General features: G+C 42.1%; 43 protein-coding genes. 1 reads left to right on the top strand and 42 read right to left on the bottom strand.

Annotated features, from left to right (window positions below):
* Nucleotides 1-30: 30 nt before the first annotated feature.
* The 32 genes from ftsH to metG all read right to left on the bottom strand — a co-directional run bounded on the left by ftsH (nt 31) and on the right by metG (nt 34,059).
* The gene (gene ftsH, locus ACNQGS_RS26325) at nt 31-1,971 is read right to left on the bottom strand and encodes an ATP-dependent zinc metalloprotease FtsH (protein ID WP_491489972.1); all 1,941 of its coding nucleotides are present in this window, start codon (nt 1,969-1,971) and stop codon (nt 31-33) included.
* A 135-nt stretch (nt 1,972-2,106) separates the two neighbouring features.
* Complete coding sequence (hpt, locus tag ACNQGS_RS26320) at nt 2,107-2,646, bottom strand: hypoxanthine phosphoribosyltransferase (protein ID WP_491489971.1); 540 nt, start codon at nt 2,644-2,646, stop codon at nt 2,107-2,109.
* 25 nt (nt 2,647-2,671) lie between these two features.
* The gene (gene tilS, locus ACNQGS_RS26315; RefSeq protein ID WP_491489969.1) at nt 2,672-4,063 is read right to left on the bottom strand and encodes a tRNA lysidine(34) synthetase TilS; all 1,392 of its coding nucleotides are present in this window, start codon (nt 4,061-4,063) and stop codon (nt 2,672-2,674) included.
* 164 nt (nt 4,064-4,227) lie between these two features.
* Nucleotides 4,228-5,241 carry a serine/threonine protein kinase PrkT gene (gene prkT / locus ACNQGS_RS26310; protein ID WP_491489967.1) on the bottom strand — a complete coding sequence of 338 codons (1,014 nt, stop codon included), beginning with the start codon at nt 5,239-5,241 and terminating at the stop codon, nt 4,228-4,230.
* Nucleotides 5,210-5,947 (bottom strand): VWA domain-containing protein, encoded by a 738-nt coding sequence (locus tag ACNQGS_RS26305; RefSeq protein ID WP_213148315.1) that lies wholly within the window; start codon nt 5,945-5,947, stop codon nt 5,210-5,212. The genes prkT and ACNQGS_RS26305 overlap by 32 nt, the downstream gene beginning before the upstream one ends.
* A 93-nt stretch (nt 5,948-6,040) precedes the next feature.
* Nucleotides 6,041-8,515 (bottom strand): stage II sporulation protein E, encoded by a 2,475-nt coding sequence (gene spoIIE, locus ACNQGS_RS26300; protein ID WP_491489965.1) that lies wholly within the window; start codon nt 8,513-8,515, stop codon nt 6,041-6,043.
* Nucleotides 8,516-8,885: 370 nt separating this feature from the next.
* Entirely contained in the window at nt 8,886-9,323 is a 438-nt protein-coding gene (locus ACNQGS_RS26295; protein ID WP_491489963.1) for a S1 domain-containing RNA-binding protein, read from the bottom strand.
* 93 nt (nt 9,324-9,416) lie between these two features.
* Nucleotides 9,417-9,800, bottom strand: coding sequence for an FtsB family cell division protein (locus tag ACNQGS_RS26290; RefSeq protein WP_423800304.1), 384 nt, complete (start codon nt 9,798-9,800; stop codon nt 9,417-9,419).
* Nucleotides 9,801-9,812: 12 nt separating this feature from the next.
* Entirely contained in the window at nt 9,813-10,445 is a 633-nt protein-coding gene (gene yabQ / locus ACNQGS_RS26285) for a spore cortex biosynthesis protein YabQ (protein ID WP_491489962.1), read from the bottom strand.
* A complete protein-coding gene (gene yabP, locus ACNQGS_RS26280; protein ID WP_213148319.1) occupies nt 10,442-10,744 on the bottom strand; it encodes a sporulation protein YabP in 303 nt (100 codons plus the stop codon). Before yabP ends, yabQ begins: the two co-directional genes overlap by 4 nt.
* A 114-nt stretch (nt 10,745-10,858) precedes the next feature.
* Nucleotides 10,859-11,137 carry an RNA-binding S4 domain-containing protein gene (locus tag ACNQGS_RS26275; RefSeq protein ID WP_213148320.1) on the bottom strand — a complete coding sequence of 93 codons (279 nt, stop codon included), beginning with the start codon at nt 11,135-11,137 and terminating at the stop codon, nt 10,859-10,861.
* 77 nt (nt 11,138-11,214) lie between these two features.
* Entirely contained in the window at nt 11,215-12,687 is a 1,473-nt protein-coding gene (gene yabN, locus ACNQGS_RS26270) for a bifunctional methyltransferase/pyrophosphohydrolase YabN (RefSeq protein ID WP_491489959.1), read from the bottom strand.
* Nucleotide 12,688: 1 nt separating this feature from the next.
* A complete protein-coding gene (locus ACNQGS_RS26265) occupies nt 12,689-14,311 on the bottom strand; it encodes a putative polysaccharide biosynthesis protein (RefSeq protein WP_491489957.1) in 1,623 nt (540 codons plus the stop codon).
* Nucleotides 14,312-14,396: 85 nt separating this feature from the next.
* Entirely contained in the window at nt 14,397-14,933 is a 537-nt protein-coding gene (gene spoVT / locus ACNQGS_RS26260; protein WP_423800300.1) for a stage V sporulation protein T, read from the bottom strand.
* A 222-nt stretch (nt 14,934-15,155) separates the two neighbouring features.
* A complete protein-coding gene (mfd, locus tag ACNQGS_RS26255; protein ID WP_491489956.1) occupies nt 15,156-18,692 on the bottom strand; it encodes a transcription-repair coupling factor in 3,537 nt (1,178 codons plus the stop codon).
* Between the two features lie 86 nt (nt 18,693-18,778).
* Entirely contained in the window at nt 18,779-19,009 is a 231-nt protein-coding gene (fin, locus tag ACNQGS_RS26250; RefSeq protein WP_213148323.1) for an anti-sigma-F factor Fin, read from the bottom strand.
* A gap of 125 nt (nt 19,010-19,134) precedes the next feature.
* The gene (gene pth, locus ACNQGS_RS26245; RefSeq protein WP_491489954.1) at nt 19,135-19,698 is read right to left on the bottom strand and encodes an aminoacyl-tRNA hydrolase; all 564 of its coding nucleotides are present in this window, start codon (nt 19,696-19,698) and stop codon (nt 19,135-19,137) included.
* 238 nt (nt 19,699-19,936) lie between these two features.
* Nucleotides 19,937-20,572, bottom strand: a complete 636-nt coding sequence (locus tag ACNQGS_RS26240) for a 50S ribosomal protein L25/general stress protein Ctc (RefSeq protein WP_491489952.1) — start codon at nt 20,570-20,572, stop codon at nt 19,937-19,939.
* Between the two features lie 231 nt (nt 20,573-20,803).
* A complete protein-coding gene (locus tag ACNQGS_RS26235) occupies nt 20,804-21,760 on the bottom strand; it encodes a ribose-phosphate diphosphokinase (RefSeq protein WP_213121142.1) in 957 nt (318 codons plus the stop codon).
* Nucleotides 21,761-21,784: 24 nt separating this feature from the next.
* Nucleotides 21,785-23,158, bottom strand: a complete 1,374-nt coding sequence (gene glmU, locus ACNQGS_RS26230) for a bifunctional UDP-N-acetylglucosamine diphosphorylase/glucosamine-1-phosphate N-acetyltransferase GlmU (protein ID WP_491489950.1) — start codon at nt 23,156-23,158, stop codon at nt 21,785-21,787.
* Between the two features lie 321 nt (nt 23,159-23,479).
* Nucleotides 23,480-23,770, bottom strand: coding sequence for a septation regulator SpoVG (gene spoVG, locus ACNQGS_RS26225; RefSeq protein WP_003347151.1), 291 nt, complete (start codon nt 23,768-23,770; stop codon nt 23,480-23,482).
* A 152-nt stretch (nt 23,771-23,922) separates the two neighbouring features.
* Nucleotides 23,923-24,297 (bottom strand): 2-iminobutanoate/2-iminopropanoate deaminase, encoded by a 375-nt coding sequence (gene ridA, locus ACNQGS_RS26220; protein ID WP_213148327.1) that lies wholly within the window; start codon nt 24,295-24,297, stop codon nt 23,923-23,925.
* A 16-nt stretch (nt 24,298-24,313) separates the two neighbouring features.
* Nucleotides 24,314-25,132: a pur operon repressor gene (gene purR, locus ACNQGS_RS26215; protein ID WP_491489948.1), complete on the bottom strand. Its 819-nt coding sequence runs from the start codon at nt 25,130-25,132 to the stop codon at nt 24,314-24,316.
* 54 nt (nt 25,133-25,186) lie between these two features.
* Entirely contained in the window at nt 25,187-26,056 is an 870-nt protein-coding gene (gene ispE / locus ACNQGS_RS26210) for a 4-(cytidine 5'-diphospho)-2-C-methyl-D-erythritol kinase (protein WP_213148329.1), read from the bottom strand.
* 258 nt (nt 26,057-26,314) lie between these two features.
* Nucleotides 26,315-26,503, bottom strand: a complete 189-nt coding sequence (locus ACNQGS_RS26205; protein WP_423800294.1) for a small, acid-soluble spore protein, alpha/beta type — start codon at nt 26,501-26,503, stop codon at nt 26,315-26,317.
* 188 nt (nt 26,504-26,691) lie between these two features.
* A complete protein-coding gene (veg, locus tag ACNQGS_RS26200; RefSeq protein WP_213121148.1) occupies nt 26,692-26,955 on the bottom strand; it encodes a biofilm formation stimulator Veg in 264 nt (87 codons plus the stop codon).
* Between the two features lie 243 nt (nt 26,956-27,198).
* Nucleotides 27,199-28,089, bottom strand: a complete 891-nt coding sequence (gene yabG, locus ACNQGS_RS26195; protein ID WP_491489947.1) for a sporulation peptidase YabG — start codon at nt 28,087-28,089, stop codon at nt 27,199-27,201.
* Nucleotides 28,090-28,187: 98 nt separating this feature from the next.
* Complete coding sequence (rsmA, locus tag ACNQGS_RS26190; RefSeq protein WP_491489946.1) at nt 28,188-29,066, bottom strand: 16S rRNA (adenine(1518)-N(6)/adenine(1519)-N(6))-dimethyltransferase RsmA; 879 nt, start codon at nt 29,064-29,066, stop codon at nt 28,188-28,190.
* Nucleotides 29,059-29,619, bottom strand: coding sequence for a ribonuclease M5 (rnmV, locus tag ACNQGS_RS26185; RefSeq protein ID WP_491489945.1), 561 nt, complete (start codon nt 29,617-29,619; stop codon nt 29,059-29,061). Before rnmV ends, rsmA begins: the two co-directional genes overlap by 8 nt.
* A 181-nt stretch (nt 29,620-29,800) precedes the next feature.
* Nucleotides 29,801-30,982, bottom strand: a complete 1,182-nt coding sequence (locus ACNQGS_RS26180) for a ubiquitin-like domain-containing protein (protein ID WP_464492218.1) — start codon at nt 30,980-30,982, stop codon at nt 29,801-29,803.
* A gap of 238 nt (nt 30,983-31,220) precedes the next feature.
* On the bottom strand, nt 31,221-31,988 hold the full coding sequence (locus tag ACNQGS_RS26175) for a TatD family hydrolase (protein WP_491489943.1): 768 nt from the start codon (nt 31,986-31,988) through the stop codon (nt 31,221-31,223).
* A gap of 112 nt (nt 31,989-32,100) precedes the next feature.
* The gene (gene metG / locus ACNQGS_RS26170) at nt 32,101-34,059 is read right to left on the bottom strand and encodes a methionine--tRNA ligase (protein ID WP_491489941.1); all 1,959 of its coding nucleotides are present in this window, start codon (nt 34,057-34,059) and stop codon (nt 32,101-32,103) included.
* Nucleotides 34,060-34,544: 485 nt separating this feature from the next.
* Here metG and abrB point away from each other — a divergent pair, with 485 nt between their 5' ends.
* The gene (abrB, locus tag ACNQGS_RS26165) at nt 34,545-34,829 is read left to right on the top strand and encodes a transition state genes transcriptional regulator AbrB (protein ID WP_423800287.1); all 285 of its coding nucleotides are present in this window, start codon (nt 34,545-34,547) and stop codon (nt 34,827-34,829) included.
* 74 nt (nt 34,830-34,903) lie between these two features.
* On the opposite strand, the gene rsmI is transcribed toward abrB, so the two are convergent.
* The 10 genes from rsmI to ACNQGS_RS26115 form a co-directional block, all read right to left on the bottom strand.
* On the bottom strand, nt 34,904-35,782 hold the full coding sequence (gene rsmI / locus ACNQGS_RS26160) for a 16S rRNA (cytidine(1402)-2'-O)-methyltransferase (protein WP_491489939.1): 879 nt from the start codon (nt 35,780-35,782) through the stop codon (nt 34,904-34,906).
* Entirely contained in the window at nt 35,754-36,047 is a 294-nt protein-coding gene (locus tag ACNQGS_RS26155) for a GIY-YIG nuclease family protein (RefSeq protein WP_213148337.1), read from the bottom strand. Before ACNQGS_RS26155 ends, rsmI begins: the two co-directional genes overlap by 29 nt.
* Nucleotides 36,034-36,777: a tRNA1(Val) (adenine(37)-N6)-methyltransferase gene (locus tag ACNQGS_RS26150; RefSeq protein WP_491489937.1), complete on the bottom strand. Its 744-nt coding sequence runs from the start codon at nt 36,775-36,777 to the stop codon at nt 36,034-36,036. Before ACNQGS_RS26150 ends, ACNQGS_RS26155 begins: the two co-directional genes overlap by 14 nt.
* A 61-nt stretch (nt 36,778-36,838) precedes the next feature.
* Nucleotides 36,839-37,216: a DNA replication initiation control protein YabA gene (gene yabA, locus ACNQGS_RS26145; protein WP_213121158.1), complete on the bottom strand. Its 378-nt coding sequence runs from the start codon at nt 37,214-37,216 to the stop codon at nt 36,839-36,841.
* A gap of 13 nt (nt 37,217-37,229) precedes the next feature.
* Complete coding sequence (locus tag ACNQGS_RS26140) at nt 37,230-38,057, bottom strand: PSP1 domain-containing protein (RefSeq protein ID WP_423800284.1); 828 nt, start codon at nt 38,055-38,057, stop codon at nt 37,230-37,232.
* A 2-nt stretch (nt 38,058-38,059) separates the two neighbouring features.
* Nucleotides 38,060-39,058 (bottom strand): DNA polymerase III subunit delta', encoded by a 999-nt coding sequence (gene holB / locus ACNQGS_RS26135; RefSeq protein ID WP_491489935.1) that lies wholly within the window; start codon nt 39,056-39,058, stop codon nt 38,060-38,062.
* Nucleotides 39,059-39,090: 32 nt separating this feature from the next.
* Entirely contained in the window at nt 39,091-39,420 is a 330-nt protein-coding gene (gene darA, locus ACNQGS_RS26130; RefSeq protein ID WP_213121161.1) for a cyclic di-AMP receptor DarA, read from the bottom strand.
* A 119-nt stretch (nt 39,421-39,539) separates the two neighbouring features.
* Nucleotides 39,540-40,175 carry a dTMP kinase gene (tmk, locus tag ACNQGS_RS26125; RefSeq protein ID WP_491489933.1) on the bottom strand — a complete coding sequence of 212 codons (636 nt, stop codon included), beginning with the start codon at nt 40,173-40,175 and terminating at the stop codon, nt 39,540-39,542.
* 26 nt (nt 40,176-40,201) lie between these two features.
* Nucleotides 40,202-41,647, bottom strand: a complete 1,446-nt coding sequence (locus ACNQGS_RS26120; protein WP_491489931.1) for an aminotransferase class I/II-fold pyridoxal phosphate-dependent enzyme — start codon at nt 41,645-41,647, stop codon at nt 40,202-40,204.
* Nucleotides 41,648-41,724: 77 nt separating this feature from the next.
* Nucleotides 41,725-41,943 carry a sigma factor G inhibitor Gin gene (locus ACNQGS_RS26115; protein ID WP_491489930.1) on the bottom strand — a complete coding sequence of 73 codons (219 nt, stop codon included), beginning with the start codon at nt 41,941-41,943 and terminating at the stop codon, nt 41,725-41,727.
* Between the last annotated feature and the right edge of the window lie 202 nt (nt 41,944-42,145).

The raw sequence follows: 42,145 nt of genomic DNA, 5'->3' as shown, positions 1-42,145 counted from the left end.
AGTGCTTCTTCTGAAGCACTCTTCATCATTTTATTTATTTTCAGGATCGTTAGGAGCATCTTCCTTAACGTCTTCATCCTTTTTCATGTTAATGTTTACCTTCACATCATCTGCTTTTTTAGTATCTAAGCGAACAGATTCTAATTCAGCAGGATTTTCCGGCATATGGCCATTTTCAATCAAATACTTAATTTGCTCTGCATTTAGTGTTTCCACTTCTAGCAGGGTTTTGGCAATAAGGTCAAGTTTATCACGATTTTCCGTAAGGATTTGTCGGCATCTTTCATAAGATTCCTTTATAATCCGTTGAATCTCAAGGTCAATTTCATAGGCAATGGCATCAGAATAATTTTGTTCATTATGAAGGTCACGTCCTAAGAACACCTGACCGCCTTGCGCCTGGCCAAATTGGAGCGGCCCAAGCTTATCGCTCATTCCAAATTCCGTAACCATTCTACGGGCAATGCCGGTCGCGCGCTGGAAGTCGTTATGAGCGCCGGTGCTTACCTCACCAAACACAATCTCTTCTGCAACCCGTCCTCCCAATAAACCAACAATCTTATCAAGAAGTTCTGGCTTTGTCATGAAATAGCGGTCTTCTCTCGGAAGCATCACGGCATAACCGCCTGCCTGCCCGCGCGGCACAATCGTTACCTTGTGAACCATATCCGCTTCATCCAGAACTAAGCCGATAACAGTATGGCCGCCTTCGTGGAAAGCCACAATCCGTCTTTCCTTTTCTGAAATGACCCGGCTCTTTTTCGCTGGTCCGGCAATCACGCGGTCAGTTGCTTCATCGATATCAACCATCTCGATTTTCTTTTTATTTTGACGGGCGGCAACAAGGGCTGCCTCATTCAATAAGTTTTCCAGGTCTGCACCTGAAAAACCAGGTGTACGCATCGCAATATTTTTTAAATTAACAGCTTCATCCAACGGCTTATTGCGGGCATGGACTTTAAGCACTGCCTCACGGCCATTGACATCCGGACGGTCTACCGTAATCTGACGATCAAAACGTCCTGGACGAAGTAATGCAGGGTCTAAAATATCTGGTCTGTTGGTAGCTGCAATGATAATGATTCCTTCATTGGCACCAAAGCCATCCATTTCGACAAGCAATTGGTTCAATGTCTGTTCGCGTTCATCATGCCCGCCGCCTAGACCGGCGCCGCGCTGACGTCCTACAGCATCAATTTCATCGATAAAAATAATACATGGTGCGTTTTTCTTCGCATTTTCAAACAAATCACGCACGCGGGATGCACCGACCCCGACGAACATTTCTACGAAATCAGAACCGCTGATAGAGAAGAATGGAACGCCTGCTTCACCGGCTACTGCCCGGGCAAGCAAGGTTTTACCTGTTCCTGGAGGTCCGACTAACAGAACTCCTTTAGGAATCCGCGCGCCAAGCTCAGCAAACTTACGCGGGTCTTTTAAAAATTCAACAACTTCGACTAATTCTGCCTTCTCTTCATCTGCACCGGCAACATCTCTAAAACGGACCTTTTTCTTATCGTCGTTATAAAGTCTTGCCTTTGATTTCCCAAAGTTCATAACTCGGCTGCCGCCGCCTTGGGCTTGGTTTAATAAAAAGAAGAATAAAATAAAGATAATCACAAACGGAATGATTGAAGTAAAGAAAGTTACCCAGCCGCTTGTTTCTTTAGCAGGCATTACTTCTACCTTGGAATCAGCCTTATCAATGCGGTCAAGGATTTTTTCGCTGTTTGGAATATAGGTAATAAATTTTTTATCCCCAGCTTCCAACACTCCACGAACCTCATATACTCCCCGCTCAGGCTGCATCGAAAATGATTTAACTTCACCATTTTCCAGTTGTGTTACGAACTTATCATAGGAAATATGATCGGTTGGTTCATTGCTGCCATTAAAAAAACTGACTACGCCAATAATGACTAAAAATATTAATAAATAAAAGATGGTATTACGGAAAATCCGATTCATCTCTTACCTCCTCCCGCGGGTAAAGACTATATTAAATAGTATCATAGAAAATCCTGTTAATTCAAGGAATTGCCCTCGCCATAATCGGTTTTGGATAGCGAGAATAATGCCTGGTTTTTTGGTTCCAATTAATGATTATTTGCTATATACTTCCGGTTTTAAAACACCAATATATGGAAGGTTCCGGTATTTTTCCATGTAATCCAGACCATAGCCTACCACAAATTCATCAGGAACAATGAAACCAACAACATCCGCTTGTATTTTGCTTTTTCTACCTGCCGGCTTATCTAGGAGCGTGACAATTTTTATTGATTTAGCCTTACGGTAACGGAATAAATCGACTAAATAGCTGAGTGTTAAACCGCTGTCGATAATATCTTCGATAATTAGGATGTCTCTTCCTTCTACAGAAGTATCCAAATCCTTAATTATTTTTACCTCTCCAGTGGATACCATCGAGTTTCCGTAACTGGAAACATCCATAAAGTCCATTTCCAAATAACAATCCATTCGTTTTAACAAATCCGCCATAAAAGGCAATGCACCTTTTAAGACTCCAATTGCAAGGGGGAAGCGATCTTTATATTCTTCGGTTAATTGAGCCGCTAACACCTTTACTTTTTCTTGTATTTCCTCTTCTGATACTAATACTTCCTTAATATCCTGGTTCATTATTAGTGTGCCCCCTAGAAGATGTTTACTTAATATATGTAAGTAGTATATATTGTTTAGCTGACATTTCTATACCTTCAAATGATGACTTTTTAAGACCTGGCAGCCATAGGATACTCCCTTCCCTGTCTGTTATAACCGGCCATGTATCCCTGTCATGAAGCGGGATTTTTTGGTCAATAAAGATATCTTTTAACTTTTTGGAACCTGTCATCCCTTTTAAGGTCATTCGATCGCCTTTTTTTCTTGTCCGAATGATAATCGGAAAGTTCAATCTCTCGGTGTCAAACACCGCCATATTGGCAGGAATATCAGCAATATCCAAACCGGTATATTCCACTTTAAAACTGGTGCCATTAGGCAGATTAATCATTCCAGGCTCATTCACTTCGATAAAGTATTGTTCCACTTTAACGGGCTTAAATTCAAATTCAAAGGATAATTCCTGATAAGAACGGATTACTTTTAACCCGCCCGGAAAATCCAATTTCCCCGATGGTCCGCCGCGCTGGATTAGATTAAAAACTTGGTCGATATGTATGGCTGAAAGATCTGCGCACCTTTTTTTGTAAAGATAGTTTAATATTAGTTGAATACCCCTTCTTTGTAAAGGCAAAGGCAATTCGAGAAATCTCCCAATGTCAATCAGAATTTTATCGGCTTTCCTTTGTTTTTCTACTGTATTCATTTTTTCAATCGTTAATTCCTGAAGAAACGATTCATCCGCTTGCAGGTCTTCGCTAAATCGCTGAAACTGTTCATGGACAAGCGGATTTTCCGATTTTAAAAAAGGAAGAACTTCACTGCGAAACCGATTTCTACTGTATACACCCTTTTTATTGCTTGGGTCAATTCTTGGGGTAAGCTGATGCTTTTGGCAATACTGTTCAATTTCACCCTTTGTTACACATAAGAACGGGCGAAATATTGTGCCGAAATGGAAGGGTCGGGAGAAAGGAATGCCAGCCCTGGCCAATCCTGTACTGCCCCTTGTAAAGCGCATAAGAATCGTCTCGATTTGATCATCACCATGATGACCAAGAGCCAAATAGGGGGCTTGATACTTTTCCATAACTTGCGAATAAAAGGAGTATCGTACTTCCCTTCCAGCTACCTGTGAGCTTTTCCCTTCCTTCTTCATGATGTCCGTTACATTAACCCGGGTCATTTCAAAAGGAACTCCAGACTTTTGACAAAATTCCTTAACGAACATAGCATCCTCATAGGATTCCTGGCCGCGAAACATATGGTCAACATGGGCAACTATAATCGTCAGGTTCTGTTTTTCCTTCTTACTTAGCAGGAAGTCGAGCAGCGCCAACGAATCAGGCCCTCCCGAAACCCCGACAACAATTCTTTTATCTTTAAGCTTAAATGAATGCCGGTTAAGAAAGTCCTCAACCTTGGCTTCTAACATACAGATACACACTCTCTAAAATCAATGTTTTAAGAAAAACTTAAGTTTAGAATACCACTCTTTTAGAGTAACTATCAAAATTATAGGCCCGTTTGAAAAAGAAATATTTCATAAAAACCTGATCTCTTGTTATTTACGGAGAAAGAATAAAAAAGTTTCATTCTTTAAAGAAGTTTTAAAAAAATATATAGCCCATACAATACACTTAGCACTATGGCAATAAAGAAAAATTCCAGCCAGCCGCTTTTTTTCTTTTTCTTTCGGAAATCGCGGCGGGAAATGTTAATATTCCCTTTTGGCGATTGTGCTGAATGCTGGCCGGGTCTGACCCCTTTGGATACCGGTTTGGAATCTTTTTTTGGCTGGTCGCTGATGGTGTCCAATAGGTCTGATCTCATTTGGCTGGCACTAGGATACTGTCCCATTAAAGCCTTTAGGATAACCCGTTCATAGCGATGCAGTTCCGGTTTTAAACGAATCGCCTCCCTTAATTGCTCTATTCCGCCAGTTGTTTTTTTAAAACGCTTAGGATATGCAGTATTAATCATCATCATCGCTGCTGAGAACAAATCATAGGTTGCTTCGGCCTTTCTGGAGCCCAAGCCCCAATAGCCGCGATCATAGAACTCCGTGAATTCTTTAATGGCTCTTCCCTCAATTGTTGTTCCGCCGACATCAATGCACCTAATTTTCGGAGGAGGGCCAGTCACAATCAGGTTTTCCGGTTTTAAGTCCCCAAAAATCCAGCCGCTGCCATGCAGCTTATCCAAATCATTTAATAATTGCAGGAACAAAATCGGCATCCATGCTTTTCCCTTCTGCTCCAAAAAGGAAAGCAAATCAGGCCCCTGAATATATTCCATTACATAAAACGAAATAGGACGGGAGTTCCTTCCGCCAACTTGCCAATCATCGACATCAAACAAAGAAGGCCCAAGGGTTTCTTGGCCCTGGACCTTTGCAAAGGATTTTAAAACGTTTACCTCAGACGTGATGGACATACCGTTATCACTCATTTTTAGAGCGACCTGTGTATTATTATTCTTTGCAAGGTAGACCACCCCGTTTGCTCCAAATCCTAGTTCCTTTATGATTTTATATTGTTTGGAATGCCATCTCCCTGTAACATTTGTTCCCGGACTGATTTTATATTGATTCTTCCATGTATGATTCATCATCGTCTGATAAGAGACTCCTTAATGATCGTTTTTGATTAAAGGACGTTAAAGCAGTCCGGATGGCAGGCCCTGTCGGCGTTATTCCCCCTGTGGTCAATTTGGAAAAGATGCTTGTCAAATTTTGTAGGTTTGGCGTCCAATCCAGCAATCTTTCGACATCATTCTTTTTCCCGGGAAATACATAAACAGAAAATTGGTTATCTCCTGTCCTTGCGTTTAAGCTTAGTGAAAGGTCAAGCAGCGCCTCTTTTACAGTCGGAAGCTTTTGCTTCATGCTCGCGCTTGTATCGACAAGAATCAACACCTCTAATTCGACAGTCTCGCCGAGTTCGTCGACTACCTCCATCACTTCGCCTCTTTTTTCCGGGGGCAGGTCCTCCATCGTCTTGGAGCGGCCGAGGATTTGCTGCAATTCCCGATTTACCACCCCTTGGATGGTTTGGTTCATTGCTTTTCTTGTGACCATTTGAACCGTTTGTGAGAGCGCCTCGGCATAGACTATCTGGCTCACGCCGCCGCCTGAAGCAGCGATTCCTTCTATTTCTGTCATTCCTTTTTCATCAATCACATCATGCTCCATTACACCAATGACATTGACGGTTATTCCCTGTTCATGAGCTAGTGCAGCCATCGCAATCGGGTCCTCACCCTGATTGGAGCAGCCATCTGTAATCAATAGGATTTGGCGAATCTTCCCTGTGTACATAACCTTCTCCCTCCACAAATGAATTGGTATCATTGTCGACGAGGGAAAAAGTATTTATACATAAATTAGCAGAATCCAGCGTAAAATAATTAGTTACGCTTGGCGCTTCATCTTTTGTACAGGAATAGTTGCCCATTTCGGCGTATTATGTCTGATCTTTGCCACCATGACGGTCATATCATCGTCAATTATTTCCGATTTGGAGCGAATCACATCTTCTAGGATTAAATCAGCTATCTCTTGTGGGTCATCTGTTTCCAATTCAAGTATTTTCCGTTTCATCCATAAATCATAATTTTCTACATGCTTTGGTCCCTCAAAGACACCGTCGCTCATCATAATTAACAAGTCCCCTGCCTTCAACTGTTCATCTACTACATCTACTTCAAAATCCTGAAGAATTCCCATCGGCAGGTTGCTTGCCTGTATCTTAATGACTTTTTTCCCCCTTTTAATAAAGCTCGGCGTAGATCCTATTTTAAGAAATTTGGCAGATGCGTTTTTTAAATCAATCATCGCCAAGTCCAATGTCGAGAATATTTCATCGGTTGTCCGCAGTGAGAGGATGGAGTTAACCGATTTGATGGCGATTTTTTCTTCAATGCCTGATTGGAGAATTTTTTGCAACAGCTTTAGTGTTTCATCACTCTCATAATGAGCCCGTTCGCCATTCCCCATTCCGTCACTGATGGCGAGTGCCATTTTTCCAAGTCCCAGTTCAATCGTGGAATGGCTGTCACCGGACACTAAGCCGCCATCCTTGGCAGCATGGGCTACACCCGTGTCGACCGTATAGGCCTTTGAAGACCTAAAGACAACATGGCAGAAACCATTTGGATAGGTTGCACATTCCTCCAATCTAACCACAATCGTTTCCCCAAGAATATCGGACAGCATGGGAGCAATTAATTTTTCACACTCCCCGTGGCCATTGCAAAATGGAACAGACATTTCAATATCAACATTTCCCGGCTCCAAGCTGTAAATTTCCACCTGTTCAATATGGATGCCAAATCCTTGCATGGCCTCCATGATTTGCTCCTCCTGTTTGTAGTAATTTTCCCGCTCACGCTGGATTTCCTTGGCGAAATTGTTCATCACTTCGGAAACACCTAAAAGTTGGTCGGCAACCAGCTTTCGGCTTTCGTGTACTTTTTTCTTCAATTTTATATTGGCCTGGTAAAAAGTCAGTTCCTGGGCAATTGTTTCATACACCTTTTTTGGCCGCGAACAAAGCTTTTCCCATTCTCTTGACATCCTTAAAGAAATATTGCCGTCGTTTTGATCCATTTCATGAATAATTTCCTCCATGCATGCATAGGTTGTACTAAAATTCTTTGCCCAGCACTGCTCTTTTTTAAAGCAGGTTTGGCATGTCTTTTCGGTTACATGACTCATGAAGTAATCCATTTCCCGCTCATCTTCATTTTCAACGGGAAATGCATCCGTTTGCGAAAAACTTTTGGAGAGGGCATGAAAGACATTTGAAAATTGCGAAACCCTTTGGGCCGTTACATCGCGCATTTTTCTCATATATTTTTGCTGCTCAGCCATATGCTCGGGTGTTCCGGGTATATACTTTGCCAGCCTGGAGGTTAAGCTTTGGGGTGTCAACAGGAATAAACAAATAGCTGCCGCTGTTTCATAGATTGTCAACAGCAGTGAGCCGCCCCCTTCACCGTACATGCCAATCAGCAAGGTAGCGATAAACAAGCCGACTGATACACCAATCTTTTTCCCTTCCTTGAGAAGACCCCCTAAAACACCTGAGAAGGCTAATAGACTCATATGATAGAAACTCGACACACTTGCCAGGCTGAAAATTAGACCAGTGACAACTCCAACCGTTGATCCGACAGTTGCCCCTGCTATAAAAGAAAAGACGAGAACCAAATAACGGGACAAGACATGTTCAAGCGATAGATCATAAACCTTCCAGCCAATCGTTCCCGTCATAATCGAAGCCAGCATGATGATCAAGCAGACGATTTCTTCTGTTCTTAATAGCTGCCTGCGTTTATTAACCGTTAGCAGTGGAATGCTCTGCAGGAAAATCATCGTCAAAATAAATGCAAGGCTGGCCTGAACCCCAACCATCATGACATCATAAAGGGTTATGGCTTGGGAGAGAATAAAGGCTTCAGCCAATTTCGAAAGCCCTAAAATAATTCCCACAAAAAAGGGCAGCGCTCTCATCTCATTGTTCAGCCATTTTTGACTGATACGGTAAATGAATAAGAACAGAAAAGTGACAATAAAGGTAAAGGCGGCGTTTCCTAATGACAGGGTAGCGGCCCCTGTAACCAGTCCAATCAGGGCAAGCGGTGCCCGATCCTTTTTAATAAAATAAACAGCGGCAAAAAAGGGCAGACTAAACGGAGTCAGCTTTGCCAATATCAGGGCTCGTCCAAGTAAAAATCCTACGATTAATAATAGAAATCCCTTTTTAAGGAAAAAGGATTCTAGCATAAATTGAAGCCTTTTAAATCCATAGTTCAAATTCCATTTTGGCGTGTGAAGATTGACTTCCCCGATCGGTTCTATTAAACTCGCATTTGGCTTTTCCATATATCCACACTCCCGATTCATTATTGTTAGAATCTATTATAAGTTTGCTAGATTTAAAAGTTTGTCAAAATAGTGAACGAGTTCAAAGAATCGTTCGACGGTTTTCACTATTTTCATTCAAATAATATTATCTATCTTAATTTGCTGTCATTATTTCAAAGTTTTTAATATATATTGGTACATAAATGAAAACTCGCCGATTGGCGAGTCCGATAGGACGAAGACAGAGGGGTAGTTGAATTTATGCGTTAAGAAAGTATAAAGCTTTCGACAGAAAGTTTATACTTTCTTATTAGCTAAAAAAAGACAGGCCATTATGACCTGTCTTTTTGTAAAGCCTGCTCTATTTGTTTAAAAAGTCTGCAGCAAGTTAACCCCGTCTAGCTCCTCTTCCGCCACGCTTGGACTCGGTGTGCCGCTTTAGGGAAGTTAAACGATCTTCACTGTCTTTTAAGAATCTTGCCATTTTTTGCTCGAAGGATTCCGGTCTATTATTATTATTACGATCGTTTGCCCTTCCTTGACGAGGACGTTGTGAATGGGAATGCGAATGTTTTTTCTCTGGTTCCGGTCTATCTTTAGCCTTCTTGATGGATAGTCCAATCTTTCCATCCTTCTCAACATTAAGAACCTTCACTTCAACCTGGTCGCCAACTTTAAGATGGTCATTAATATCTTTTACATAGTTGTCTGCGACCTCACTGATGTGAACGAGTCCTGTTGAACCATCCGGCAGCTCCACAAACGCTCCGAAATTAGTAATGCCTGTCACCTTTCCCTGTAACTTGCTGCCTACTTCGATTGACATAAAAAAAATGTTCCTCCTTAAAAATTTAAAAATCAACTTACTATATATTATACAGAAGGGGAAAATTAAGTGTCAATAACACTACTTATTGGTTCATTTTTCCTTCTTTTCGTCTGGAATATTAAAGATTATTTCGTTCTTGTCCGAGAAAAAATACTCTTTGCGGGCAAGCTTCGCAATGTAATCATCATCATTTAATTTGACGATGTTCTCTTTTAATATCTTCTCTTGCTTTTTTAAATCTGCCAGCTGATGATCAAGCTTCCGCTTCTCCGCCACTTTCGCCTCCAAGATTCTTGTTTGGGAAAGATAACTGGATATCATAAAATAAGAAAGCAAACAGGCAAACACAAAAAACAGCGACAGCCTTCTGAGAAGCAGCTTTTTCCTGCGGGCTGATGCAATTTCGGCATATTCCTGCTGTTGGACATAAGCTGTTTGGATTTTTGATACTGCTTTTTGTCGTTCTGCTCCCATTTATATCCTTCCTTACTCTTTTCTTTTTCTCAACTTGTCCATCCACTTACTAATATAATTCACGATTTCCTTGGATTTTCCTGCCGTTCTATTATATAACTTCTCGACGGATTTTTTAATACCTTTCGGCAAAAGTTTCCAAAAAACAAACAAAATCTTCTTCACAATGACAAATAGCACGTTCAGGATATAAAGAAGGACCTTCCAAATAAATTTGACAAGGGATAATAACCCCCTGCCAAATGTTAATAGGATGGCTATGACAAGCTGGATTAGTCCGACAATTGGTTTATAAATTATGAGGAGGAAAGTTCTTTTTGTAAATTGGGAGACGGAGATGACAGTCTCAATCAAAAGCTCCAGGAGCCTCAGGTACATCGCTTTTAATAAGCTTTGATAAGCGGCGAATCCACATAGAAGAGCAATAAAAATATAGAACCGCAATTCTCCGTTATTCGCTAAAAATAACGCGTAAAATATTAGTAAGGCTTGAATCATCCAAAATAACAGATCATTTAAAAATACAATCCAGCCTTTTCGATGGGGCCTCTTTAAAAACCGATGGTACGTGTCAAGCATGGCGCCAAATAATGACCCCATGCCAATCATAGAAAGCATCGTCAGAAATTGCGTGGAAAGGGTCATTTGAATAACTTGCTAAAGAATCCTTTAGCTTTCTCCCCATGGTGTTCATCAAGATAGACCAAATCGAATATTTTCCCTTTAATTGAAACGATTCCTTTTTCAACATCGAGGTTTTTCATTTGCAGGTTTTGTCCCTTGATCGCTAAAAAGCCCATTGAAGTTTCCAATAAAAACTCCTCATTATCAAAGCTTTCCACTTGCTTTACACCGGTAATATCTAGAAGCTTTCTCCCTCTCATAATCACATCATGGTCAGGAATACTGCTTTTAGCAGGAGTATTATCATAATATTGGCTCATCCTTCATCCCTCACAATCATTTGTCCAGCTTCAGCGCCAAGGCGCTTTTAGCTTTTCTATTTGTACAACCTTTTTGTACATTTTTATGTGTGAGGTAAAAGAATTAGAACATCATTAGTCGTTTTGCTCCTCGGAATAGCCAACGCGTTCTTCTTTTAGAATTGTATACATTTCTGCTGCTTCTTCCTTACGGGTAGTCTCCTGAATTCGTTCAATTTTGACGGTAATTCTCCTAGGACCGAGGCGGAGTGTTAATTCATCTCCGACCTTTACCGTGGAACTTGCCTTTGCTTCCTTGCCGTTGATTTCAATTCTTCCTTGGTCTGACACTTCTTTTGCCAGCGTTCTTCTTTTAATTAACCTTGATACCTTTAAAAATTTATCTAAGCGCATGTTAACTCTACCCCTTCTAAAACCCCTTAAATTTTGGGTTAATTCCATTATTGATGCATGAGAACCGTCCCCATGCATCATAGACCTTTTAATTTTGCCTCATCCCAGTACTGATCCAATTCCTTGAGGGAATGATCTTCAATCGCTTTTTGGCTCATTTTTACCTTCTCTTCAATATACTGAAAACGACGAATAAACTTTTCATTTGTTGCAAACAAAGCTTCTTCCGGATTAATTTTTAAAAACCGGGCGACATTTACAAACGCAAACAATAAATCTCCGAATTCTTTATTTGCGCGGGCACGGCCTTCTTCCGTTCCATCAAGTTCGGCAATAAATTCATCCAGCTCCTCTTTAACTTTCTCCAAGGCGGGTCCGATTTCCTTCCAATCAAAGCCCACCTTTGCCGCTTTCTTTTGGAGCTCATAGGCACGCAGCAGATTAGGCAGGGCCAGCGAAACTCCAGCAAGCAAGGAGACATCAGCATGTTCCTCCCCTTTTTCCTGCTTCTTAATCTCCTGCCAATTCTTGACCACCTCATCAGCATTGGCCGCTTCAGCATTTCCAAAAACATGAGGATGGCGGCGAACCATCTTCGCGGACAAGCCTTCAATCACATCCTCAATGGAAAAATATCCATCATCCTCGCCAATTTGTGCGTGCAGCATAACCTGCAACAGAACATCTCCCAATTCTTCGATGAGATGGTCAATATCCTCGCTATTAATGGCTTCAATCACTTCATACATTTCTTCAATTAAATATTTCTTTAATGATTCATGGGTTTGTTCTTTATCCCATGGGCAGCCATTTGGTCCCCTCAAGACGGCAATAATGTTGCGCAGCTTGGGGAAGGTTCTCCATAAAATTTCTTCCTCCTGTACTGGGGGAACATAGATGGACCTTAAATTATCAATAGATAAATTCCGGTCTAATTCATATAAAGGTACTTTCATAATTGACTCTTCCTGACTGCCTGCTGCCGAGACAATATATACCTCATAATCATCCGGGAGCTGGTCCATTAAGGTTAATTTCACATTCGAAGCAACAAAGGCATCATAAACCTGGCTGATGATGATATGCTGGTCTATTTGGATCTGGCCAGCCTGAAGAGAAGTGCCGTCTAACAGCTGAAACCCGTCAATGGGGTCAATTTTTAAAGAAGTGAATAAGGCATCGATAAAGCTTTGACCGCCACCAATGATAATTTCAACCCCGGCCTTTGCCCCATTTTCCAAAAGAATTTGGACCGTCCGCTCTGCCACAAGGGGATGGCCCGGCACAGCATAGGTTACTGATTCTGATTGTGCCTTCTCTAGCAAGGTTTCGGCAATTTCCTGATAAACATCCTCAAACTGCTCATGTTTTTCATAAACGGAATCAAACGAAGTATAAACCATTCCTTCTTTTACTAACTCTGCGACTACCGGATGCTCCTTTGTTCGCAAAAAAAGCCGCTGTCCTTTAATAAGTTTTCGATATATGCCGACCTGCAGCTGCTCCAGGTCGCCCGCACCTAAGCCGACAATTTCAATTTTTTTCGCCATATTATCTTCGATCCTTTCGAGCCATAAAATGAATGAGTTTGCTGCCAAACGGGAAAAGGGCAAGCTCTTCCTCAAGAAAAGTGCGTCCTCTAATAATAATCAACGTAAATAGAATTCCACCGGAAAATACCGCACTTAAAGACTGGATAGCTGCACCAAAGCGGCTTAATCCGAGTGGTTCTAATAGATGTTCCGCTAGAAACAGCCAGCCTTTCAAAAATAGAACCATAGCTAGGGCCGCAAAAAAAACAGTCCCTATTAAGCGAAGATTAAAAAGCGGAATGGCCGCTATTTTTTTAAAATGAATAATTAATAAAATGATAATAATGCCAAGCGACAACAAAGTAGAAAGAGCTGCCCCCATTGTTCCTAACATTGGTACGAATATCATATTTAGTACATACTTAACGGGAAATATTGCAGCTACCGCCAAAGCTGGAAGGGCAAAACTGCCTAATCCCTGGAGAATGGCGACAATTGTTGCAATCAATGATGTAAACAAAATAACAAAACTAAGCATCCCTAAAACATCTGAACCATAATCATTCTCAAACAGCATAGTGTTGGCCGGGCGAATAATCGCCCATAATCCAGCCGAAGCCCCTACGCCAATAATGATACTTACCTTTAGCGCCAATTGAATTTTGTGTTGCAAAAATTCCGGTTTGGAAGCAAGCCTCTCGCGGCTGATCAACGGCACCAGCGTTAACGACATCGAAGAAGCCGCAATCGTTCCCAGCTGGATGAGCGGCTGGCCGCGGTCAAAGATTCCTTTTAAGCTTTTTGCCATATCCCCGGGGGTTCCATTCGAAACGAGCAGAGAATAGAGGTTTAAAGAATCTGCCATTTGAATAAAAATCATCAGCATGCCGCTGACACAAATAGTAAGTCCTTGAAACGTGAGCGCCTTAAAAATCCGCTTTACCTGAAGGGCGCTCGTCTTTAAATTCCCTTTATTTGGTTCCATTAGTTTCCATTCTTTACGAATCCACAAGAACATAACCAAAATAAGGCCTGAAACCAAACTGCCTGTAATCGACCCAAACATTGCTCCCCCACCGACAAGATAGAGGGAAACCCCCTTTTCCATTAATATCCATGAGAGAAAAAGAATCGTGACAACGCGGATTGTTTGTTCTGCCACTTGAGATAAAGCGGTCGGTACCATATCTCCTTTTCCCTGATAATAGCCCCGCAAAACCGAGACAAATGGAAAGGTTAAAAAAACGATCGAAACCACCCGGATAATGACGGCCAGATGAGGATCCTTCATCCAAAGAGACAGCTGGCCGGCCCCAAAATAAAGAACAAGAAAACAAAGAAGGCCGAATATCTGCAAATAGATAAACGATAAAAAAAGAAGAAGGCGTGATTTTTCCTGGTCGCCTTTTTCCAGCAGCTCAGCATACAGCTTTGATATGACAACCGGAAATCCGGTAGTAGAAAGAACAACAGCCACCCCATAAAAAGGATAAACCTGCTGATATATGTAAAACCCGACATCCCCGACGATGTTTTGAAAGGGAATACGGTAAAAAGCACTTAAAATTTTGGTGATCAGTGCCGATAAAGCTAAAATAAAGGCCCCTTTAAACACAGCCTTAGAAGGATTGATATTTTTCACAGTTTCACCTGCCTAATTAGCATAAGCGGAACCATTATAACATTTATAACATTAAAAAAGGCAGCGCTGGCTGCCTTTTTTAATATTATTGCTCCATCTGTCTAGCGAGGAAGCCGGCAGCTGTTTCAACAGCCTTTTGCTCGACCTCTCCAAGGGAGCCTTCCTTTGAAAAAATGATAACTGCTCCAATCGGGTCGCCATTTGCAATTATTGGTCCGATTGTATAAGATGTTACTGGTTCCTCGTTACCCTCAACCAAGGCAACATCGCCCTGCTGGGTACTGAGCATGGAGTTGCGATCCTCCATTGTTTTCTCGACTAAATCACTAATATTTTTATTTAAATAATCTTTCTTAGAACCGCCTGCAACAGCAATATACGCATCTCTATCACAAATTAAAACAGGATTACCGAGGCTATCAAATAGGGCTTCTGCATATTCTTTGGCAAAATCGCTTAACTCGCTGATTGGTGAATATTTTTTTAAAATGACTTCTCCGTCTCGATCCACAAAAATCTCTAACGGATCCCCTTCACGGATACGCAAAGTTCTGCGTATTTCTTTAGGAATAACAACACGCCCCAAATCATCGATTCGACGAACAATTCCAGTTGCTTTCATCCAATGTTGCCTCACTTTCATCTGATGATTTTTCAACTTGGTGAGTGACTTAATTTCCTTTAATTGAAATCATCACCAACTTTGAACTTAGTATCTTTCAACTGGAAAGTTCTATTCACATAGGACATATTTTTTTCACATATTCAGGAAAGATTCCCAACATCACATAAAAGGGCCTGACCCCCGCTTTAATGCGTTAATGTTGGGGTCAGGCCCTTTCTGTTAATTCACAGGATTTCCCTGTTCTTTTTTCGCCAAAGAAATTCCCTTGACCATTTCAAACACAATATTAAGCCATTGTGCAGTCTCAAGGTCCTTTGTTTTAATCATGATTTTCAGCTTACGTCCTTCCATACCCGGGGTAACGGCTCTTCCGAAGCGGTTGCCAATATGGAAAAGCTTGCTGCCTTCAATCGTGTTTGTCATTTCTTCGGTTAATAAAATCGTGACATCCTGCTTGACCTGTTTAATCAACTCTACTCCATTTTGGATGGCGTATACCTTCATTTCGGCAATTTGGAATAGGAAGCCGACCTCGTCAGGATATTCACCAAAGCGGTCAAGCATTTCCGACTGCAGCTCGTCAATATCCTCAAGTGCCAAAGCTCCTCTGAAGCGTTTATACATTTCGATTTTTTGATGGCCGTCCCGGATATAGGAATCTGGAATATAGGCATCAATTTCAAGGTCAATTTCTACTGTTGGTTTTGCCTCGGCCTTAAGGTCACCCTTCCGTTCCTCAATCGCCTCTTTAAGCATTTGCGAATAAAGGTCAAACCCTACCGAATCAATAAATCCATGCTGCTGGGCACCGAGTAAATTTCCCGCACCTCGGATGGACAGGTCCCGCATCGCAATTTTAAAACCGGAACCTAACTCGGTAAATTCTTTTATCGCTTCGAGACGTTTTTCAGCTACCTCTGTCAAAACCTTATCCTTTCGATAGGTGAAATAAGCATAGGCCACCCTGTTTGATCTTCCGACCCGGCCCCGGAGCTGATAAAGCTGGGAGAGTCCCATGCGGTCGGCATCATGGACAATCAAAGTATTAACATTCGGTATATCGACACCAGTTTCAATGATGGTCGTACTGACCAGGACATCGAAATCACCCGCCAAGAAACCCAGCATCACCGATTCAAGCTCGTTTTCCGACATCTGGCCATGAGCAACGGTGACCCTTGCATCCGGCACCAGCATGGAAATTTCCTCTGCCTTACGGTCGATATCCTCGACGCGGTTATATAAAAAGTATACTTGTCCGTCGCGGGCAAGCTCGCGCTCAATGGCTTCCCTGACTAAAGAACCGTTGTATTCCATCACATATGTTTGCACAGGGAAACGATTTTCCGGCGGCGTTTCAATGACCGATAAGTCCCTGACACCAAGCATCGACATGTGCAGCGTTCTTGGGATTGGTGTCGCCGTTAAGGTTAACACATCAATATTCGTTTTCAGTTTTTTGATTTTCTCTTTATGTGTAACACCAAATCTTTGTTCCTCATCAATAATTAATAACCCCAAATCATGATAAACAATGTCTTTTGACAGCAGGCGGTGGGTGCCAACAACTATATCAACAGTCCCTGCCTTCAGACCTTTGATTGTTTCTGTTTGTTGTTTTTTTGTACGGAACCTGCTTAATAAGCCAATATTAATCGGAAAATCTTGAAATCTCTCTCTTAATGTTTCATGATGCTGCTGTGCTAAAATCGTCGTCGGAACAAGGAAAGCCACCTGCTTACCGTCAGCAATCGCTTTAAAAGCGGCGCGGATGGCCACCTCTGTTTTCCCATAACCGACATCGCCGCATAATAACCGGTCCATTGGCCGCGGCCGTTCCATATCCTTTTTGATTTCATGAATCGACCGAAGCTGGTCATCTGTTTCACGGTAAGCAAACGATGTTTCAAACTCCCGCTGCATATCTCCGTCCGGCGTAAAGGCATAACCGACTGCCGCTTCCCGCTCGGCATATAATTTGATTAAATCGTCGGCAATATCCTCTACCGATGATTGAACCTTTTTCTTTACCTTCTTCCAATCAGTGCCGCCAAGTTTATAGATTTTCGGCTCTTTTCCTTCGGAACCGACATACTTTTGGACAAGGTCGATTTGTTCTACAGGTACATAGAGTTTATCTGTCCCTTGATAGCGGATATGTAGATAATCCTTATGAATCCCGTTTATCACAAGAGTTTCAATGCCTAAATACTTTCCTATTCCATGATTCACATGAACAACATAATCGCCAATCTTCAACTCCGAGTAGCTTTTAATCCGCTCGGCATTGGATAGCTTTTGACGGCTGGAGGGCCGTTTCACCCGTTTATTAAAGAGCTCTTCCTCCGTAATAACGGCAATTTTCTGAATTGAAAGTTCAAACCCTGTCTGTAGATTTCCTCTTATAATCTGAATCTTCCCCGGTAAAAGCTGCTGGTTCTCGGAGGTAATACTTGCGTCAATTTCATAGTCTTCGAGCACCCGTTCTAGCTTAGCAACTCTCTCTTCATTAGCCCCTAAAAATAAAATGGTATAATTCCCTTTTTTCCATCTATCTATTTCTGATTTCAACAAATGCATCTGCCCGTGAAAATTCTGCATCGACCGGCAGGAAATATTAATAATATTTTGCGGGCTTGTATTAGCCACATGCCGTAAAAATAACGACATATAAAGAATTGGAAATTGCTTTCTTTGCAAAAACGCCTGCAAATCGTGGGATATTTGTACATCATGGATAATTTGCCCCTCAGCAAGCAAAGCTGTATACCACTCTGCCTCCTCTTTCACAAGGGATTCATTCATCTCTTGAATCCTGCTGATTTCATCAATTATAACCAGCCCGTTCTTAGGCAGATAGTCTAGTAAACTATTAGGGGTTTCATAGGCCAATGACAAGTATTTAAAAACCTGATCAGGCTTTTGGCCATTTTTCAACTGCTCGAGCTCAAAGCTGATATTTTGGCTAAGCTCAATTTTTGCTTTATCATTTTTTAATTTCCTTAGACTAATCCCTAAACCATCTTCTATTTTTCCAACCATGCGGCTGTAGTGTTCTGCCTCTAATAATACCTCTGTTGCTGGTCCGATAAAGACCTCCGACACCTTTTCCTTTGACCTTTGGTCTTCTAGAGAAAAATAACGAATTGAATCGATTTCCGTATCAAACAGTTCAATACGCAGCGGGTTTTCCTCTGTTAATGGATAAATATCAATGATGCCGCCTCTTACACTAAATTCTCCCGGTGTGGATACCATTTCTCCCCGTACATATCCCATTTGCACGAGAATGTTTAACAAGGACTCAAGATTGATATCTTCTCCTACTTTTAAGGAAAGCTGGTATTTTTCCCACAGTGATTTTGGAGGGAGGATTTTCTTTAATCCGGCAATCGGGACAATCATAATTCCCCTGGTCTGTTTGCTCCAATAATTTAAGGCTTCCATCCGCTGTGCCTTGAGCTCTGGACTGGCAATGCTCATTTCAGCAGCAATCAACTCATTTGCAGGAAAAAGAAAAACTTCCTTTTCATTCACTAAATTTGCAATGTCATCATAAAGTTTTTGTGCCTGCAGAAGATTATGGGTGACAACCATTATGGGTCTTTTCATTTTTTCGTAGATTGCAGCTGTAAGCACTGTTCTCGACGAGCCGGAAAGGCCCGCAATAAGCTGTTCCCTTAAGCCCTCTTCCACTCCGGAAATAACCGAGTAAATATCTTCCTGCTGAAGAAATAGTGATTTTAACCCCTCCAAGGTTTCTCCTCCTCCCGTACATGTTTGCTTCTATCAAGTTCATTTCTTAAATAGAAAAACGCTTTGGATTTTCCCTCCAAAGCTGGTTAATGAATAAGATAATCATATTGGTGAAAATCTGGATTCTTCTCTAATGCTTCCTGACAGTCCTCGCAAATTGCCTTTATATGAATTTCTCCCGAATTATCATAAGTAACCATATCCTGTCTCTCTTGGTCCGTTAATCTATGAAGCCCAAGCGCTTCCGAATGGATCGATGTTTGCTGAATTGAACCAAGATTTGAGCCACAATGCCGGCAATGGTAATGGATGGCCATACAATCCCTCCTGATCTCAAGATTCTCTAATAATAGTATGAACCTTGCAGGAGGAACTTATTCATTCTCCACTCTCCCGTTTCTTGTCTTTATTGTATGAGAGATACTTCTTTATCATGAACAATTCACTGATTATAATCGTTCATAACCTGCAAAAATGGCCTTTCCAGCCATGCCTCACAGGCATCGGCACTTTTTTCCACCGCTTCTTTGATTGGCTGCTGCTCTTCCGGACGGAACCTTCCTAGCACATAGTCAGGAACACTGATTCCCGGAGGGTGCGGCCGGTCAATTCCAATCCGGATACGGTTAAAGACTTGAGTGCCAAGATGGGCCACTGTTGATTTTATTCCATTATGACCGCCTGGACTTCCCTTTTGCCGTAGGCGGATTTTCCCAACCGGCAAATCCAGATCATCATAGATAACGACCAGATCGTCTAGCTCTATTTTATAATAATCCATCACCGCACTGATAGATTCACCAGATAAATTCATATAGGTCAGCGGCTTTAGCAGCAATACCTTTTCCCCTTTGTGATTGCCCATGCCGTACAATCCTTTAAACTTTGACTGATTAAGGGGGATTTGCAGCCGGTTAGACAATTCGTCAATAACTTCAAAGCCGACATTGTGCCGGGTTTGGTCGTACTGCTTCCCGGGGTTGCCTAAGCCAACAATTAATTTCATAGGGACTCCCGCCTCCTCTTCCTGTTTCGCCCGCCTGTTAAAAAATTTTTTTAACATTGTCTACTCCCGTATCTATTTGTTATGTAAATGAAAACTCGCCGATTGGCGAGTCCGATAGGACGAAGACAGAGGGGTAGTTGAATTTATGCGTTAAGAACGTATAAAGCTTTCGACAGAAAGTTTATACGTTCTTATTAGCCAACAAAAGACGTAACCTAAAGCTAGGTTACGTCTATTTCTATTCTTTCCCTTCAGGCTCTGTCTCCCTGCCTTCTTCGTTGTCAGGGTGGCCGCCCTCCTGCTGCTCGCCAGCATTAATCTCCTCTTCTACCTTCGGAGGCAGAATGGAGGCAATTACTTCACTATCCTCATGATTAATCGTAAAATCAAACGCCGGAATATCCCCCGCCAGAATAGTTTCGCCTACCTGCAAATGAGAAACATCTACTTCAATCTGCGGCGGAATATTGTCTGGTGTAGTCGTAATGGAAAGCTGATGCAATGGCTGCTGCAGAACGCCGCCGTCCTTCACGCCGGCTGCTTCTCCAGCCAGAACAAGTCTTACATCAACTGTTACTTTAGAAGACTTATCAACGGCCAGAAAATCAACATGAATAACTTCTTTTTTAATGGCATTCTCTTGGTAAGCAGTTAATATAACATCCTGTTTACTGCCATCAACATCGAGTGAAATGATTCCGTTTCTGCCTACAGCGCGAATGGTTTTTGTAAAATCAGCCCCACTGACTAACACCGGCTTGCTCTCAACCTTTGCTCCATATACCACAGCAGGGATATTGCCGTTATCGCGGATTTTCCTCAATTCCGAACGGCGCAGGTCCTTCCGCTCCTTCGCTTGTAAAACAGTACTCATGTATAGTCCACCTTCCTATTTCATTTATCTATATAAAATTTCCCCAAAAAAGGAAGGTCTAAACATATTTGTACTGTTTCTTTTAAAGAAAACTCGCCAATTGGCGAGCCCCTAAGGGCGGCAGAGGCGTAGTTGCACTTATGCGTTAAGAACGTATAAAGCTTTCGACAGAAAGTTTATACGTTCTTATTAGCTTAGAAAAGCGGGGACTGTTCACCTGTTCGCATTAGATTAATCAAACAATGTGCTGACTGATTGCTCTTCGTGGATGCGAATAATCGCTTCGCCGATTAATGGCGCAACAGATAAGCTTTGGATTTTTTCAATTTTCTTTTCTTCCGGAAGATCAATAGAATTTGTTACAACCAATTCTTTGATTTTGGAATTCTGAATTCTTTCAATGGCAGGGCCCGATAAAACTGGATGTGTACAGCAGGCATAAACTTCTTTTGCCCCGTTTTCTACTAACGCGTTAGCGGCAAGGGTAATCGTCCCTGCTGTATCAATAATATCGTCAATCAAAATGGCAACTTTGCCTTCAATGTTACCAACAATATTCATAACCTCTGCCACATTTGGTCTTGGACGGCGTTTGTCGATAATTGCGATAGGCGCCTTGAGGCGTTCAGCCATTTTTCTTGCTCTCGTTACGCCGCCATGGTCTGGCGAAACAACCACAATATCACCATTTAATTCTTTATTTCTAAAGTATTCCGATAAAATCGGCACACCCATAAGATGGTCGATCGGAATATCGAAAAATCCTTGAATCTGCGGTGCATGCAAATCAAGGGTCAACACGCGGGTCGCACCGGCAGTCTCAAGCAGATTGGCCACTAATTTCGAAGTGATTGGTTCACGGGCGCGCGCTTTCCGGTCCTGACGGGCATAGCCATAATAAGGCATAACAATATTGATTGTTTTGGCAGAAGCCCTCTTTAGCGCATCAATCATGATTAATAGTTCCATGATATTTTCATTTACTGGTGCGCTTGTCGATTGGATGACATAGACATCACAGCCGCGGATACTCTCTTCAATATTAATTTGAATTTCACCATCACTGAATCTTGTAACCGAGCTCTTTCCAAGCTCTACCCCAATTACCTTGGCAATTTCTCTAGCTAGTGCAACATTGGAGTTTAAACTAAATACCTTTAAGTTTGGATCTAAATATTGGTTCGACATGAGGGCCCTCCATTTTAATTTCGCTTATTTCTTTATATTAAGCTTTTCAACATAATTTTCTTTATTCACTTGATGTGCTCTGGCAATCGCCAATGCATTGCCTGGAACATTCTTTGTGACAGTGGAACCAGCAGCCACATAGGCTCCTTCGCCAATCGTGACCGGGGCAACCAAGTTGGAATTACAGCCAATAAACACATGATCTTCAATCTTTGTTAAATATTTATTCTTGCCATCGTAATTCACCGTAATAGAGCCGCAGCCGATATTGACGTCGCTGCCAACCTCCGCATCACCGATATAGCTGAGATGGGACGCTTTGCTTCCTTTACCGAATACAGCCTTTTTGATTTCCACAAAGTTGCCGATTTTCACCTCATCAGCAATTGCAGAATCCGGGCGGATATGGGCGAACGGCCCAATATTGACATGGGAGCCAATCGAACTATTATAAGCGGCAGATTGACGGATAACCGTCTCATCGCCAACATGACAGTTTGCAATTTCTGTATGTGGGCCAATGATGCAATCTGCCCCGATAACAGTGTCACCTTTTAGGATTGTTCCTGGATGGATAACCGTATCAGGTCCAATTTGTACATCTGCTTCGATATAGCTGTTTTGCGGGTCAATAATGGTTACCCCATTACGCATTTGGGTTTCATTAATGCGCCCACGCATAATCCGTTCTGCTTCTGCCAATGCCACGCGGTCATTAACCCCTAGAGTTTCATCCAAATCTTCAGTTTGGTAAGCTGTAACGATTTCTCCCTGCTTTTTCAAGATTTCAATAACGTCCGGTAAGTAATATTCTCCCTGCACATTATCATTTGAAACATTTTTCAGGGCATCGAATAAAGCCTGATTATCAAAGCAGTATGTTCCTGTGTTTATTTCATTGATTTTCCGCTCTTCTTCCGTGGCATCTTTATGCTCCACGATTTTTTCAACAAAACCGCTTTCATTGCGAACAATACGGCCATAACCAGTAGGATTGTCGATTTTTGCCGTAAGAATCGAGGCTTTTGCCTTTGCCTCTACATGCTCTTTAAATAAAGCCTCCATCGTTTCTGCTTTAATGAGCGGCGTATCTCCGCATACGACTATCGTTGTTCCTTCTTTCCCCTCAAGCATGCTGGCAGCCTGCATCACCGCATGAGCTGTCCCTAGCTGCTTTTCTTGAAGGGCATACAGACTCTCATCACCTAATTGGGCCCGTACCTTTTCAGCACCATGGCCGATGATGGTCACGATATCCTTAATATCAAGTTTTTTGACTTGATCTACAACATGCTGTACCATTGGTTTTCCGCACACTGGGTGCAATACCTTATAAAGCTTTGATTTCATCCGCGTTCCTTGCCCGGCGGCCAAAATCACAGCATAACGATTAGACATGGACTGATCCTCCATTTAATTAACCTTTTTATCCCGCATTAACGGGCAGTAAGCCCCGCTGGGCCAACTGCCCGTAAAAGCCCGATTCTGTTCAACTAACAATCAGTGGATAAAAACCACCCACTGATTGAAGTTTCACTTTATCCACTAAAAATATTATCGTATATGGGGTTTCATTTCAAGGAATGAACGAAATGTGTCTAATGTCATAATATTGTGCTTTTTTGAGATTAGGAAAATTACTTTTGAGGGAGGATGAGAGGGGGGTTTTTAAAAAATAAAAAGAGCCTTACTCAGAAGAAAGGCCCTAGTTGATTATCTTCAGGAAGCTCCGGCTTCTTCGAATTCTACTTCTAATTCACCTAAACGGTGGTACTCAGCCAATACAGCTTCTTGGATTTTTCCACGTGTTCCTGAATTGATTGGATGCGCAATATCACGAAATTCTCCATCAGGAGTCCGTTTACTTGGCATAGCGACAAACAAACCGTTGTTTCCGTCAATAACACGAATGTCGTGAACAACGAACTCATTATCTAATGTGATTGATGCAATCGCTCTCATACGACCGTCAGTATTAACTCGGCGTAGTCTTACGTCAGTTACTTCCATGTGCTCACACCCTTTTCTCAATGTTAGATTAATAATTCAACAAGATTTTGCGTTTTCCTTCTTTATTTTTAAAAAATTTTTTGAAAAATTAGGGCAAATTGGTGAACATTTGTAAATTTTGGCTTTTGGCTGACAAAAAAAAAACGCCCGTATTATTTTACGAGCGCTACTACTTCGATTTCAACTAAGGCGTCTTTTGGAAGACGAGCCACTTCTACGCAGGATCTGGCTGGTTTGTGGACGGAAAAATATTCTCCATAGACTTCATTAACTTCGGCAAATTCGTCCATGTTTTTGATAAAGACAGTGGCCTTTACGACGGTTTCTAATGAAGCACCAGCTTCACTCAGAACAGCCTGCAAATTGCGGAACACTTGATGTGTCTGTTCTTTTACATCCCCTGTTACCATTGTTCCTTCAGCAGTTAACGGAATTTGTCCAGAGCTGTAGAACATATTGTTTACAATAATACCTTGCGAGTATGGGCCGATTGCAGCCGGGGCTTGATTGGTTTGTACAACTTTCATCGTATATTCCTCTCCTTTACCTATCAAAAAAGTTTCCCACTTCGACATTGATACTTTTTTCTTTAACATCTACATACGATAGCTTAACTAACGATAAGTAGTCATCCACTAACCGGTCCTCAGTTTTCTCCGCTTCGACTAAAACAGCAATCCCAGCTACGTGGCCGTTGAACTCCTCAAGCATGCTTACCATACCTAAGACTGTACCGCCCGCCTTCATAAAATCATCAACAATAAGGACATTTGCCCCTTCCTTCATGCTTCGCTTGGAAAGAACCATTGTTTGTATCCTTTTGGCTGAACCTGACACGTAATTAATACTGACAGTCGGCCCTTCCGTCACTTTGCTGTCCCTTCTGACAATTACGACTGGAACATTTAATTGACTGGCAACCGCATACGCGAGCGGGATGCCTTTTGTGGCTATTGTCATGACGACATCAATTTTTGCATCCGCATAGGCCGAAGCAATGATTCTTCCTGCCTTTTGAACCACCTGCGGACTGCCTAAAATATCAGTCAAATATAAATAGCCGCCAGGCAACAGCCGGTCAGGACTGCCGATAAGCTGACAAAGTTCATGAATGAAAGGCTCAGCTTCTCTCTTGCTTACCTTGACGAAAAATTTAACACCGCCCGCTGCTCCTGGTACAGTTTGCAGCGTTCCGATTCCCCTTTCTTCAAGCGTCTCTTTGACAATGGCCAAATCTTCACTGATTGAGGACTTTGCCGAAGAATAACGCTCCGCAAAAAAGGTTAGCGGCACTAACTGGCGAGGATGATCGAGAAGATAACTTGTCATATCTATCAAACGTTCACTGCGGCGAAATTTCATAACAACCTCCCGAATCCGAATATTCTAATTAAAGGATACTATTATTGTGCGCCTTTAATCAAGCGTATGCCGTTCACCTAACATTCTTACTGCAAAAACCTGGTCACAAAATCCGCGCAGGCCATTATAAATTCGATGCATTCTGGAATCGTGCTGAACCAGCCCAAAAACGGTCGGACCGCTGCCGCTCATTAATACCGCATCTGCACCGAATCGTTTCATTTGGTCTTTTATTTGTGCTACCTCTGGATGAAGGTGTAAAGTTACTTCCTCTAGCACGTTGCCAACATGCTGGCACACCTTGTGATAGTCATTTTGCCCAATGGCATTGATCATTTCGTTTATATTTGGGTGGGTGATTCCGTTTACATCCAAACGCCGATATACCTCAGCAGTTGAGACACCGATGAACGGCTTGGCCAAAATAACCCAGCATGTTGGCGGCGCTGGCAGTTCGGTGATAAATTCCCCTCTGCCCTTTGCCAGCGCTGTCCCACCGTACACACAAAAGGAGACGTCTGAACCAATTTCACTGCCAAGCTCGGCCAGTTCATCCAACGTCAGCCCAAGATTCCATAGCTTGTTAAGACCCCTTAAAGCTGCTGCTGCATCGCTGCTTCCCCCTGCCAAGCCAGCCGCAACGGGGATTGTTTTTTCAATGGAGATTGATACACCCTTCTTTACATTAAAACGGTTTTTTAGCAGCAATGCAGCCTGGTAGGCTAAATTACGCTGGTCATCAGGCACGTACCGATTATGAGAAAGAATATGTATTTTATCCTCCTGTAACAAGGAAAGTTCAACCCGGTCGGCTAAATCAATGGTGGTCATAATCATTTCAACCTCATGATATCCATCGGGCCGTTTATGTAAAACATCCAGTGCTAAATTAATTTTAGCCGGTGCTTTAACTAAAAGCTTCACGCTCGTCCACCTACTTTTACAAATATCCTAAGAGACAGGCTCCTTTTGCCTGCATTCCTGCTTTCCGAATCCATATATTGTCCTATTTTACCACAAAACGACAATTGTAAGACGTGAATCCTATCAAATTTTATATTTTATCATAGTTTTGCTAAGAAATAAGTGATATTTTTAGCCAAGAAAAAAAGCCGGAGAAAATTCTTCGGCTTTGCTGCGGCGTTTAAGTGTTTAAATAAATAGCGGAAGTTCTTGTGGGAATTAAGATTTATGCGAGTTCCTGTTGATTAATTGCTGCTGGGCAAGCTCGATGGCCCGCTTTACCATGTTCCCTGCATCTTTTGCCCGGATGCCGCCCCAGCCCTCTTTTTGGACAACATCGTAAAATCCAAGTTCTTTTGCTAATTCTTCTTTAAAGCGTTCGGACATCATTCCTCTTCTTCTGCCCATCTAAACAACCCCTTTCCTGTCGCAGCATTATTAGTATGAGATAATTTGGGATATTAAATAATTTTTTAATATAGGTCTGTTGATTTCGCTCCAATCAACAGATAGAAGAATCAGCAAAGGAGATTTAGTTCTTTTTGAACAGCAAAAAGCAGTAAACCTTTGGTTTACCGCCATGCGTTGATTATATTCTAGCTTAAAGCTGCATTTCCTGCTGCCTCTTCATAGAAGGTAATTTGAACGGTTTCGGTTAAAACATCCGCATAGCTGTAAGAAACTCGTTCGAATGCATTCTCATCCTGATCCAGTTCGATGACAAAAACAGATGGGTATGTCTCTGCTAGGACACCGGAACGTTCAATTGTTTTTCGACGTCCCCCGTTGGCCTTTAGTAACAACCTTTTCCCTAAATTGGAGTCCAGGGACTTTTTAATATCCGCTAAGGTTTTAGTCATTCGGTCCACCTCACTATGTAAAGTATATCACGCTGACATACTTATGTCAAACAAAAATATAAATTATATCAGTCCGACAAAAAGATTGTCAATATTTTTTGTTCTGTTTTTTTTGCTAAATTTCAACATTTCTAGCGTTACCTGAAATGTTTGGGAATATGTATCAAGGGAAAAAATAAACCCATTAGAGCATAGCGAAAGTAGTTTAGTATTGATGACTAGCTTTTCGCCTCTCTAATAGGCCTATTCCTCCTCTTGAACGGGGTGATAGGGCATTCCGGTTCTGAGTACTCCCTTTGTTTCTATTCCTCCCAGTCCTTTTTCGCCTGTAAGTGTATTTCTCAGCACATCCCAAACGTTGATTCTTTCCATAAAAGGGGTAAAACTGATTTTGGCGACGATATAGACCGGGTCAAGAGCGTGAATGTTGATCCTAGATGGGGAGCTGGCAAAGTTTGCGCCGGCATGAATAAGCGATTCAAAATGAGATTGGCATGCGCCCGCAAAGATGACAAGCTGGTCCAAATGGGGCACTTTCCTTCGCGCTTCCTTAACCGTTTCCACAAAGTGTTTAGAATGGCGGTACGCATTGATATCGGTCATCTTCCCTTTTGCTTTTGAATAAGCATCATGTCCGGTGACAACGAGAATGTCGGGACGATAATAGTCCATGTAGCCGCCAATTTTCGCAGGCATCTCTTTTTCATTGCAATGAATCCCTAAAACAGGAACACCGATTTTTTCATATAAGGCCATGCATTTTTTTAAATAGGCAGGGTCGCCATCTAGGTGAAGGACTTTTCCGGGGATTTGAAAATAGCTGCTCGGCTTTACATAGCCGCTGGTGGCTTCGTATTCCTGCCTCTCCCTCAATAAATCGACATCCTGTGTAAAAAGCCTTAAGGATTGCTCCTCGAGCGTCCGGTACTCCTTCGTGAGCTTTAGCCGCTCATTTGGATTGATTACCATCAAATCTTGATATGGGGCATCTGCCACTAGGCGAAAATCCTCGCCATAGAGGATCACCACTGTCTGGCCACTAATTTTTTGTATATCGATAACCCGAAAGAGAATATCGCAATTATATGAACGTCTGCCGACAATATCATTTATTTTTATATCCACTGTCGTCACTCCAATAAGACCGCAGGTAAGGCCTTCAAATAAGGTTCTTTGATAGGCTATGCATGGGTAGTTGTCCTTGTGAAAAAAAATAGACCTTTTTAAAAGGTCTATTGGAAGTATGCATATAGTTCGTCGCTTAGTCGGCCAAACTCTTCGAGGGACAGTGTTTCCCCTCTTCTTGACGGTTCAATGCCGCTGGCTGCCAAGGCCGCAAGGATGTCCTCTTTCTTTTGTTTGCCATCCGGCAGACCACTTGTTAGGTTGTTTAATAATGTCTTTCTTCTTTGGGCAAAGCTCGCCTTTGTCACCTGGAAAAAGAAGTTCTCATCCTTTACCTGGACAGCACGGTTTTCCCTCCGTGTCAGCCTGATGACCGCAGAATCGACGTTTGGCTGCGGGACAAAAACCGTTTTTGGCACAATCATGACGGTCTCCGCTTCAGTATAATACTGAACAGCGATGGATAGAGAGCCGTAGTCCTTCGTTCCAGGCTTGGCAGAGATCCTGTCCGCTACTTCCTTTTGGAGCATACAAACGATGCCGCGAATCGGCAAATGCTCTTCAAGCAGCTTCATAATAATCGGCGTCGTTACATAATAAGGCAGGTTAGCAACCACCATCAAATCGGAAATGCCAGCAAATTCAGCAGCAATAACCTGACCGACATCAGCCTTTAACACATCATTATGAATGACTTTTACATTCGGATATGGTGACAACGTATCTTCTAAAATTGGCAAAAGCCTTTGATCAATTTCAAAAGCAACGGTCTTTTTGCTCGAACGGGCCAGCTGTTCCGTTAAGGCTCCGATTCCTGGGCCAATTTCAATGGCCCCTGATTCGTCGGTAAGCTCCGCAAAGCTGACAATTTTTTTTAATATATTTGTATCGATTAAGAAATTTTGCCCTAGGCTTTTCTTAAAGGAAAAGCCGTATTTTTCTAAAATAGCCCTTGTTCTCACAGGGGTAGCGATATCTTTATCCATTACTCTCCTCCTGACGCACCTTGCTTAGTGCCTCGGCAAATTCCTGTTTGCTGATTTGAAACATCATGAGGCGCTTATGTAGCTGCTTACCGTTCGTATAGCCGATTTTTAATAGCTTCCCTAATTGGATTCTGCGTTCCTTAGCGCCTTCCCCGCCGATCAGGCCGGCAGTGATTAAATCATCCTGGCTGATTTCCTCTAAAATATCTTCATGCATGACTTGTGCATCTTTTAAAGCTGCCCTGATTGCTTCCGGTGAGGCATGCTCAACTCCGATTCCTTTATCTCTTTTTGCAAGGGCATCCTCTTTTGCCAGGAAGGCATGTTTACAGCCCGGAACTTGCTCAGCAATTGTTTTTCTTATTTTTTCACCAGGGTAATCGGGGTCGGTAAAAATAATGACTCCCCTTGTTTCCTGGGCGCGTTTTATTTTTTCAATCGTGGTTTGATTAACTGCGGAACCGTTCGTTTCAATCGTATCCGCTTCGACTGCCCGATTGATGGCAGTTGTGTCATCCCTGCCTTCCACCACGATAAATTCTTTAATTTTCATTTTTCCTCCAAAAAAAAATAAAATTGAAAAAAAGTTGAAACATTTTTGTAATGTCCATCGTCTATATTTACGAAACCATTCATAAACTTTAGTAATCATTTGCTTAGGAGTTCGTTGTTAAGTATAAAGAAATTTTAAGAAAAAGTAAAAAAGCAGGGGTTTCCCCCTGCCGCAAAATGAATTACTGCAATATCGTAATCTTTACTTTTTTACGTCCCCATCGATATGCATCAGCTTTTGAAGGCATAAAGACATCGATTTTATACCCTTTTATGGCTCCGCCTGTATCGGCAGCAACCGCATAGCCATAGCCTTCGACATAAACCTTCGTGCCAAGCGGAATGATATTTGGATCAACGGCAATTATTTTAGCGTTCGGGTTAGAGCGCAAATTAAAACCAGTTGCAGTCCTTCCTGAACAGCCATTACAATAGGCTGTATACGCTGTTGACGACACGTATAGCTCTCTTCCTGCGGGAACCTCTCCACGGGAAACTTGAAGGGCTAAATCCTTCGTCCCGACAGCCACAACTCTATCCTGTTTTGCTGTAATCATCTGCTCACTGATTAACTTCCTTGATACCTCTTTACCATTTTCGATTAGGACTTCATATTGTTTGGAAACGAGCCCTTTTCTACCTTGAGAGATGGTCTGTTCTTTCCCTTTGTCAAGGCTGTCATCCCTCTTGGTAACCACGGCAAATTCAACAGGTTCTTCCACTACATCGGTGACTTTTTCTACACGAATGACGTTAACAACACCATTCTCTGCTATGGTTTCTGTTAATGGCGGTTCAACTCGGTCTAAATCGTTTAGTTTAGTGCCCTGCTGCGTTAAAAAGTCAGCGACCGTAGTCGAAGTGGACCAGACTGCTTGCTCTTTTCCGCCGTCAATGAAAGTCAGATGATAGGCCTCAGTGACGCCGATTTTCATCTTATTTGTGATTGCCGTTTGCGGTCCGGGTGAAACTTTATCGTGCTCGTTTAAAACAATATGTTGTTCTTTCAAAGCCTCCGCTACAGTCTCAGCTGTAGTCCAAATCGTTTTCTTCTCGTTGTTCTTGACAATGGTAACCTGTTTCGCTTGCAGCCAGACGATATGTAGGTTTTCATTTACCTTCGTACTCGCCTTTGGATACAAGTAGTCTTGGGAGCGCATTGTAACATCCAGTTCATCCAATAATTCCTTAATGGTATCTGCATGCGTTTTGATGACCTTTTGTTCGCCATTAAGAGTAATTGCCACCGTTTTCTTTGATCCTTCATAAAAAAGAATTCCAAGAGTTGTTAGCAAAACTACGAAACTAGCAAAAGCAATGGTCAAATTCCTCGCACTCCAAGACTGGAAAAACAGGCTTTTCATGTTTTTGAATACGATGAAAAACGCCTCCTTTTCTTTTTGGAGATATAGTGAAACCATGCCGCCGGCTGTCAACCCTTGCATACCCTGAGAACATATTCCTAATTATGCACATAACTGGAAATTTTGCAAAGGAAAACTTATCGACACGGTTATCCTATGTTGAAAAGGAGACGTGTAGAACTTTTAGTTATCGGAAAAAATTTGGACAAGCTTCTTACAGTTTCGACAAATTCCCTTATCAGTTTATGGCGAAACATTTTTTAGCATTTTGTGTCGTTGCCTCAGCTACCTCTTCGTACGTTAATCCCTTAATTTCGGCAATTTGCTCGGCTACCAGTTTTACATAACTCGGTTCATTGCGTTTCCCCCGAAATGGATGCGGCGCCAAATACGGGCAGTCTGTTTCAATCAACAGTTTATCGATTGGAATCTCAGCGGCTACCTCTTTCGGTTTTTTGGCATTTTTAAAGGTAACAGGGCCGCCCAGCGAAATATAAAAGTTCATGTTCACACATTCCTTTGCAGTCTCCGCGCTGCCGCTAAAGCAATGCATAATCCCGCCTACTTCTGCCGCGCCTTCCTCCTTTAATATCTCAATAATATCTTGAGTTGCTTCACGGTTGTGGATGACAATCGGCAGCTTTACTTTTTTAGCCAGCCGGATTTGCCTTCTGAACACGTCCTTTTGAATGTCCTTTGGCGACTTGTCCCAATGATAATCTAATCCCATTTCTCCAATTGCGACAACTTTTGGATGGGCCGCCAACTCTTCAATCCATTTTAGATCCTCTTCCGTCATATCGATCGCATCTACCGGATGCCAGCCGACACAGGCATAAATAAACTCATAGCTTTCGACCAATTCCATCGCTCTTGTAATGGTCGGGCGGTCAAAACCAACAACCACCATATTTGTTACTCCTGCTTCCTGGGCCCTTGCAATTACCTCTTCAAGGTCCTCGTTAAACTGTTCGGCGTTTAAATGGGCGTGTGTGTCGAATAACATAAAATCCCCTTCTTTCCTTTTTTTCCAACATTTTACTCCTTTTCACCTTAAACACGAAAAAAGGGAAATTTCCACGAAATTTGTTTCACGTGGAACATTTCCCCATTTATTTTTATTTTACCTTTGAGCCATTCGGCAGTGTTTGGTCCACTGTTGCCAGAGACAGCTGCCCGTCTTTGGAGCCAGCCAAGATCATTCCTTGAGATAATTCACCACGCAGCTTAACCGGTTTTAGGTTTGTGATGCAGATTACCTTACGTCCTACCAATTCTTCTGGTTTGTAGTACTGGGCAATTCCTGATACAACTTGGCGTTTTTCATAGCCTAAATCCAACTGAAGCTTTAATAATTTATCAGCCTTCTTAATAGGTTCTGCCTGGATAACCTCCGCTACACGCAGGTCAATTTTCATGAAATCATCAATGGCGATTTCTGCAAGTTCTTCAGGCTTCTCCTCTTTCTTTTCTTCTGCTGAAGGTGATGGAGCCGTTCCGCCTTGCATCTTAGTCTTGATAAATTCAACTTCCTCAGCGATTTCTAGTCTTGGGAACAATGGTGCGTCTTTTTCAACCTTTGTCCCACTTGGAATATTGCCGAATGTTTCAAGGCTTTCCCATGTTTTTAATGCTGCGTCGTTCATTCCTAACTGTTTAAAGACGCCATTCGGTGTCCGGGTTAAAAACGGCTGAAGAAAAATGCCAATCCGGCGCAGCGATTCTGCTAAATGAACCATTACGCTCGCAAGCTCGTTTTTCTTTGCCTCATCCTTCGCTAACGCCCATGGCTGTGTTTCATCAATATATTTATTTGTTCTGCTGACTAGCTGCCAAACAGAGCTTAACGCCACAGAAAATTCCATTTTTTCCATCGCTTCTTCATACTTTGTGATGGTTTCCCGATTTGTTTGGAGCAAGGACTCATCGAATTCACCAACAGAACCGGCATAGTCAGGAATAACCCCATTAAAGTATTTTTCAATCATCGCCACGGTCCTGTTCAGGAGGTTTCCAAGGTCGTTCGCCAAATCAAAGTTGATTCTTTCGATAAACCCTTCCGGAGTGAAAACGCCATCTGCTCCAAAAGGAACCTCACGTAACAGATAGTAGCGAAGCGCATCAAGGCCATAGCGGTCAATCAATGTCACTGGATCGACAACATTTCCCTTTGACTTCGACATTTTTCCATCCTTCATTAACAGCCAGCCATGGGCAAATACCTTCTTTGGCAGCGGAAGGTCGAGTGCCATCAGCATAATTGGCCAATAAATAGTGTGGAAACGGACAATTTCTTTACCGACTAAATGTACATCTGCCGGCCAGTATTTTAAGTAGTTAGCGTCGTTTTCTGTACCATACCCAAGTGCGGTAATATAATTGGAAAGCGCATCAATCCAAACATAGATGACATGCTTTGGATTGCCCGGCACCTTGATGCCCCAGTCAAAGGTTGTCCGAGATACGGCCAAATCCTCAAGTCCTGGCTTAATGAAGTTGTTGATCATTTCATTCTTGCGGGATTCCGGCTGGATAAATTCAGGATTCTCCTCATAATATTGCAGAAGTCTGTCCACATACTTGCTCATTCTGAAAAAGTACGATTCTTCCTTTACTTTTTCGACCGGGCGGCCGCAGTCCGGGCAGTTCCCGTCAACAAGCTGGCGGTCAGTAAAAAAGGATTCACAAGGCGTACAGTACCAGCCTTCATATTGATCTAAATAAATATCGCCCTGCTCAAGCAGTCTGGCAAAGATTTTTTCGACAACCTGTTTATGCCGATCCTCTGTTGTCCGGATAAAATCATCATAGGAAATATCAAGCTTTTGCCAAAGCTCTTTAATTCCGCCAACAATTTCATCGACATATGCCTGCGGGGTCACACCTAATTCTTGCGCTTTGCGCTGAATTTTTTGTCCGTGCTCATCAGTACCTGTTAGATATCTTACATCAAACCCGCGCAAGCGCTTATAACGGGCCATTGCATCCCCTGCAACCGTCGTATAGGCATGTCCAATATGTAAATTACCGCTTGGATAATAAATCGGTGTCGTAATATAAAAAGATTTTCCCGCCATTTGTATCACTCCTCTAGTAATAGACAATTAATCCCCATCTAAACATTATTGCCCTTTTTTATTGGTCTCTAACATCAAAATATACCGAAAATTACGTTTTTGTGCAAGAAACCGGCATTTCGATGAATTCCATTTTTTAAAAATTTTTTCCAAAACACACCCATAAAATTCCCACAAACTACGAAACTTATTTTTGAAATAAGATAGGATTTTGTAGAATTTTGTCGAATTGTCGAATTTATGTCCAATGACTAATATTAGTTATCTATAATGTTAATGATAGTAATTATTGAATAGAAATTCAAAAATCCCTTATTATATCAACCTTTTGTAAATGGGTAAAAATTCCTTATTATTTTTCAAAATTAAATAATTGACGAATTTGGGAAACGCTGGTATTATGAATATATGAAATTTTTGTCGAATAATGACGAATTATAAAAGAGAAAAAATAATTGTTTAATAGTGAGAGGAGATTAAAAAAAATGAAATCTACTGGTATCGTTCGTAAGGTTGATGAATTAGGCCGCGTGGTTATTCCAATCGAATTAAGACGTACACTTGGAATTGCTGAAAAGGATGCTCTTGAAATCTATGTTGATGATGACCGCATTATTTTAAAGAAATACAAGCCAAATATGACTTGCCAAATCACTGGTGAGGTTTCTGATGATAATCTTGCTCTTGCAGGCGGAAAGTTAATCCTAAGCCGCGAAGGTGCAGAGCAGTTAATCAAGGAAATCCAAAGCAACTTTGAATTAGTAAAATAAGAAGACTTCCTTGCCAAAGGTAATCTCTTCTTTTATAAATAGACCAAGAGGCTGACATTTTTGTCAGCCTCTTTTTATGGTTCGATATGATATGCCTGGTAAACTTCCCGTTTATGTAATCCCCTGTCCTTCGCCGTTTGTTTAATGGCGTCTTTAGAGGACATATCTTTGTCAGTTATGTAGTGCCCGACATGCTCTTCAATCGTTAACTGCTCCCACCAAGCGGCCTCTTCGGGTTCCGGTATTTCGCTGGTTCCTTCAACGATGATGCAGAATTCCCCGCGGATTTCCTCTTCATTAGCCCATTGTAGGGCCTCTTCGAGATTCCCCCTGATAAATTCCTCAAACTTTTTTGTCAGCTCCCGGCAAAGGGCGACCTTACGGCTGCCAAGGACTTCAAGCATGAGGGCTAACGTATCCTTCAGCCTGTGCGGGGCTTCATAAAATATGATGGTAGCCGTTTGTCGCTTTAGTCCTTCTAATTGCTCCCGTTTTTCCTTTTTGCCGCGGGACAAAAACCCATAAAAATAGAAAGGCTGGCAGACAAGCCCGGAGGCAATTAACGAAGTGATTCCCGCATTTGCTCCCGGCAGCGGAACGACCGTCAGCATTTCGGCTGTGGCTTGCACGACAAGCTCGTAGCCAGGGTCAGAAATGGCAGGTGTACCAGCATCACTCACTAAGGCAATTTTGGCACCATCATTTAACCTTTGAATCAGCTTTTCCCCGCTCGTTTCTTTGTTATGTTCATGGTAGCTTACCACTGGGGTGTCAATTTCAAAGTAATTCAACAGTTTTTTTGTATTTCTTGTATCCTCAGCGGCAATCAGGTCTGCCTCTTTTAATATCCGTACCGCACGAAAGCTCATATCCTCCAGATTTCCAATCGGGGTTGGAACCAAATAGAGAATTCCCTTATGCTCCTCATTCGCAAAGCTCTTTTGCTGCCACATCATCATCACCTATCTCTCTCACTAAAAAATCCAACTTTTGTTTCCGTGTCAGCTTTTTAAAATGGTATTCCGCTCTTAGGGCATCACCCTTATTTTCAAATCCCTTATAATACGTCAGTTTAACCGGGCCGCGGCCCCTTGTATACTTGGCCCCTTTTCCATCATTGTGAAGCTGAATCCTGCGTTCTAGATTATTGGTATAACCCCCATAGAAACTGCCATCCCTGCAGGTCAGCACATAAAAATAATGCTCATTTTTCTCCATATAAAATCTCTCTTATTTCTGGGGTATATTCATCGTTATCTTGATAAACGATCAGCGGTGGAAGAATTTTCAGATCAGGACTTCCATCCTTAATGGCTTCGACTAATATCGTATTCGCTTCCTTCCCCATCTTTGGGTAAACAAATTGGATCCGCTTTGGTTCCAGCCTATATTGACGCATAAACGTTACGATATCCAATAGTCGCCCCGGACGGTGTACGAATGCTACTTTCCCACCTTGCCTGACAAGGTCGCTGGATGCCTTTATAGCATCCTCAAGCGTACAGAGAATTTCATGACGGGCGATCGCCAAATGTTCATTTGGGTTAATTTCTCCCTTTGATGGCGTCGTAAAATAAGGAGGATTGCAGGTAACCACATCAAATTTGCCGTATCCCAATTTTTTCGGAATATCCTTAATATCCCCAAGAATCATCTCCAGCCTATTTTCAAGACCATTATATTCAATACTTCTGACCGCCATATCGTAAAGGCGTTCCTGAATCTCCACCCCTGTAATTTTGCCCTTAGTCCTGGCACTTAAAAACAGCGGAATAACCCCGTTGCCACTGCAAAGGTCGATAAGGTTTCCTTTTTGGATGGGGACATAAACAAACCTTGCCAAAAGGACTGCATCCAGTGAAAATGCAAATACAGATGGACTTTGAATAATCCTTAAGTTCTCGGCCAGCAAATAATCTAAGCGTTCATCATCCCTCAAGTTAATCATGTTCATTCATTCCTTATCAAAGTATGAAAATAGAGGCTGATGAAAGGTCAGCCTCTTAACGTTATTTCTTATTTAGAAAAGATAGACAGAATAAACAGTCGCCTTCCTTGCGCAAACTGCCAAAATGAAGATTGCAGATATGAAATCCCTCTTGATAAAGGCGGGCTAGATTATCATAGCCTTCCCCGACATCAAATGGCTTTACATTGGGAGATGGCGTTTGTGCCGCCTCCTCTGCTTTTTTGCTGCTGCTATCCTTCTTCTCAGCTTCCGTGGTTACATCTAAACGGCGTCTTAAATGCTCATTTTCAAGCTTTAAACAATGATTTTCTTCTAGTATTTCAGCTAAGTGCTCCTTTAATTCCCCAAGCTGCTGGTAAAGATGGCCAATTTGTGTTTCCATATTACTTACTGATTCAAATATCTCTTTTTTATCCACGCCTTCCACCTCATTAATCTGTGGATTGTATCGAAAAGGCACCTTCTTTAATGATTTCATCTAGCGTATATTCCAGAACCCGCTCTTGTTCTGTCAATTCCACCTGAAGAACCCGCTCTAAAATATTCAAACCTACCACTTTTCCCCTGCCATTAGGAGTTTCAATGACTTCTCCCAAATCCGGCAGCTGTTCTTTAGCAGATTCGTATTCATCATTTTCATATTTTAAGCAGCACATAAGCCGGCCGCATAAACCTGAAATTTTGGTAGGATTTAAAGATAAATTTTGATCCTTTGCCATTTTAATCGACACAGGGTCAAAATCCCCTAAGAAAGTGGAACAGCACAGCATTCTTCCACACGGGCCGATCCCGCCAAGCATCTTGGCTTCATCGCGGACCCCAATTTGGCGCAATTCAATCCGTGTCCGAAAGATGGCTGCCAAATCCTTTACAAGCTCACGGAAATCAACTCGTCCATCCGCTGTAAAATAGAAAATAATTTTATTGCGATCAAATGTATATTCAACATCCACCAGCTTCATATCCAGTTGATGTTCAGTTACTTTTTCATTACAAACCTCATAGGCTTCCTGGGCCGCCTGCTTATTTTCCTCGACAATCATCCGATCCTTCTGGTCCGCAATTCTAACAACCTTTTTTAACGGAAGGACCACATCATGTTCCTCAACCCGCTTCCGGGCTATCACAGCCCTGCCATATTCCACCCCGCGTACGGTTTCGACAATGACAAAGTCATCTTTTTGAATTGGGAGGTCTCCAGGATCAAAATAATAGATTTTCCCCGCTTTTTTAAAGCGTACTCCTACAACATCATACAAATTCAAGATCCCTCCTGCAATTTAAGCACAAGCTGTTCCATCATCAGCTGAGGATTCATGTTCGCAGCAAGCTTTCTCTTCGCTTCGAGAATAGCTGACATTTGAGCCGTTAAGCGCCGCCTTGATGTTCTTAGAGCAAACTGCCGTATGCGTTCCAAATCATTTTGAAAAACAATTTGCTCCTGCTTATCTAATTGTATATATAATAAATCTTTAAAAATAAGAAGTAATAAGTCTAACCCACGTTGAATTTGTTCCTTCTCTTTAAAGTGCAAGAACCAATCGGTCTGAAGCGTGACCATCGCTTCGAGCGGATTTTTTTCTAACACCTCATATAATTTTACCACTATTTTTTGGGCTTGTGCAAACCATTCATCGACATTTAATTCTAGCGCCTCATCCAGACTATTGGTCAACTGTGCAAGTAGTGGGGCTTTATGCGGTGTTACACCATTTTCAACCAACTGACTTACCATTTTTTGCGGCGATAGCGGTTGGAAGGTTAAAGCCTGGCATCTTGAGAGAATCGTCGGAAGGATTTTCTGAGGCTGTTCGGTTAGTAATAATGCTGCCGTTTCGGCATTTGGTTCCTCGAGAAATTTAAGGAGGCTATTGGCAGCACTTACGCTCATCTTATCAGCATGAACTAGCATATAAACCTTTTTTAAGGATTCTACTCCCTTTTTGGAAAACTCCGACTGGAGGTTTCTGATTTGTTCTACCTTAATAGATTGACCGTCCGGCTCGATAATGTGCACATCTGGGTGATTCCCGCTATTGATACGCCGGCAGCTGCTACAGGCCTCACAAGGTTTATACCCATCAATTAACGATTCACAGAAAAGAGCCCTGGTTAGAAGTTCGGCGATTTCCTTTTTCCCCGTTCCTCTCATGCCCTCAAAAAGGTAAGCGTGAGCCACCCGATTTTTTAATAAGCTATTTTTTAACATGCGGAGGACCGCCGGCTGCAGCTCCTCCAGTTGATCCCAGGTTTTCACCAAGATTATCACTCACTAACTAAAGAATAGGAATTTTAGAAATGTAAAAACTGCTCAATCGGCAGCACGAAAACCGTTGCGCCGCCAACCTCGACTTCTACTGGATAAGGGACATATGAGTCGGCATTGCCGCCCATTGGCGAAACAGGTGACACTAGCTGGTCGCGGGCACGGCAGTTATCCTTAATAATCTGCAGAGCCCGGTCAACGCGAATATCTTCAGTACCGATTATGAAAGTGGTGTTTCCTGATTTTAAAAACCCGCCAGTGCTCGCCAGCTTTGTTGCTCTAAAATTATTTTCCACCAACGCCTTTGACAAACGATTGCTGTCCTGGTCTTGAACTACCGCAATAATAAGTTTCATAGTAAATCCGCCCTCTCCTTTAGAATTTCCGGCATTACTTATCCTTTATTATAACAGTTTCTTTGGGGACTTACATTCGCAATAAATTAGGAAGGTTTTCCTCGCTAGCAAAAAAAGCCTTATCGCGAAGGCTTTTTTTCCGTTAGCTTTGATTTGATTATGTCGAGTGTTTGTTGAAAAACATCCTCGATTGTTCCTGAGGCATCAAGTTTGATAATCCGGCCGGGGAATCGGTCTAAAAGGATATGATAACCTTCTCTCACCTTTTGGTGAAACTCCAGGTCTTCCAAATCCAAGCGGTTAACTTCTCTGCCTTTATTCTTATTAATTCGCTCCAGCCCAGCTTCCGGCTCAATATCAAAGTAAATCGTCAAATCCGGCATCATCTTCTCAATTGCAAATTGGTTAATCGTCCATACCTCTTCAATTCCTAATCCCCGGGCGTAACCTTGATAAGCCAGGGAGCTGTCAACGAAGCGGTCGCACAAGACAACTTTTCCCTCTTCTAAGGCAGGCTTTACTTTTTCAATTAAATGCTGTCTCCTTGCGGCAGCATAGAGCAACGCCTCCGTCCGCGGGTCCATGGCCGTATTTTCTTTTGCCAAAATGACGCGGCGGATTTGTTCCGCAATATCAATGCCGCCGGGTTCCCTTGTAACCATTGCCATTGGCAGCTGCTCAGCAACCATACTGAGGATTGTAGTTTTGCCTGCCCCATCAGGGCCCTCGAATGTAATAAACGTTCCGTTCGTCATCTATGAAACCTCCAAAACTGTATATCTTAAGTTGTCCAAAAAACCTTCAGCATACTTTTTCTTAATAAGGAACCACCTTGAAACCTTGCCCCCGTTTTCATCAGCCTATGTAAGAGTCTTAGCTTTTCAGCAGTGATTTGCTCTCCTTTTAACAAAAGCGGAATCCCAGGAGGATAAGGAATAATCGTTTCCGCACAAACCTTGTCCTCTGCCTCAGAAATAGAAATTTCCCACTCCTCATAATCGCCCATCTTTTTGAAAGGAATAGCTAACTCAGAAATCCGATTATTACTTAATTGAAATTCTTCCTCTTTCTCGTCACAATCACAAAAAATATCTTTTAAGGCCTCTTTTATTTTTGCAGCCGTTTCCCTAAAGGGATACTTTTGTTCATCTTTCAGTAGTGGAAGAATGAACAGGAGATTATTTGGATCTGCTAATTCTGTATATATGGAGTATTCCTCCAGCCTTTGCTGCAGCTCAAAGCCACTTAATTTGCTTCGTGACTGAAGCGTGATTTTTAATAAATCTCCTTGCTGATTTGGGTAGTCTAATACCTTAATCGCGGAAACATCGGTCAAATCCCTTTTAAATAAGTAAATCTCGCTTTGTAAAAATTCTAAATCCCTCTGCTCATAGGCTGCTAGATAGCCTCTCGCCAAATCAAGCGATGCCATGATCGGATAAGACGGGCTGCTGGACTGAAACATTTCCAAGTAACCCTTGATTTTTTTATTGTCAAGAAGACAGCTATTAAAATGCAAAAAGGACCCCATCGTCATGGCCGGGAGTGTCTTATGCGCTGATTGCACAACAATATCCGCACCAAGTTGAACAGCTGATGCTGGGAAAGGTTTTCCGAGGATAAAATGGGGCCCGTGTGCCTCATCCACTAGAACTGGGATGTTATGCCCGTGCGCCTCCTGAATAATCCCTTGCAAATCATAGACCACCCCGTAATAGTTTGGGTATGTCAATATAAGGGCTTTTGCATTCGGATACCGGGTGATGGCTTCTTTAACAGTCTCCACTGATATTCCAGAGGGAACCATCCATTCTTGGTCATATTCCGGCTCCAGAAATATGGGGCTTGCCTTGGCCAGCTGTATAGCATTCAGGACCGATTTATGGCTATTCCTTTGTACCAAGACCGTATCGTCCTCCGAGCACGCCGTTAAAATCATGGCAATATTTCCGACAGTGGAGCCATTTACAAGAAAGTAGCTTTTCTTTGAATGATAAAGCTGCGTTAAAAGGGCTTCTGCTTCTAAAATTGCTCCTTCAGGAGAATGCAAATCATCTAATCCAGTTAACTCAGTTGCATCCAGCTTTAAAATTTGTTTAAAGTGCTCCTGGGCATTCTCATCAAAAATAAGACCATATTTATGTCCAGGAACATGAAAAGAAACTGGTTTCCTTAATTCATGCTTTATTAACGCATCATATAAAGGTGTTTTCATCTGCTTAAACATTTCCTTACATCCTTGTTAAGATTCTAACCTATTGTCTCGTTTTAGGGAAAAAAAATAAAGCCCCAATCAGGACTTTGTTATGAAAATATTTCGGGCGTTGTAATTTTTCTAAGCTGTTTCAGATAATGTTTATATTTTGGATCGCTCGTGTCTGTTTGAATTAAATCATTTTCACATTCTGTGCAAATAAAAGAAGTGTATAGATGTATGCCTTTCGCTTTAAGATTCTCACAAATAACGCATGTTTCCCCCAAATGGTTATGTGCTAAGTTTGAATTCAATCGCTCCACCTCCATACACCCATTCTGCCCGATAACAAAAATTTGTATACAATTTTTCGAATTTTCGTATCCGCAATAATAATATATGTCGTCATTCACAATTGGGTGTATGTCTAATGTCGATTTTTTATTGATGCATGGGGACGGTTCTCGTGCATCACTCACACTTCATTTTCTAAACAAAAAAAGACAACCATTTTCAGATTGTCTTTTTGTT

The organism is Neobacillus sp. PVCKKU3, assembly GCF_058323225.1.
The sequence above is the reverse complement of the archived record's forward strand: the minus strand, read 5'-3'. Positions and strand labels throughout refer to the sequence as shown.

Excerpts from the sequence above, each read along its gene's own strand:
- ACNQGS_RS26175 (WP_491489943.1), bottom strand. The coding sequence starts at position 31,988 with ATGTTATTCGACACACACGCCCATTTAAACGCCGAACAGTTTAACGAG.
- fin (WP_213148323.1), bottom strand. The coding sequence starts at position 19,009 with ATGGCCATCCATTACCATTGCCGGCATTGTGGCTCAAATCTTGGTTCA.
- ACNQGS_RS26235 (WP_213121142.1), bottom strand. The coding sequence starts at position 21,760 with ATGTCGAACCAATATTTAGATCCAAACTTAAAGGTATTTAGTTTAAAC.
- ACNQGS_RS26150 (WP_491489937.1), bottom strand. The coding sequence starts at position 36,777 with ATGATTAACTTGAGGGATGATGAACGCTTAGATTATTTGCTGGCCGAG.
- abrB (WP_423800287.1), top strand. The coding sequence starts at position 34,545 with ATGAAATCTACTGGTATCGTTCGTAAGGTTGATGAATTAGGCCGCGTG.
- purR (WP_491489948.1), bottom strand. The coding sequence starts at position 25,132 with ATGAAATTTCGCCGCAGTGAACGTTTGATAGATATGACAAGTTATCTT.
- rnmV (WP_491489945.1), bottom strand. The coding sequence starts at position 29,619 with ATGAAAATTAAAGAATTTATCGTGGTGGAAGGCAGGGATGACACAACT.
- ACNQGS_RS26295 (WP_491489963.1), bottom strand. The coding sequence starts at position 9,323 with ATGTCAATCGAAGTAGGCAGCAAGTTACAGGGAAAGGTGACAGGCATT.
- darA (WP_213121161.1), bottom strand. The coding sequence starts at position 39,420 with ATGAAACTTATTATTGCGGTAGTTCAAGACCAGGACAGCAATCGTTTG.
- ACNQGS_RS26205 (WP_423800294.1), bottom strand. The coding sequence starts at position 26,503 with ATGGGCAGAAGAAGAGGAATGATGTCCGAACGCTTTAAAGAAGAATTA.
- tmk (WP_491489933.1), bottom strand. The coding sequence starts at position 40,175 with ATGACGAACGGAACGTTTATTACATTCGAGGGCCCTGATGGGGCAGGC.
- yabQ (WP_491489962.1), bottom strand. The coding sequence starts at position 10,445 with ATGACCCTTTCCACGCAATTTCTGACGATGCTTTCTATGATTGGCATG.
- ACNQGS_RS26115 (WP_491489930.1), bottom strand. The coding sequence starts at position 41,943 with ATGGAGGTGGAGCGATTGAATTCAAACTTAGCACATAACCATTTGGGG.
- spoVG (WP_003347151.1), bottom strand. The coding sequence starts at position 23,770 with ATGGAAGTAACTGACGTAAGACTACGCCGAGTTAATACTGACGGTCGT.
- pth (WP_491489954.1), bottom strand. The coding sequence starts at position 19,698 with ATGAAATTAATTGTTGGCTTAGGCAACCCCGGGAAGCAGTACGACCAA.
- tilS (WP_491489969.1), bottom strand. The coding sequence starts at position 4,063 with ATGTTAGAAGCCAAGGTTGAGGACTTTCTTAACCGGCATTCATTTAAG.
- ridA (WP_213148327.1), bottom strand. The coding sequence starts at position 24,297 with ATGAAAGTTGTACAAACCAATCAAGCCCCGGCTGCAATCGGCCCATAC.
- ACNQGS_RS26240 (WP_491489952.1), bottom strand. The coding sequence starts at position 20,572 with ATGAGTACTGTTTTACAAGCGAAGGAGCGGAAGGACCTGCGCCGTTCG.
- spoVT (WP_423800300.1), bottom strand. The coding sequence starts at position 14,933 with ATGAAAGCAACTGGAATTGTTCGTCGAATCGATGATTTGGGGCGTGTT.
- ftsH (WP_491489972.1), bottom strand. The coding sequence starts at position 1,971 with ATGAATCGGATTTTCCGTAATACCATCTTTTATTTATTAATATTTTTA.
- yabP (WP_213148319.1), bottom strand. The coding sequence starts at position 10,744 with ATGAGCCAATATTATGATAATACTCCTGCTAAAAGCAGTATTCCTGAC.
- rsmA (WP_491489946.1), bottom strand. The coding sequence starts at position 29,066 with ATGGATAAAGATATCGCTACCCCTGTGAGAACAAGGGCTATTTTAGAA.
- ACNQGS_RS26120 (WP_491489931.1), bottom strand. The coding sequence starts at position 41,647 with ATGTTTAAGCAGATGAAAACACCTTTATATGATGCGTTAATAAAGCAT.
- spoIIE (WP_491489965.1), bottom strand. The coding sequence starts at position 8,515 with ATGGAAAAGCCAAATGCGAGTTTAATAGAACCGATCGGGGAAGTCAAT.
- yabN (WP_491489959.1), bottom strand. The coding sequence starts at position 12,687 with ATGGCGAAAAAAATTGAAATTGTCGGCTTAGGTGCGGGCGACCTGGAG.
- veg (WP_213121148.1), bottom strand. The coding sequence starts at position 26,955 with ATGACTAAAACCTTAGCGGATATTAAAAAGTCCCTGGACTCCAATTTA.
- ACNQGS_RS26155 (WP_213148337.1), bottom strand. The coding sequence starts at position 36,047 with ATGGAGAAAAATGAGCATTATTTTTATGTGCTGACCTGCAGGGATGGC.
- ACNQGS_RS26275 (WP_213148320.1), bottom strand. The coding sequence starts at position 11,137 with ATGCGCTTAGATAAATTTTTAAAGGTATCAAGGTTAATTAAAAGAAGA.
- hpt (WP_491489971.1), bottom strand. The coding sequence starts at position 2,646 with ATGAACCAGGATATTAAGGAAGTATTAGTATCAGAAGAGGAAATACAA.
- metG (WP_491489941.1), bottom strand. The coding sequence starts at position 34,059 with ATGGCGGGAAAATCTTTTTATATTACGACACCGATTTATTATCCAAGC.
- ACNQGS_RS26180 (WP_464492218.1), bottom strand. The coding sequence starts at position 30,982 with ATGAAAAGCCTGTTTTTCCAGTCTTGGAGTGCGAGGAATTTGACCATT.
- prkT (WP_491489967.1), bottom strand. The coding sequence starts at position 5,241 with ATGATGAATCATACATGGAAGAATCAATATAAAATCAGTCCGGGAACA.
- ACNQGS_RS26290 (WP_423800304.1), bottom strand. The coding sequence starts at position 9,800 with ATGGGAGCAGAACGACAAAAAGCAGTATCAAAAATCCAAACAGCTTAT.
- ACNQGS_RS26305 (WP_213148315.1), bottom strand. The coding sequence starts at position 5,947 with ATGTACACAGGGAAGATTCGCCAAATCCTATTGATTACAGATGGCTGC.
- rsmI (WP_491489939.1), bottom strand. The coding sequence starts at position 35,782 with ATGTGGCAGCAAAAGAGCTTTGCGAATGAGGAGCATAAGGGAATTCTC.
- glmU (WP_491489950.1), bottom strand. The coding sequence starts at position 23,158 with ATGTCTAATCGTTATGCTGTGATTTTGGCCGCCGGGCAAGGAACGCGG.